The sequence below is a fragment of the Desulfovibrio sp. An276 genome (genome assembly GCF_002159665.1).
In the GTDB taxonomy this organism is placed as follows: Bacteria; Desulfobacterota; Desulfovibrionia; order Desulfovibrionales; family Desulfovibrionaceae; genus Desulfovibrio; species Desulfovibrio faecigallinarum.
The window spans coordinates 1-57671 of record NZ_NFJC01000009.1; the positions used below are offsets into that span (position 1 = coordinate 1).

General features: G+C 52.9%; 56 protein-coding genes (1 of these 56 running past the window's edge). 40 read left to right on the forward strand and 16 right to left on the reverse strand.

The genetic code is table 11. The features are described 5' to 3' along the window. Window positions 1-314: 314 nt before the first annotated feature. A complete protein-coding gene (locus tag B5F76_RS05535; RefSeq protein ID WP_087352136.1) occupies window positions 315-737 on the reverse strand; it encodes a rhodanese-like domain-containing protein in 423 nt (140 codons plus the stop codon). Window positions 738-772: 35 nt separating this feature from the next. Continuing rightward, window positions 773-4186, reverse strand: coding sequence for an autotransporter outer membrane beta-barrel domain-containing protein (locus tag B5F76_RS05540; RefSeq protein WP_162608701.1), 3414 nt, complete (start codon window positions 4184-4186; stop codon window positions 773-775). 271 nt (window positions 4187-4457) lie between these two features. On the opposite strand from B5F76_RS05540, the gene hrpB reads away from it, so the two are divergent. Further along, window positions 4458-7016, forward strand: coding sequence for an ATP-dependent helicase HrpB (gene hrpB / locus B5F76_RS05545; protein ID WP_087352140.1), 2559 nt, complete (start codon window positions 4458-4460; stop codon window positions 7014-7016). Window positions 7017-7577: 561 nt separating this feature from the next. Here hrpB and B5F76_RS14785 read toward each other — a convergent pair. Beyond that, window positions 7578-8672 (reverse strand): autotransporter outer membrane beta-barrel domain-containing protein, encoded by a 1095-nt coding sequence (locus tag B5F76_RS14785; RefSeq protein ID WP_162608703.1) that lies wholly within the window; start codon window positions 8670-8672, stop codon window positions 7578-7580. Between the two features lie 1648 nt (window positions 8673-10320). Here B5F76_RS14785 and B5F76_RS05555 point away from each other — a divergent pair. Then, window positions 10321-11265 carry an alpha/beta fold hydrolase gene (locus tag B5F76_RS05555; RefSeq protein ID WP_087352144.1) on the forward strand — a complete coding sequence of 315 codons (945 nt, stop codon included), beginning with the start codon at window positions 10321-10323 and terminating at the stop codon, window positions 11263-11265. A gap of 127 nt (window positions 11266-11392) precedes the next feature. On the opposite strand, the gene B5F76_RS05560 is transcribed toward B5F76_RS05555, so the two are convergent. From B5F76_RS05560 to B5F76_RS05610, 10 genes are all read right to left on the reverse strand, one after another. Beyond that, window positions 11393-12586, reverse strand: a complete 1194-nt coding sequence (locus tag B5F76_RS05560) for a VWA domain-containing protein (RefSeq protein WP_087352146.1) — start codon at window positions 12584-12586, stop codon at window positions 11393-11395. 173 nt (window positions 12587-12759) lie between these two features. Next, window positions 12760-13413 carry a DUF5682 family protein gene (locus B5F76_RS05565; protein WP_087352148.1) on the reverse strand — a complete coding sequence of 218 codons (654 nt, stop codon included), beginning with the start codon at window positions 13411-13413 and terminating at the stop codon, window positions 12760-12762. A 132-nt stretch (window positions 13414-13545) separates the two neighbouring features. Next, window positions 13546-16641 carry a hypothetical protein gene (locus B5F76_RS05570; RefSeq protein WP_087352150.1) on the reverse strand — a complete coding sequence of 1032 codons (3096 nt, stop codon included), beginning with the start codon at window positions 16639-16641 and terminating at the stop codon, window positions 13546-13548. 8 nt (window positions 16642-16649) lie between these two features. After that, entirely contained in the window at window positions 16650-17369 is a 720-nt protein-coding gene (locus B5F76_RS05575) for a DotI/IcmL/TraM family protein (protein ID WP_087352153.1), read from the reverse strand. 29 nt (window positions 17370-17398) lie between these two features. Beyond that, window positions 17399-18244, reverse strand: a complete 846-nt coding sequence (locus B5F76_RS05580) for an HNH endonuclease signature motif containing protein (protein WP_087352155.1) — start codon at window positions 18242-18244, stop codon at window positions 17399-17401. 10 nt (window positions 18245-18254) lie between these two features. Further along, entirely contained in the window at window positions 18255-18620 is a 366-nt protein-coding gene (locus B5F76_RS05585; RefSeq protein WP_087352158.1) for a DUF6750 family protein, read from the reverse strand. Between the two features lie 18 nt (window positions 18621-18638). Then, window positions 18639-19172 (reverse strand): hypothetical protein, encoded by a 534-nt coding sequence (locus tag B5F76_RS05590; RefSeq protein WP_087352160.1) that lies wholly within the window; start codon window positions 19170-19172, stop codon window positions 18639-18641. Between the two features lie 39 nt (window positions 19173-19211). After that, the gene (locus B5F76_RS05595; RefSeq protein ID WP_162608704.1) at window positions 19212-21350 is read right to left on the reverse strand and encodes a hypothetical protein; all 2139 of its coding nucleotides are present in this window, start codon (window positions 21348-21350) and stop codon (window positions 19212-19214) included. Between the two features lie 301 nt (window positions 21351-21651). Next, complete coding sequence (locus B5F76_RS05605) at window positions 21652-23088, reverse strand: DotG/IcmE/VirB10 family protein (protein WP_087352167.1); 1437 nt, start codon at window positions 23086-23088, stop codon at window positions 21652-21654. Window positions 23089-23181: 93 nt separating this feature from the next. After that, window positions 23182-24318 (reverse strand): DotH/IcmK family type IV secretion protein, encoded by a 1137-nt coding sequence (locus B5F76_RS05610; protein ID WP_087352170.1) that lies wholly within the window; start codon window positions 24316-24318, stop codon window positions 23182-23184. Window positions 24319-24538: 220 nt separating this feature from the next. On the opposite strand from B5F76_RS05610, the gene B5F76_RS05615 reads away from it, so the two are divergent. The 17 genes from B5F76_RS05615 to B5F76_RS05695 all read left to right on the forward strand — a co-directional run bounded on the left by B5F76_RS05615 (window position 24539) and on the right by B5F76_RS05695 (window position 36317). Next, the gene (locus B5F76_RS05615) at window positions 24539-25024 is read left to right on the forward strand and encodes a hypothetical protein (RefSeq protein WP_087352171.1); all 486 of its coding nucleotides are present in this window, start codon (window positions 24539-24541) and stop codon (window positions 25022-25024) included. A gap of 55 nt (window positions 25025-25079) precedes the next feature. After that, complete coding sequence (locus B5F76_RS05620; protein ID WP_162608705.1) at window positions 25080-25583, forward strand: Panacea domain-containing protein; 504 nt, start codon at window positions 25080-25082, stop codon at window positions 25581-25583. After that, window positions 25580-25903, forward strand: a complete 324-nt coding sequence (locus B5F76_RS05625; RefSeq protein WP_087352175.1) for a hypothetical protein — start codon at window positions 25580-25582, stop codon at window positions 25901-25903. Before B5F76_RS05620 ends, B5F76_RS05625 begins: the two co-directional genes overlap by 4 nt. Further along, complete coding sequence (locus tag B5F76_RS05630) at window positions 25903-26469, forward strand: GIY-YIG nuclease family protein (RefSeq protein ID WP_087352176.1); 567 nt, start codon at window positions 25903-25905, stop codon at window positions 26467-26469. Before B5F76_RS05625 ends, B5F76_RS05630 begins: the two co-directional genes overlap by 1 nt. 591 nt (window positions 26470-27060) lie before the next feature. Next, window positions 27061-27411 carry a hypothetical protein gene (locus tag B5F76_RS05635; RefSeq protein WP_087352178.1) on the forward strand — a complete coding sequence of 117 codons (351 nt, stop codon included), beginning with the start codon at window positions 27061-27063 and terminating at the stop codon, window positions 27409-27411. An 83-nt stretch (window positions 27412-27494) separates the two neighbouring features. Further along, a complete protein-coding gene (locus tag B5F76_RS05640) occupies window positions 27495-27986 on the forward strand; it encodes a hypothetical protein (RefSeq protein WP_087352180.1) in 492 nt (163 codons plus the stop codon). Window positions 27987-27990: 4 nt separating this feature from the next. Continuing rightward, the gene (locus B5F76_RS05645) at window positions 27991-28329 is read left to right on the forward strand and encodes a hypothetical protein (protein ID WP_087352182.1); all 339 of its coding nucleotides are present in this window, start codon (window positions 27991-27993) and stop codon (window positions 28327-28329) included. 19 nt (window positions 28330-28348) lie between these two features. Further along, entirely contained in the window at window positions 28349-28807 is a 459-nt protein-coding gene (locus tag B5F76_RS05650) for a hypothetical protein (RefSeq protein WP_087352184.1), read from the forward strand. Between the two features lie 23 nt (window positions 28808-28830). Beyond that, window positions 28831-29097 (forward strand): hypothetical protein, encoded by a 267-nt coding sequence (locus B5F76_RS05655; protein WP_087352186.1) that lies wholly within the window; start codon window positions 28831-28833, stop codon window positions 29095-29097. 141 nt (window positions 29098-29238) lie between these two features. After that, window positions 29239-31182, forward strand: coding sequence for a hypothetical protein (locus tag B5F76_RS05660; RefSeq protein WP_144268394.1), 1944 nt, complete (start codon window positions 29239-29241; stop codon window positions 31180-31182). Between the two features lie 4 nt (window positions 31183-31186). Beyond that, window positions 31187-31882 (forward strand): hypothetical protein, encoded by a 696-nt coding sequence (locus B5F76_RS05665; RefSeq protein WP_087352190.1) that lies wholly within the window; start codon window positions 31187-31189, stop codon window positions 31880-31882. Then, on the forward strand, window positions 31882-32664 hold the full coding sequence (locus B5F76_RS05670) for a hypothetical protein (protein ID WP_087352192.1): 783 nt from the start codon (window positions 31882-31884) through the stop codon (window positions 32662-32664). The genes B5F76_RS05665 and B5F76_RS05670 overlap by 1 nt, the downstream gene beginning before the upstream one ends. A 2-nt stretch (window positions 32665-32666) precedes the next feature. Then, window positions 32667-32987, forward strand: coding sequence for a hypothetical protein (locus B5F76_RS05675; RefSeq protein WP_162608706.1), 321 nt, complete (start codon window positions 32667-32669; stop codon window positions 32985-32987). Window positions 32988-32997: 10 nt separating this feature from the next. Then, window positions 32998-33432, forward strand: coding sequence for a hypothetical protein (locus B5F76_RS05680; RefSeq protein ID WP_087352196.1), 435 nt, complete (start codon window positions 32998-33000; stop codon window positions 33430-33432). Window positions 33433-33444: 12 nt separating this feature from the next. Then, on the forward strand, window positions 33445-33861 hold the full coding sequence (locus B5F76_RS05685) for a hypothetical protein (protein ID WP_087352198.1): 417 nt from the start codon (window positions 33445-33447) through the stop codon (window positions 33859-33861). Window positions 33862-33869: 8 nt separating this feature from the next. Continuing rightward, complete coding sequence (locus tag B5F76_RS05690; RefSeq protein WP_087352201.1) at window positions 33870-34532, forward strand: hypothetical protein; 663 nt, start codon at window positions 33870-33872, stop codon at window positions 34530-34532. 9 nt (window positions 34533-34541) lie between these two features. Beyond that, the gene (locus B5F76_RS05695) at window positions 34542-36317 is read left to right on the forward strand and encodes a hypothetical protein (protein ID WP_087352203.1); all 1776 of its coding nucleotides are present in this window, start codon (window positions 34542-34544) and stop codon (window positions 36315-36317) included. A 276-nt stretch (window positions 36318-36593) separates the two neighbouring features. Here B5F76_RS05695 and B5F76_RS05700 read toward each other — a convergent pair whose 3' ends face one another. From B5F76_RS05700 to B5F76_RS05710, 3 genes are all read right to left on the reverse strand, one after another. Continuing rightward, the gene (locus B5F76_RS05700) at window positions 36594-38237 is read right to left on the reverse strand and encodes a hypothetical protein (RefSeq protein ID WP_087352205.1); all 1644 of its coding nucleotides are present in this window, start codon (window positions 38235-38237) and stop codon (window positions 36594-36596) included. A gap of 2 nt (window positions 38238-38239) precedes the next feature. Further along, on the reverse strand, window positions 38240-39229 hold the full coding sequence (locus B5F76_RS05705; protein WP_087352207.1) for a hypothetical protein: 990 nt from the start codon (window positions 39227-39229) through the stop codon (window positions 38240-38242). 102 nt (window positions 39230-39331) lie between these two features. Then, window positions 39332-39703: a hypothetical protein gene (locus B5F76_RS05710; protein ID WP_087352209.1), complete on the reverse strand. Its 372-nt coding sequence runs from the start codon at window positions 39701-39703 to the stop codon at window positions 39332-39334. A gap of 424 nt (window positions 39704-40127) precedes the next feature. Here B5F76_RS05710 and B5F76_RS05715 point away from each other — a divergent pair, with 424 nt between their 5' ends. From B5F76_RS05715 to B5F76_RS05805, 21 genes are all read left to right on the forward strand, one after another. After that, window positions 40128-40778, forward strand: a complete 651-nt coding sequence (locus B5F76_RS05715; protein ID WP_087352211.1) for a hypothetical protein — start codon at window positions 40128-40130, stop codon at window positions 40776-40778. A 151-nt stretch (window positions 40779-40929) separates the two neighbouring features. Then, the gene (locus tag B5F76_RS14790) at window positions 40930-41094 is read left to right on the forward strand and encodes a hypothetical protein (RefSeq protein WP_162608707.1); all 165 of its coding nucleotides are present in this window, start codon (window positions 40930-40932) and stop codon (window positions 41092-41094) included. A 2-nt stretch (window positions 41095-41096) separates the two neighbouring features. Continuing rightward, entirely contained in the window at window positions 41097-41291 is a 195-nt protein-coding gene (locus tag B5F76_RS05720) for a hypothetical protein (protein ID WP_087352213.1), read from the forward strand. Between the two features lie 31 nt (window positions 41292-41322). After that, window positions 41323-41751, forward strand: a complete 429-nt coding sequence (locus tag B5F76_RS05725; RefSeq protein WP_087352215.1) for a hypothetical protein — start codon at window positions 41323-41325, stop codon at window positions 41749-41751. 16 nt (window positions 41752-41767) lie between these two features. Continuing rightward, complete coding sequence (locus B5F76_RS05730) at window positions 41768-42688, forward strand: hypothetical protein (RefSeq protein ID WP_087352218.1); 921 nt, start codon at window positions 41768-41770, stop codon at window positions 42686-42688. Between the two features lie 76 nt (window positions 42689-42764). Beyond that, window positions 42765-43034, forward strand: a complete 270-nt coding sequence (locus B5F76_RS15100) for a hypothetical protein (RefSeq protein WP_087352220.1) — start codon at window positions 42765-42767, stop codon at window positions 43032-43034. A 9-nt stretch (window positions 43035-43043) separates the two neighbouring features. Next, on the forward strand, window positions 43044-43496 hold the full coding sequence (locus tag B5F76_RS05740; protein ID WP_144268395.1) for a hypothetical protein: 453 nt from the start codon (window positions 43044-43046) through the stop codon (window positions 43494-43496). Window positions 43497-43499: 3 nt separating this feature from the next. Continuing rightward, the gene (locus tag B5F76_RS05745; protein WP_087352223.1) at window positions 43500-44126 is read left to right on the forward strand and encodes a hypothetical protein; all 627 of its coding nucleotides are present in this window, start codon (window positions 43500-43502) and stop codon (window positions 44124-44126) included. 3 nt (window positions 44127-44129) lie between these two features. Then, a complete protein-coding gene (locus B5F76_RS05750; RefSeq protein WP_087352225.1) occupies window positions 44130-44750 on the forward strand; it encodes a hypothetical protein in 621 nt (206 codons plus the stop codon). 22 nt (window positions 44751-44772) lie between these two features. Beyond that, the gene (locus tag B5F76_RS05755; RefSeq protein WP_087352227.1) at window positions 44773-46695 is read left to right on the forward strand and encodes a hypothetical protein; all 1923 of its coding nucleotides are present in this window, start codon (window positions 44773-44775) and stop codon (window positions 46693-46695) included. Window positions 46696-46713: 18 nt separating this feature from the next. Further along, window positions 46714-47451, forward strand: coding sequence for a hypothetical protein (locus B5F76_RS05760; RefSeq protein ID WP_087352229.1), 738 nt, complete (start codon window positions 46714-46716; stop codon window positions 47449-47451). 132 nt (window positions 47452-47583) lie between these two features. Continuing rightward, window positions 47584-47868: a hypothetical protein gene (locus tag B5F76_RS05765; RefSeq protein ID WP_087352231.1), complete on the forward strand. Its 285-nt coding sequence runs from the start codon at window positions 47584-47586 to the stop codon at window positions 47866-47868. A gap of 9 nt (window positions 47869-47877) precedes the next feature. Beyond that, window positions 47878-48663 carry a bacteriophage T4 gp5 trimerisation domain-containing protein gene (locus B5F76_RS05770; RefSeq protein WP_087352233.1) on the forward strand — a complete coding sequence of 262 codons (786 nt, stop codon included), beginning with the start codon at window positions 47878-47880 and terminating at the stop codon, window positions 48661-48663. Between the two features lie 3 nt (window positions 48664-48666). Next, entirely contained in the window at window positions 48667-49527 is an 861-nt protein-coding gene (locus B5F76_RS05775) for a hypothetical protein (protein WP_087352235.1), read from the forward strand. Between the two features lie 10 nt (window positions 49528-49537). Beyond that, window positions 49538-49828: a hypothetical protein gene (locus B5F76_RS14440; protein ID WP_144268396.1), complete on the forward strand. Its 291-nt coding sequence runs from the start codon at window positions 49538-49540 to the stop codon at window positions 49826-49828. A 15-nt stretch (window positions 49829-49843) separates the two neighbouring features. Beyond that, window positions 49844-50458, forward strand: coding sequence for a hypothetical protein (locus B5F76_RS05780; RefSeq protein WP_087352237.1), 615 nt, complete (start codon window positions 49844-49846; stop codon window positions 50456-50458). A 41-nt stretch (window positions 50459-50499) separates the two neighbouring features. Next, window positions 50500-50871, forward strand: coding sequence for a hypothetical protein (locus tag B5F76_RS05785; RefSeq protein WP_144268397.1), 372 nt, complete (start codon window positions 50500-50502; stop codon window positions 50869-50871). Continuing rightward, the gene (locus tag B5F76_RS05790; protein ID WP_087352241.1) at window positions 50868-55574 is read left to right on the forward strand and encodes a hypothetical protein; all 4707 of its coding nucleotides are present in this window, start codon (window positions 50868-50870) and stop codon (window positions 55572-55574) included. Before B5F76_RS05785 ends, B5F76_RS05790 begins: the two co-directional genes overlap by 4 nt. Next, the gene (locus B5F76_RS05795; RefSeq protein ID WP_087352243.1) at window positions 55574-56293 is read left to right on the forward strand and encodes a hypothetical protein; all 720 of its coding nucleotides are present in this window, start codon (window positions 55574-55576) and stop codon (window positions 56291-56293) included. The genes B5F76_RS05790 and B5F76_RS05795 overlap by 1 nt, the downstream gene beginning before the upstream one ends. A gap of 3 nt (window positions 56294-56296) precedes the next feature. After that, window positions 56297-56965, forward strand: a complete 669-nt coding sequence (locus B5F76_RS05800; RefSeq protein ID WP_087352245.1) for a hypothetical protein — start codon at window positions 56297-56299, stop codon at window positions 56963-56965. A gap of 6 nt (window positions 56966-56971) precedes the next feature. After that, window positions 56972-57671: the beginning of a cell envelope integrity protein TolA gene (locus B5F76_RS05805; RefSeq protein WP_087352246.1), read on the forward strand. 2033 nt of this gene lie beyond the right edge of the window; 700 of the gene's 2733 nt are visible here — the first part of the coding sequence; its start codon is at window positions 56972-56974; its stop codon lies beyond the right edge, outside the window.

Here is a 57671-nt window from a genome sequence, read left to right on the forward strand (position 1 = left end):
AACAGCGTTGAAAAAGCGTCTGTTGTCTCCGGCAGGGCGACCGCGCTTCCCCGTTCCATTGGGGAAGAAGGGAGCAATCTTGCACCAAAGTTCGTCAGTGATGTCATGGTGTTGATAGGCTTTGACTGTATCCATGCTGTGGACCGCTCTGGTAAACTGGAGTGATACAGTATGAAATATAACCTCTTATGGCAAAGTCGAAGTCAGATTGGCTGATTTTTGATTTTGTCAACACGACCTAAGCTGTTGTCTTTGCCGCGCAGATCAGCACAGTGTCCCGAAAACAGGCAGAGCCTTGCCACCAGCCTCTGCCTTCAATCCTCGATGGTCCAGCTGCCGTCTGCCCCGTAGCTGGGCACTGCCCTCACGTACCACATGGGCTGTTCGGGCCTAATCTTTCGCAGCTGCTCAAAGGCCCATGCGGCACGTCTGCCAGTACGGCAAACAATGACCAGGGGCCTGTCTTCGGGGATTTCGGCAAGGCGTCTCTCAAGCTCATCCACAGGGATGAGGACGGCATTGGGAATATGTCCCCTGTCATACTCGGCCCTTGTGCGCACATCGAGAAGGAAGATGTCTGTGCCTGAGTGCAAAAGCTCCAGGGAGGCCTGCGCGTCCAGAGGTCCGGGTTCGGGCGCAGTCATGACCTCCATGGGCCACAAGAGCACCACGGCCAGCACAAAGGAAGCAAACACACGATACAGACGCCCCTCGTTCAGAAAACCTCTGATTGCCATATTTTGTCCCCCAAAAAACGTGTCTGCGCAAATCGTTAGAAGGTCCAGCCGAGGTTGAGGCCCATGTTCAGGGCCGTGTAGCCAGAGCGGAAGAATTCACCGCCCACTTCCAGCTGTGCGGAAAAGTCCGAGACCGTTGCCAGGGTGAGACCCGCCTGCAAAAGCAGGCTGTCGCGCCCTGGCAATTCCGTATCCGAGGAAAACTCGTGAGCCCCGTAGTCCCTGAAGGAGGCGGAAGTTGCGAAGTTGCCGTCGAGAAGTTCGTGCCGCCACGCGGCCAGAACGTCCAGCCCAAGGCTTGTGCCATTGAAAAGCGCTGTCTGGAAGCCTGCATGGGCGCCAAGATTCATGAGCAGGGAATCGTAGAAGGCACTGTCCACATGCAGGCTTGCTGCTCCACCCTCGTCCTCGTCAATGCCCGGTCTTTGCAAAAAGGAATATTCGAAAAAGGCAAGGGGCCCCACGGTGACAAGGGTGTTTTGTTCTGGCAGGCGCAGATCGTAGCCAAGGCCTGCCAAAAAGCCGCCTGCAAATCCTGACCAGCGGCTCTCGGCCTGGCGGTTGTAGCCGTTGATGCCTATCTCGCGATCCATTTCCCCACTCTCTATGCCCAATCTCCCTTGAGCCGTCAGCCAGAAGCCGTCCCATTCTTCCGGGGCGAAGAGCGCCTGCAGGCCAATGAAGGCGGACTTTGTGTCCACCTGTGCCTCTTCAGAGTCCTGCACATGGGTGCGCCTTGCCGCAAGGGCCGCGTGGAAGCCGAAGTCGAGGCCGGAGTCGAAATGCCGTTCTGCGCCGAGAATGAGGCCTACCCCCTCGCTCTTCCAGGAGGAGAGGCCGGAATGATTGCCCTGGAAGGAGCCTGCCCCGTAGGGCGTGGCCCAGACCTGCCAGTCCCCAGTCTTTTCCGGATTTGCTGTCTTTTGCGGATGCGCGGACAGTCCCCTGTCCGCAACATGGGCAGCCCATGCCTTGCGGGTGTTTTGGGCCAGCATGCGGCGCATGATGAGCAGATTGAACTCGCTTTGCTGGGCAAGGGAAGCCCTTGCCGCAGCGTCGTAGGCGCCAGGGCCAAGGGCCTTGAGGCCCCTTGCGACACCCGTGCCGTCGCTGCCTGACCAGTCGAGAGCTTCTACCAGGTTTTGCATGTCGCCCTTGGCGCTGCCAGCAATTTTGTCCATGGCAAGGCCCACGGAATGGGCAGCGGATGTCGTGGCAAGCCTGCTGTAGGCATTGGGAGCGCGGGCGACGCTTATCCTGGGCGCATCTGCTGTTCCTGTAGACTCAAAGGACAAGATAGGTGAGGTGCCCGCAAGAAGCACAACAGAGGTAAACTTTCCTGCACATTCCCTGTCCCTGATGACAACCGGGGCTTGCGGGCTAATCTCGATCCCAGATGCGTAGTAGTCACGCATGGGGCGCAGGGCCCATGTTTCGGAAAGGGAAGCTTTGTTGGCCTGTATGCCGGTTACGGAACCATCCGCAGCGAAGCCTGTCTCAAGGGTTGCGCCCTTGTTGTTGGTGAAGGTGTCCTTGACCTCCACAACACTGCCTGTCACAGACTGGTTCAGGGCAAGATAGCCGCTGTTCGTGAGGGACAAAACCTCTACCTTGCCGGACAGGTTGAGCCTTCCGGCCTCAAGGGACATGTCTATGGACTTCTCCCCCAGGATGTTGCCGGAATAGTCCAGGACAAAGCCTGAGTCCGGGTCACCGGCTGTGCCGTCCCTGTTCGCGGCAAGGCCAAAGGTCAGGGCCGTGTGAAGCGCTTCTGCATCAGGGGCGCTTGCGTGCAGAATGGGGTTTTCGGGATCCCAAAGGGATATGATGTCCCCTTGAAGCCTTGCGCCCGTAAGGATGTTGATGTTCGAGACGAGGGCACTTTCGTCTATGTATATGGCCGCTGTAGTCCCCAAAAGATTCCCGGACACGTTGAAGGTCGAGACCATGGGGCCAGCAAGAAACTGCGACAGATTGGGCACTTGGCCGTAGTTGTCGGTCCACATCCATGAGCCGCGATATTCAGTACTGTTGCCAAGAATGTTGTCGCCAAAGTCGAAGCGCGCGGCTATGCCCCCTGGTCCAAGGGAGGTGGCCTCGCCCGCAAGGTGTATCACATGGTCCCTGCCGTAGGAGACAAGGATGGCCGAACCTCCACTTCCGTCCGCCTGTATCCTGGTCGTCTCGGGGATGTAGAGGGTGTTTTGCCGACCCTCAACACGTATGCCCACTGCCTCTGAGCCAACGGTGAGCAAATCAGCCGCCTGGGTGACCGTATTTTCGCTGCCGTAGATGTGCAGGCCTATGCCAAGGGCCGTTGTACTGGGACTTCCTTCAATCCACTGCCCGTGTTGCCGCTCATAGTAGGGGTTGATATTGACGTAGTCTTTCAGATTGTCGTGGTAGATGGAGTGCCCGAAAAAGGTCTTTCTGTCCAGATCGAGTCCCAGGTCCTGCAGGACTGCCAGTTCAGCCTCCATGAAGGTGGTCCAGTTGCGCCAATACTGATGGCTCATGAGGCTGTTTTGCAGCTCGATATGCGAAAGATCGACATAATACACAGGGTTTCCGTTTTCATCGTAATAGCCTGTAGCGTCCGTGCTGATTACCGGAATCCCCGGAACACTGTCCGCATACTCGCCGTACCCGTCCTCGGCAAAGGAGAGCTTTGCTCCGTCCAGGACCTCCTGCACGTTCGTGCCTGTGAAATAGGCGCCGGAAAAGTAGTTTGTACTTGCCAGCACGAATTTGTTCTCGTTTTCTACCCCATCAAAGACAATTTCCATGCCGGGCCGCGCGGGATTGCCGTACATGTCGCGCAGGCCTTCCGACCAGCGAGAAAAACTGGTCGAGCTGAACTTGAAGGAAATGTTGCTTGAGGAGACGTCGCTGTTTGATGAACAAGTGGCTCCTATTCCCAGGGCATGGCCCAATTCGTGCACAATGGTGGCAGAGAGGTTGAACTTGTCCCTGTTTTCAGGCAGCGCAGTGAGAGGTTCCGTGTACCAACCATTCGTGGCAGTTCCTATCTCGATGTATGCCAGAATTTCTTCCCTGTCCCCGTTTGGCCAGATGTCGTTGGCCAGGGCATTGGCAAAGATGGTCATGGGCGCAAGAGGCACTTCCCCGTCACTTGCGGCAGAGGCATTCCCCTCGATCAGGGAGGGATGGATCAGGATGCGCAGGGGAGAAGTGTTGGCTGCATTGGGCCCAAGCACGCTTTGCCAGTAGGCCAGGCCGTTTTGCAGGGCCTCGATGCTCGCCTGATCCAGGGTCCTTTCTGCAGTGAAGACTGTTCCAAGGACTTCTCCCTGTTCTCCTTCTTCGAGGATGTCCAGCCAGAACATGCCGTCGGACGCAAGAATACTTTGCCTGGCCCAAAGCGGGGATGCGGCAATAAGCAGGACGCAGCAAAGGATGGCTGTGGCAAGGAGAAGAAAGCGTTTCATGAAGGAGTTCAACCCCGCAGGTTGGAAAAAGGCATGTGTCAGGGGCCCTGTCGCAAGGCCTGGCCAACACCGTACGCAGCGTACATAGCAGACGGGCTCTGCACTGACAAACCGAAGAAATCCGCTCCAAATGGGCAAGAAAAGGGTCATTGGAAAGGCTACGACAGGCTTTGTGCCAAGGCAAGATTTGTCTTGACTTTTGAGCCCACTGGGCCGGAATATCCTGCGCGCGCAGGCTTTTTGCGCAAATCACAAGCCATGCAGGTATTCCATGCCCCTTCCCGATTTTTCGACCCTTCCCCCTCTTCCTCCTCTCCCGATCGACAGTTTGCACAATGACATTGCATGCGCCCTGCAAAAGCCTGCCTTCCTCCTGCAGGCGCCTCCCGGCACAGGCAAGAGCACCCGTGTGCCCCTCTGGGCCCTTGAGGAAACGAATGGCCGCGTGCTCCTTCTGGAACCAAGGCGCGTTGCTGCCCGCATGCTGGCCTCGCACCTCGCAGGGCTTTGCCGGACAAGTCTCGGGGAGCTCGTGGGCCTTGCCATGCGCAACGAGACAAGGGTGAGCGCAAAGACAAGGCTCCTTGTGGTCACGGAAGGGGTGCTCACGCGCATGCTCTGCGCGGATCCTGCCCTTGAAAACGTGTCCTGCGTGCTCTTTGACGAATTCCACGAGCGCCACCTTGCCTCGGACACTGGCCTTGCCCTCACCCTGCGCTGCCAGGAGATCCTGCGGCCGGATCTGAAGGTCGGCATCCTCTCAGCCACCCTGGACATCAGGGCCCTGCAGGCTCTCTTGCCAGACGCACCGGTACTTTTGGCCGAAAGGCCGGGGTATCCTGTCGAGACGCGCTACCAGCCTGTCCCCGGCACAACACCTGGAGAAAGGATTGCCCGCATGCCGGCCCACATGGCAGCCGTCCTTGCCAACCTTGCAAAGGTCGAGCAGGGAAGCATCCTTGCCTTTTTGCCTGGACAAGGGGAAATCGCCCGCGTGGCAGAATCTCTGGAAGGAAGGCTTCCCTATGGCGTGGATCTCTGGCCCCTGTACGGGCGCCTTGCCTTAAAAGACCAGCAGGCGGCACTTGCCCCTTGTGCTCCCGGCAGGCGCAAGATAGTGCTTGCCACGGACGTTGCCGAAACCTCCCTCACCATCGAGGGCGTGCGTGTGGTGGTGGACAGCGGGTTGCAGCGAAGGCCCGAGTACGACACAAGGCGCGGTGCCCAGCGCCTTGTGACACACCAGATTCCGCTCTCGTCTGCAGAGCAGCGCCGCGGCCGTGCCGGGCGCACGGAACCCGGTGTCTGCGTGCGTCTCTGGGTTCAGGCTTCCGAGGAAGGCATGGCTTCCTACGCGCGGCCGGAAATCCTTGAGGCCGATCTCGCTGGCCTTGCCCTGGATCTGGCACTCTGGGGAGAAAATCCGTCCGACCTGCCCTTTGTGACACAGCCACCCTCTGGGGCCTTCAGGGCTGCCCAGGGGCTCTTGCAGAGTCTTGGCGCTTTGGATACGAGGGGCAGCATTACGGATGAAGGGCGTCTCATGGCAGGGACAGGTCTTGCCCCACGAGTTGCCGCTACCCTGCACGTCTGCAAGGATGAGGACATGCCTGCCGCTGCCCTTTTATGCGCCCTTCTGGAAGAGGATCAGGGGCGCTACGAGGGGGACGTGGCAGGGCTTTTGGAAAGACTTTCCCGCAGCAGGGGGAGTTCCGTGTTTTCCCTGGCAGGCCTCATGCTTGCCCGCGCAAGACGTGCCTGCGGGAAAGGGAATGCAGCCGAAGAGCGTCCAGATTTTGCAAGGGCCTTGCGCGCCCTGCTCGCCCATCCCCTTGAGGCAGGACGCCTTCTTTTGCCTGGCTGGGCGGACAGGCTGGCCCTTGTGAAGGCAAGGGAACAGGGCTTAACCCGGGCTCTCACGCGCCAGGGGACAGGGGTAGTTGTGCAGGGTGCACAGGTTGGGTCACGCTTTTTCCTGGCGCTTGAAACCTCGCTTTCGGACACTGCAAGGGGTCAGGCCTTTGGCAGGGTCTCCCTTTTCTGTCCAGTGGACGAGGAAAGCGTTTTCTCGCATCCCGCAACAGTTCTTTCACGCGAGCGCGTGGTGCGGGTACAGGAAAACGGGGCAGCCATGGTGTCGGAAACAGTGCGCCTGGATGCGCTGGTTTTGGAAGAGAGGCGCGTGGACCCCCGAGAGGAAGACAAGGATGCACTATGTGACGCCCTGTGCGCCTTTGTGCTTGAGCGCGACCTTGCCTGCCTTCCCTGGGACAGGGAAACCGAATCGCTTCTTCAGCGCACAAGCTTTCTTGCCCGCGTCAAGGGCGAACCCTGGCCGAATCTGAGCAGGGAGGAGCTTAAAACACGCTCGCAGGAATGGCTGCCCAAGCTCTGTTCTTCTGTCACGGATTTGCGAACTCTGAAGTCCGGGGATCTGCTTGCGAGCATACGCGGCCTTCTTCCCTGGCAGTGTCTTGCGGAAATAGAGAAACTTGCGCCAGTGAACTGGGTCTCGCCCTGCGGCAAAAAACACCCCATACGCTACGACGAGGAAAACCCGTGCGTCGAGGTGAAGCTGCAGGAATGCTTTGGACTCACAACATCTCCCTGCGTAGCAGGAGACTCTGTCCTCACACTGCATCTGCTCTCGCCTTCCGGAGTTCGTCTTGCCTCAACGCGGGATCTCCCCTTCTTCTGGAAGGACGTCTACCCCAAGGTGCGCTCCGAGATGCGCGGCCGTTATCCGCGCCATCCCTGGCCCGAGGATCCCCTGACCGCCCTGCCCACTACGCTTACGCAAAAGGGTTTGAGGGCAAGGAATCTCATATAGAGGAACGGGTTGCTGCCAAACAGGTGCGCACAGGGAGCGTGTATCCTTCCTGTCGGACGGGTGGCAGAGGAATGCCCAGGGACAGGGCTCTGGCCTTGGCTACACTGCGAAGAGAGCCTTGCGAAATTCGTCCAGAGCCAGGCGCACTGGAACCCTTTCCTCATCAAGATACTGGTAGATCTGTCTGACGTTCTCCCCGGGTATTTCCACAAGAACACTGATGGGCCTTCCCGCACGCCCATCAGGGACTGAAGCTTTCCGATGATGGCAGTCAGCGTTGTCTTCTTCTCGTCCGCAAGGCGCTTCACTGAAAGATTGGTGATTGCTTGCCACCCAAACACAAACGTTGCGTCTTTGGCGCGCGACAATCATGTGTCTCAGGGAGATCAGCTCCATAGCTGCTGACCATTGCAACAGAAAAGGTCTGGGAGCTGACAGACGAGCAAAGGGCTAGACTCCGGGAGGAAGCATGGCCCTTTGCATTCGGAAGGATGGTTGCGGCAGACAAAGGGAGCAGATCTGCCGCAACCGGTCGTATGAGGGTTAGAGGGTTGATGGGGATTAGAACTCGTAGCGGAACATGCCGAACACGCCATGACCGGTGCTGTTCTGACCGGCCTGCAGGGTGTAGTTCACGCCCACGCTCATATTGTCGTTGCCAAACTCAAGACCAAGACCGCCCTGCCAGGTGAAGTAGTCCATCATCTGGGTTTCGAGCTCAGTGCAGGGAAGCGTTCCGAAGCGCACGTCCTGCTTGGCCTTAATGTCGCCTGCAGCAGGAATGACAGTGAAGTCAACGCTGGGCTTGAAGTACCAGTCGTTGTTCATCTCGAGTTCCTTGCTGAAGGTGATGCCCACCGGGAAGGTCCAGATGTTCTGCTGGAAGCCATCGCCCTCAAGGATTGTGCCGTCGGCGCTGTCCACATCATAGCCCCAAGTGTTGATGCTCATGTAGCGGGCGCCAACATGGGGGATGAGGTCAAGGTACTGGGTTTCGAGCTTGTACTCGAAGCGCAGACCGGCACTGATTGCGGATGCATGAATGTCCGCCTCAAGGTCGCCCATCCGCATGCCGTCGTCAACGTCCTGATTTACAGAGTTCCAGGTGGAGGTGTAGGACACGTCGCCCATGACTGCGAAGTTCTCGTACTTCCAGCCCCCGTAGGCGCCCACCCCCCAGAATGTCATGGAATTGGTGGTCTCGCTCAAATCACCGGAGCTTTCGGCATAGCCGCCACCGATATTGAACATGAGGCCAGCGCGGAAGTTGTTGGCCCAGGTGTAGTCGGCACCAAGGGAAACGCCGCCTATGTTGGCGTTGTAGCCGTAGTCAAGGTTGCCTGCTTCCATGCCAAAGCCTGTTTGGTTGGACCACAAGGGCGCAATCCAGAGGGCCAGGCCAAGCTCCTTGTCGTCCACAAGCTTGCCGTCCACGTTCATGGCCTTTGCGCCGTTCTCGGGATTGGCAAAACCCATACGATTGACTACGGTGTTGGTGGCGGAATCGGAAGCCATCTTCGTCATCTGCGGCACAGCACCCGCAAATGCCATGCGGGCTGCACTTTCGATGGTGGCTGCTCCCTTGCGGGCATCGGCAATGTAGTCGGAGTTGGCGGCACGAGACAGGAAGCGGATGCCCATGTCCTGAGAGTTCACTCCCTCCAGGTTATTGTTCCACACATGAGCCATCACAGGATTCAAGGCTTCGTCCAATCCAGGCAGTACATCACTGGCCTTGTTGATTGTTTTTGTAATAGTAACCTGCGGTTGTGTGTCACTAATATCAATTGTCGCCTGATAGCTCACCATGCGGTCAGGGGTTGTAACGACGGTTTGACTCGTTGCGTCATTGCCTGTATTGGTAATTGTAATTGGACCGTCTTCCGTAAGAAGGACGAGACTTTCTCCTTCATCTAGGAATCCAGCAGCATTGGGATCAGTAAAATTTCCTCCAGAAATATTAATTTCATGTTTACCTTCTGGGGGAGTAGTAGAACCATCAGTAGTATATTCTATTTTACCATTTACTGTTGCTTCTTCAACAATAACAGTCACAGATTCATAACCATTTTTTGGCCAATAATATGCATCAAATGCTACAGATCCTTCAGGAGCGTTAATAGTAGTTCCACCTTTTAAAACAGTTTCACCATTATTGTTTGACAACACATATTGTGTTACACCTTCAACACCATTCAATGTTACTCCATCAAGAGTAAGATTTGAATAGTTCTGTATAAGTATTTTTGCTGATTCAGATGATGCAGTAATTGTGCCATTTTTAAATGTTAATGATCCACCTTTCAATAATTGGAAACCGTTTGTTTCAGTTCCAGTAGAACCAACAGTTGGATCTGTTACTGTATACGTATGCCCATTTAAATCTATTATAAGTCCGTTTTTATCACCACTATTAATTTTAATTCCACCACCACGCCAATCTTGTAATAAAGTAACTGTATCTCCTGCATTTGCTGCATTAACAGCATCAGCCAATGAAGAATAATTTGTACCATTGACTGATGCAACATCAACTGCAAAAGATATGCTCGGAGTAGCTAGAGAAAACATGCCTACGACAACAAGTGCCCCAAAAGTGTTAAGAAGATGGCATTTTTTCAATACTGCCCGATAGCGGTTCAACAGATTTCCGATTGCTCCCTTCGTCTGTTTCATACAGCCATATCCTCCAGTAATTACAGACTGTTCAAATGACTTGCACAGAAAAAGCGCCTCCCTAAAGTTCGCTTTTCGCCATGCCCATGGGGCATACCGGGCAAGCCGCCGAAAATGGAATGCTGACAGATACACTGTCAGTTTGTTCGGAGCCATCTGAGCCAATTTAACAATATATTATTATTGTAAATACTGAAAAAAATAGTTTTTAAATTTTAATGTCAGAACACAAAATAGGGTATTGCCACTTTTAAATATCTATGATAACAGGATTTTAAAGTTCAACTGACAGTGTATCTGACAACTTTTTTATAAAAGTAATGGATTTCTATCAAAGAGAACACGATAGCTACAATCGAAATACGATCTTTTTCTCCCAAGTTTTCCCACTTACATTCCTGCCCCCAGCGACCTATCCTAACCCTCATGCACCAGGGCGCATCCTTTTGAAGAAAAGCCCTCCGCCAGCGAATTTTCCCCCTTCCAGGGGCTGCCCTTTTCTCGCAAAGCCGTGTATCCTCAAAGCCCCCCCAAACTACGCACGGCCTTTCCGGGGCCTTGCGCTCGTCACAGGTTCCCCCGTCTTTCGGCCATCCCTGGCCTTCACCTCTTGCTGCTGGAGGGTACCATGCCCGCACACAAGCTTTGTGCACTTCTTGTCCTGATCGTAAGCCTTCTTCTGGGCGCCCAGGCACAGGCCTACACTGCCTCTATTCCCTTTGACCAACAGGTTGTGCCCCTTGAGCGCAATGGCGTGCGCCTGCATCTCGACCGCATAGCCCTTGCCGACACTCAACCAGCCAAGCAGATCCTGCTTGTGCACGGCCTCACCTACTCTTCCCACGAATTTGACGTGGACTACGCGGACTACAGCCTTGCCCGCTTCCTGGCAACACAGGGCTATGCTGTCTGGCGCCTGGACGTGGCTGGCTACGGCTCTTCAGAGGACGTAAAGGACGGCTTCATGCCCAATTCAGACTACGCTGCCGAAGACGTCGCGGCTGCGGCAAGAACCATCATAGCCCAGAGCGGCCAGAAGAAGATCGACGTGCTTGGCTGGAGCTGGGGCACTGTGACCAGTGGCCGCTTCGCTGCAAAGCACCCCGAGCTTGTACGCAGGCTTGTGCTCTACGCTCCCATCCTTGTGGGCCTTGGCGAGGCCAAGGTGACAGCACCCTTCAATGCAAACACCTGGGTCCACGCTGCGGGCGACTTCCAGGTTACGGCCAGCGGCGACATAGACTACACCATCTGCGAGCCAGCAGTGGTTGCGACCTTCCAGTCCAATGCCTGGAGGTACGACAAGGATTCCAGCCCCAACGGTGGCAGAAAGGACCTTCTGGTGAGCGATACGGTGCGCCTCATTCCCTTCGAGCGCATCACTGTCCCCACCCTGGTCATCTGCGGAGACAAGGATCCCTATCTGAAGCTCGACCGTATCAGGGAAGCCATGCCGGAACTGGCTTCCAAGGAGAGCCGACTCTTTGTGATCGAGGGTGCAGCGCACGCCATGATGATGGAGCGCCCCTACTACAGACTCTTTCGCGAAACTGTCGCAGACTTTCTCAAGTGATGCGCGCGTAGCGTGAGCTGATACAGTCCCTTTGTGAAGCCCGGGCGAGCCTTGAGTGGCCACCCGGGCTTTGCTGTGTCTGGTTACGGCTGGCAGGCTGTAATGCCGCATTTTTCTGACGTCAGGCTCAGCCCGCCCGGCCGTTCACCCCTTTTTCGGCAAACAGGGAAGCGATGTTCCGCCCGCGCAGGGCTGCATCCAGCAGCTGCGGCAGGCGCTCGGGATGGCAGGCAAAGCAAGGGATGCCCAGGGCGGCCACCCGCTTCGCCATATCGGCATTGTAGTAGGGCTTGCCTCCATTGGTCACCGCCAGCAGGCAGATGACAGTCACCCCAGAGTGCCTGAACTCCTCCAGCCGCCGCAGCATGCCAGCCTGGTTGCCTCCCTCGTCCAGATCGGAGATGAGGAAGAGCAGCGTGCGGGAAGGCTGTTCCACCAGTTGTCCGCAATAGGCCAGCGAACGCTCGATATCCGTGCCGCCGCCGAGCTGGAAGCCGAACAGCATGTCCACCGGATCCTCGCAGCGTTCGGTCAGATCCACGACGCTGGTGTCGAAGGCTACCACATGGGTCTTCAGCGCGGCCATGCTCGCCAGCACGCACGCCACCACAGAGGCATAGATGATGGACTCGCTCATGGAGCCACTCTGGTCGATGTCCAGGATGACAGTACGGCGATGGGCGGCGATATGGTTCCGCGCAAAAAAGTAGAAGCGTTCGGGGATGATGATGCCCAGCTCCGGCTGATAGTTCTTGAGGCCGCGGGCGATGGTGGTGCGAAAGTCCAGCGCCGCCGCCGAAGGGATGGGAGAATGCTGCCGCCTGTCCAGGCCCGCAGTCACGGCGCGGCGGATATCATCCGCCAGCAGGCGGTCGATCTCTTCCACGATGCGACGGATGAAGTTTCGCACGTTCTCCTTGCTGCGCTCTGGCACCTGTTCCATGAGGTTGAGCAGCATGCTCGCCAGACTCATGTCCGGCTCCAGATTGTCCAGCAGTTCCGGCTCCAGCAGCAGCTGCTTCAGGCCGCAACGTTCAACGGCATCCTCCTGAAGGATGGTGAGGAGATCCCTGTTGAAAAGACTGCGGATGTCTCCCAGCCAGCGGACGAGCCGCGGACTGGACATCTCTCGCCCGGCGCCGCGTCCGCCGCTCTTCCTCCCGTCTGCCGAGGCTGCTCCATGCTGGTAGATGGCGTCCAGCGCCTGATCCATGAGAGCCGCCTCCCCTTCCAGTGCGCAGCCTCCCATGCGCTCGAAACTCTGCTGGCTTTCCGCACCGAGAATGAGCCGCCAGCGCAGCAGCCGTGTCGTGTCATCCATGTGCCTCTCCCGCTCCTACAGATCGTCAAAGTTGAAGGACCCGATATCCTGCAACATCTCTTCCGCTTCGCCGCTTAAAGCGGCATTGAGGGTCTCGCTGACCTGTGCGCCATCTAGTGTTTAATTGCAAAAATTCGCCATACTACTTCGGTAATGAAATTCAATGATTTCATCTAGATATAAGTTTGCGGACTTTTCGATTTAGACACTAGTCCCCAGATCTCTCCCAGATTTTCCGCGATGCTGTTCTTTTCTCCGGCGGAAAAATCGGCCAGGGCATGCCGCAGCACCAGCAAAGCCCGTTTGAAGCTCTCATCGTCCAGAGTGTCGACATACTGCGAGAGCTCTTCCCAGAGAGAACGACGTCCCATGAGCGCATGGCGGTTGCGCCTGACCAGTCCGGCAAACCAGCCAGCGCCCCTGTCCACCGGCATGCCCGGCGAGAGACGGCGGCGGACGAGGACTTGCAGGAGGTCGTCCGGCATCTTGCCGCGCTCCAGCAGGATGGCCGCGGCGAGACCGGACAGGCAGGCATTGCCGTCGTCCCGTTCCGCCTGGTCCTCCAGCATCCTCAGCCAGAAGGCCTCATCTAGGACGGCATGGGCCCGCGCCACGCCATCGAGGCTGTCCATCGCGGACAGCACCGGCCCGGCCGACTTGTCGTCACAGTCGCAGGCTGCGGGAAGCAGCAGACAGCAGCGCAGGAAGATCTGTTGCAGCAGCGGTTCCAGAGGCCGGGTATCCATGCGCCGCACATCGCCGAAACGCAGCACGAAGGACAAACGGGCTGCCGTGCCGGCCAGGCTCCGAAAAATGTTCAGCCCCAAATGACAACAGCCGGAAAGAGAAAATGCATACTTTCCCCTTTCCGGCAGTCCGTGTTTCCTGTCCTTCGCATTTTAGTCCACACAGGTGTGGACTGGAAACATGATTTCTGCTGCACGTACTTTGCAAAAACGCTATTCTTGTCTGTTTCTCCTTGCATCCTCCCTGGCCCTTTCCTCCAAATCCCTTGCGATGTGCTCCACCACGTCCTCGGGCACGAGCCCCGTATTCTCCATGGCAAGACGCCTGCGCTCGGCTTCCTCCTTTATGCTGCCGCCCGGATAGTAGCGCGCAAGGCACTCAAGGGCCCTGGAGACCCCAAGGGTTCCGTAGAGGCGATTGCGCACCCGCATGTCCTCTGCCGTGGTGGTAAAGGCCCATTTGGCAAAGCTTCCGGCAGTGCAGGTGAGGTGCTGTATGGAGGTCCCAAGCGATGTGCGAAAGAGTGCAACCAGATCGGCACCAGCACTTGTGGGGCGCGTGATGTTGCGCAAGGCGTAGCGTGCGGCCTCGTTGAGGCCAAAGCGTCGTGCTATCTCGTCCGTCTCCCTGGCAGTGCCAGAGCCTAGCACGTAGATGCTTGTGGCAAGCTCAACCAGGACTTGCGGAAAGTCCCCAAGCTGCTGCGAGTAGAGGCAGATGGACAGATTCTGCTTTCGTGCCTCGCGGCTGGCAGTGGTCAAGTCCGCAAGGATCTGACGCGAGAGGGGGTTCAGCATGTCCTGGCAGCTTGCCCTGTGGAACTCGTCGTAGCAAAGCCTCTTTGGGTCAGCTGCAAGGGCCTCGAGCCTTGGCCTGTGCCAGGAGCGATACCGCAAAGGTATGCGGTCGATGTCTGCCGTGGTGGTGAAAAAGTGCCCTGCCCCCACGTGGCGTGCAAGCATGTACATGATGCCGGACTGGCGCTCTGCCGCAGGACCTCCCCTGGGCGTCACCTCCGAAAGATCCAGGCCCACAATCTGTGCCTCGCCAAGGCCGAAGCGGGTGGGAGAAGCCAATATTGGATACTCGCGCAAGGCCGTGGTCAGGTGCCGTACGCAGGCCTCGGGCACGCTCTCCGCGGATCCGGGAAGCCTGAGACTGGCAAAGCGGTCGCGAATCAAAGGATCGTTGAGCTCTGCCAGAAAGTCCGTGAGCTGGGGCACAGCGTGGCGCTGGGCGCGTATGGCAAGTGGGATCTCGCCTTCCTCGAAAAGCTCGCGCACTATCTCCCACCAGGTGGTTGTGCGATCAAAGCGTACCCCTTGCTCCCGCATCCAGGCTGTAACGGTTGGCTCAGGGTAGGGATCGAAGCGCCTTGGTCCTGGCCCTGTGGGTCCCATGCGGCGATAGACTGCGTCCAATGCCTCGCGCAAGAGATCCATGATGCCGTCCGCAGGGGCTGTCTCGCTCAACGGCGTGCACAAGAGGGCCAGAAGGTTTATGAGAAAGCTTGCGTGGGCCGGCAGGGGCCTTTCGCAGCCAAGGGGTGTGTCAAAGGGGTTTATGGCAGCCTCACGCACGTTGCGAAGCCTCGCAAAGACTGCCAGATGGCGCTTTTCCTTAGGAAGGCTTTGGCGAACAAGCTCTATGACACCTGCACAGGAGGGGCCGATGTCGATGACAGTGAGCCAGGGAAGCCTTGTTTGCCCTGGGCGCAGCACAAAGAAGAAGTTCAGGGTGTTGAGGAAGAAGGACTTGCCGGATCCCATGCCGGCAAAGCAGATCTCGTTCCAGCTGGCCTGCAGGGAGTGGAAAAGCCCCATGGGCATGAGCTTGCCGTCCGGTGTGCGCAAGGGGACATCGCACCCCTTCCCCTCCCAGGGCGAGGTTGGTCGAAAGAGCGGCATAAGGCGCACTGCCTCGTCAAGGGGTGCTATGGCCCTTGGGGAAGGCTGATTGGGTGCACAGGCTGGGAGTGTCGCGCAATAGAGTGCCAGAGGGTCACCACAAAGAAAGGAAGTGTCGCAGGCACCCCAGGCCTGTACGGCAGAGGCAAGGCGTGCAGCCTGCCTTGCAAGGGCAGCCCTGGCACTGGCAAGGTCCGCATGATCATACACGCGCACCCAGGTGGCAAGGCAAAGCTGAAAGCCCACGGCGCAGCCGCCCTGCAGGGCAAGTTCCCCAAGTGCGCGATAGCTTCGCTGCAGCATCCTGTTTGTGGGGGAGGCGAAACTCAAGATCGAGGCTGCCGCGGATTTGAGTGCTGTCCCACGCATGCCATCCCCGGAAAGCAGGAAGGATGCTCTCCAGGGAAGTTTTTCTGCCAGAAGTGAGCGAAAGAGGCTTGCAAAGGGCAGGATGGTCTGGGGCGGCAGGGTAAGCGCCAAGGGCGCATAGAGCCTGTCGCAAACCTCCACGTACCTGCCGGCAACAACCCTTGCCCCGCAGGGCCAGATCTGCCGTGCTATGGTAGGGTAGAGAACGTGGGTGAGGTCGTGCTCGGCGCTTCCCCTCTCCTTCTCGCGCACAGGCAGCCTATCGCCAGGAAGGAGGGGCCGCCAGCATTTCCCCGTAAGCTCCGGCACATTGCACCTTCGTATGGCCGAGACAGCGGCATGGGCATCAAGGGGCACAAGACGAAGGCCTGCACTGGTAAGCCTCTCGCACACATTGCGCACAAAGGCCTTGTGCACATCACGCATGCGTCCCACAACGACCCTGCCTGTCTGGGCCTCGCGCGTTCGCACAAACGGAGCAGGCTCATCCAGGTTTTCCCTAAGGGCTTTTTTTAGTTCCGCCCTGGTCAGGATGGAGGGTTTGGTCCAAAGGGCAAGGAAGGCTTGCTCGGATGCGCAATAGCGCCCAAGGGTCCCTTCCCAGTCGTCGAGCACCTTCAAAAGCGCAAGATCCAGGTTTTTGGCGCTTGCCCTGTGGGGTGCAAGGGCCTTTTGTACCCTCTCCCTGCCCTCTTGCGGGTCACAGGAAAAGACCATTTGCAGGGCATGGCCCTCGCGGGAGAGCGGGGTTGCAAGTGTCTGGGCTAATCCCTCGCACACGGCCTCGTACTCCTCGGGGCCCACCAGGCGTAAGCTGCCTTCAAGTTCAACCAGGGTGACCATGGCAGCGTTGTCGGCAACCAGTATGCCAAAGCCGTCACCAGCCTTTCCTCCGCCCTGCGCGCCACCCTGTTCATCACCCAGCTCATCACAGGTATGCAGGGGGCAGAGCGAGGTGGGTGTTATGCCGAAAAAGTCCCGCACGGCCAAAATACAGCGGTCGAGCGAGGCAAAAAATCCTTCAAGGGACATGTGTCCTCCTACTGTATACTCTGGCGCCTTGTGGTCACAAGGCTTGAGATGGCAACGCCCATGGGAAAGTCCGTGGCAGGCACCCGCTGCACCTGGGCCACTACGGTCACGGCATTGTTGGAAATGCGGCCAGCCGAGGTCTCGTAGCTCACAAGCAGAGGCAACTCGAACTCCCACACGAGGGTGCCCTGCACGACACCGGAACGTGTGAGCACCGGCGTTCCCTGTATGACAGCGTGCATGAGGGCGCGTTGCTGCCGCAAAAGCGGCAAATGCCCCTCGCGGTCAAGGGAGAGGGCAAAGCCCACAAAGGCCTTGCGGGTAAAGTGGGCGCGAGCCTCGTTGAGCTGCCTTTTCCAGTTCAGGTAGTCCAGGTTGAAGGACAGGGTGACTGCCTCGGAGACCCAGTTCTTGAGCGCAGCCTCATTCAATATGGGCTCGGAGAGCGGGGTCATGGGCAAGAGCTTCATGTCCCTGGACATTCCGAAGTACACGGGCTCCGGACGAAGCAAAACGCAGCACAAAAGGGCGCAAAGAAGGACAAGGTTTGCGAGGGAAAGACAGAGCGCCCCCTTTTGCGTCTGCCTAAGCTGCCTTCGCAACGACAAGATCCCCTCGAAGGTGCCATAAGCCCCTACATACACGTCGTCTTCGTTGGCCCTGTCGACCCCACCGACTCTCTGGCTACGCTTTTTGTCCTGATCGTTCCTCTTGTTTCCAAAGAACATGTTTTCCTCCCATCCGGCCTGTCAGCTTTTTACGTTCTTCCCTGTACCAGCTCCCTCTCCCGCACCCAGATGACAGCCCAGTCCCTGGTGTCGCTCCCGAAGGCGTAGGTTTTGGAATAGGCCACGGCAGACGGGTGAGAGCGGTAGTCAAAGGCGTAGCGAAGGCCGTGCAAACGCCTTGCAAGCCGTGCCCGATCATATACGGATCGCTTGCGTGCAAACTCTCCCAGAAGGCGCCCAAAGCCCTGCTGATCCTCCGAGACAAGAAGGCCCATATCGACGCCATCAAGCTGGAAAAGCCCTTCCGGGATGCCAAGGCCATGCAGGGCCCTGTCAATGCGGGCGAGACGCTCCCTCACGTTCAAGGCAAGCCTGTCCTGCGCGTCCAATGCATCCATCCCCTCAGGCGCATCCGGCATGCCTGCCCTGGCCGAAAGAGTTGCGCAGCGCACTTCCGCCACTGCCCGCAGGTGCGCAGTGAGGGTGAAGAAGCGCTGTTCGATATGGGGTGCCCAGACGATATGGCCCGGGAAAAGCCCCCGGGCCAGCATGACGTCCGTATGCATGAGGCCGTGGCAGAAGGGACAAAGGCAGACGAGGTTGTCGGGGTCGGTGTTTTCGGGATCGTGGTCCCTGTGGTGCACCTCCATGCCGCCATACACGTCCCCGTTGTCTGGCTGGGAGCGCACGCCGCAGGCCTCGCAGGTCCAGGAGGAGGCGTGCAGGATGGAGAGGGCTGAGCGCGTACGATCAAACCCGCTGCCAGTGCCTGCGCCCTTTATGACGTCACTTCTTCCGACATATCGTATGTCCATGACGTCGTTTGCGAAGTTGCCCCTGGCAAGGACGCCTGCCATTGTCAGAATATCCGCCACATGCCCTCCTTTAGAGCCCTATTTCGCTGAGTTCCGGCGTGCCAGTGCCAAGGGTACCGGCACCCATCTGGGTGATGGTTGCGAGACCCAGAAGGCAGCAGCCTATGATGATGGCAATGATGGCCCCGCCCTTGGGAGCGCCTGGCTGCTGGGAGCGGGACCACAGCTGCCAGAGGCCAAGGCCAACGAGGGCAAAGCCTCCAAGCGCAAAGCCTGCCTGCAACAGGGGCCCGAAGCGGGTGAGCTCGTTTTTCACGTTGTCCGCCATGTCGCCAAAGCTCGAGGCTGCATGGGCGGTTTGGGCGCAAAGGGTAGCCACGAAGGCAACAAGAAGAGCCGCCCTCGCGAACACGGATTTGGGTATGGTTTTGAACATGAGGTTCTCCCTTGTATGTCAGCTTCCCAGCAGGGCGCGCACAGTGGACTCAAGCGTTCCGCCCACCGTGGAGCCCAGGGTCAGCATGAAGGTCTTGATGTTGAGACAGAGGACGCCGCCAAGTATGTGGGTTGTGGCTGGCCAGAAGGTGCGGGCCCCAAGGGCCGCCTCCTTCAAAAGCACCAGTCCCTTGACCACCTGATAGGCGCCAACCAGCATGACTATGGTGACTGCCAGGCGTATCATGGGCTCAAGCCCGCCAACGCTTCCAACCGACACCGAGACCATGTCGGAGGGTGCCGATTCGGCAAAGACCGACATGGTGAGTGCGTCCACGACACTGGTAAAGGAGGCAAGGAGAGCGCCTGTGAGGAAGGCCGCAAGCTGCGGCAGGGCTGCCCTGTGCCTGTACTCGCCTGTCCGCCTCAAAGAAGCGAGCGCAAGTCCCATAATGGCAAAGCCTGCAAGGACACTCGTTGCCCGCACAAGGGGGTAGAAGGGCTGAAGGCTCTGGGCGATGTTTGTGCATGCCTCAAGAAAGTCGCTCTCCAAGATGGCCTCCCGAGTTTGTTTGGGGGTACAGATGGCAGGTTAGCGGCGCCAGAAGAGATCGCCCTTCGAGGTCGCAACCCTGCCCTTTGCGTAGTCGATGTCGACGATTGCGAGATCTTCTATTGTGGAACCTGCCCGCACCTTCCAGTCTCTGCCAGATGCGTCACGCAGGATGGCAAAGTCCTCGTGCAGGCCCTGCACGCGCCAGTCCGCAGGGCCCCTGCTGGCCTGTTTCACGGCCCTTGAGACAGTCCTTTCCGAAGTCGACCTGGAAGCTTTCGCAGACTTCTCGGCCCTTGCGGAGCGTGCCTGCCTTGCCTTTCTGGCTTCCTTCGCCAGAAGGGCTCTTTCAAGGTCCTTTTGCAGGCTCTGTACAGCAGACTGCAGGGTGTTCAGGCCCTCGAGCACCCGGACTGTCCTCTCGTCCATGGCACCCAATACACTGTCCAGGGTGGACAGCGAGGTGCGCACAGTATCAAGCTCCATTGCCAGGGCACGCAGTGCATTGAGCGTAGCGTCCCCTGCCGGGTCTGCCGGGTCTGCCGGGTCTGACTGGTCTGACGGAGCCGGCACCGCAGCCTTTTCCTGTTCTGGAACCTGCCGTATCGTGGCATCCGTGTCAGGAGCGGAAGCAGACGCGGGAGCAAGGTCGGCTGCTTCCAGGCTCTTTGCTCCGTCTGCAGCCTTCTCTTCCGGCCTGTCTTGCGGGGTATCTGCCGGGGTGGCTGGCACGCCGGCCTCCTCCTGCGCCTCAAGGCCAAGGCTTTCCAGGATGGCAAGCTCCCTCTGGGTGTCCTTCTCGCTGGCCCTGGTTGCCTGCCTTGCTGGCTGTAGGCTTGTCTCTGGCCCAGAAAGTGTGCTCCAGAAGTATCCTGCCGCAAGGGCCAGGAACAGGGCCACAAGCCCAAGGAACAGGATGCGGGACCTGTCCCTGCCATTCCCGCCACTTCCGCCAGGCTCGTTGGCAGAACCGGGTTCGTCGCCAGCCTCGGACGAGACATTGGACGTGACAGCACTCGCCCTTGCCCGAGCGTCTGCCTGCCAAGCTTCGGCCTTGTCCTGGGAAGCGTCGGACTTGGGGCTTTGGGCTTCGTCCCTTTGCTCTTCAGGGACCTGTTCTTCGGCTCTCTGGGCACCGAAGAGCCGCTCCTCCGCAGTGGGGGCAAACTGTGCCCTCAAACTTGCTATCTGTCGCACGGCAATCTCCCCTGCCGTGCCATAGCTGGCCGTTCCCAGAGCGTCCCTCCCGTCGTCAAAGCCGTGCGGGCCGTTGTCGCTGCTCACGGGCTCAGGCTTAGGGTTGTTCCTGGCGAGTTCCTGGAAGTGGGAGGCAGCATCGGGGATGGCGTAGAGACTGCCATCCTCGCCAACACCAGTCACCGGGCGGGGGATGGGTGGAGCCTCCCTGTCCCTGAAGTCCGTAAACTCCGGGACTTCCTCCACATACATGTCTTCCTGAGCATTTTCCACTCTGTCAGACAAATCCTCTTCCCTGACGTCGTCCTGCAGTTCTTCGAGAACGCTGTCGGGAACGCTTGCAGCCCTGCTCTCCAGGGCAGCCCTCCTGGCCGGAACCAGAGGCCTGGGTGCTCTCCTCGGGAAGACCCTTGGTGCAGGCAAAGCGTTCGGGGCTTGGCCGGCTGATTGTCCGCCTGCCTGGCCCATGGCCTGTACGGAAGGATTGGCAGTTGCGCCCGTCCCTGCCAGGGGCTTTGTGGCAGGCTTTGCACCTGTCTTGGCGGCTGTTTTGCAAGCCGCCTTCGAGGCTGCCTTCGACGCAGACGCTGTCTTTGTCGCCTTGGGGGCATGCTTTGGCCTCATGGTAGTGGCCTTAAGCGCATCCTTGTCCACGTAGAAGAGCGACTTTTGCTCAGCTACTGTCCCAGGCTCGGGTTCAGTTCCTCGCCCTGTCTTCCGCCTGCTACTACGCCCAGCTTCCTTGCCTTCCTGCGCAGTCTCTTGCGCAGCTTCTTCGGAAGCCCGCCCTGAAAGGACATGCTGTAGCTGTTCTTCTTCCCCGCTGCCCTGCTCTGGCAGGGCGTGCAGGATTGCGTCGCCTGCCCCTGCGCTCCAAGGGGCGATGGCTCTTGCACCACTACCAGATCCTGTGCCGGAACCTCCTTCGTATTCTGCGTCTGTACCTGCGTTCCAGTCGGATCCGGACTCGGCGTTTCGCATGCGGCAGGGTCTGAGGGGTGTTCTGGCGCATCCTGCCCCCTGTTCCGTCCCGAAAAAAGCGTCTGCCAAAGATGTTTCAATGCTCCCTGCATTGATTCCTCCGTATATCGCATCCGAATGAGGCAATGCTTGCCTCATTCCGGCTTGGGTTCGAGTGTTTGTGGTATGCATGAATGCTCCTTGTTGTAGCGTGTCAGCCTCAAAATGGCCTGATAGCGGCCTTGTAGCCGCCAGATGCTTGAGCCTGACGTTTTGGTGAAAGTTCCAGGGGCAAACCTTCTCCTTGCATTTCCCCTTGCAGCTACCTTTGCAGGGGGAAAGCCCTGGCACCACCACTGAACGTTCTCACGAGGGTGCCTGCAGGAGGGTTTTGGGCGGATGCATTTTGTCCATGGCTTCCCCTGGCCCTTGCCTGTTCCTCGGCTATTTCCCCGGCAATGCCTGCACCAGTTTCTGTGACCTTTCGAACAACCCCTGGCGTTACTGTCCTGCTTCCTGTTCTTGGCAGGCGCAGGAGCAAAACGCCCATGGCTGTTCCGGATTCGAGGGTGACGGTAGGAGCCCTGCCAAAGCCGCGGTCGAGCGCGTTGGCAGCCCTCTCGCCTGCCTTGCCTGCGGCTATCCACATCTCCTCGCCAAGGCTGTAGTCGGGAACGGACCAGCCTGAGCCATAGATGGTGGTGTGTGCCGAGGTTCCGGACCTCTCCACTGCCTCGCCGAAGCCTTCGAGAAAGCTTGCGGCCACAAGCCCGCCCCAGCGCTCAAGCACATGGTTGTCCACGTCCGTGCGCACTGCAGTCCTGTCCGTCGCAGGGTCAATGGCAAAGCCGGCTATGTCGTGTACGCTCCCGTCCTGGGCGGCCAGTTCGCTGAACCGCAAAACCAGATGCTCGTTCAGTCTCTGGAAGGATCCGACCACCCTGGCACCCCTGTAGGGACCACTCACCACCTCCACCATGGCAGGTCCTGGTGCGTCACTGTCCAGTGTCACCCTGTTCACGCATTGCAGGATGTCGCCAACCTTGAGGCCGGGAAGGCCGCTTGGGCTTCCCTCTTCCTCAACCTTTGCCACCCTTTTCGGGGCAGGCTCGTTCAGGACAAGGGCAAGCTGTACCTGGGGCTCGCGGGTCTTGATGCCCGCAAGGTAGGCACGCATGGGGGCTGTCCTGTCTTGCTCATGCCTTGCTGAACGAGCGTTGGTCTCGCGTGAGACACGCTGGGGCCGTAGTGTTTGTTGCGGTTGTGGGCGTGGTTGTGGTTGATCCCTAGCCGCCTGTGGCTCATCCGAGGGCTTTGGCTTCTCCCTCGGCTCCGGTGCGGGGACAGGCACTGGCACCGGGTTTTTGCGCACGTCCGCAGCTGGCGCCACGAAGCTTTCGCCCTTTTCAAGGGCCTCTCTTGCCTTGTCCTCGCTGTAGCGTGCCAGGTTTTTTCTGTACTCCTGCGAGGTCTGTGTCTCGACCCTGTTCGTTCGCGCAGCCTCCGGGGCCATGGCGCCTACGCGCACCTCACCCTCTTCACTGGCAGAACAGCTTTTCAAGGAAAGCGCCACAAAGCCCACCATGCCTATGAGGACAAGCCAGGGCAGAAGCCTGAGCCAAAGCCCACGCCGCTCATAGCCTGCCTGGAGGACCAGGGGCTCCGCCTTGTCGTCAGGGGTATCTGTAGCCCCTGCACCCGTATTTGTGTCCCGCATGTTTTGGGCCTGCAGTGTCCTTCCTGCATATCTTTCGGTCACTTGCGTGCAACACCTCCCGCACGTTGCCTGTTGTATTTTGTCGGCCCAATGCCGTTTCCTGTCTTGCTGCCCTTTTGCAAGGCCCTTGCCAGACTATTGGTCTGCCCCGTAGGCAAGGCCCTTAACAAGATGGCTTTTTCTCTTCCCCTCCCTCGAGAACACAAGGGAGAGAGTCCTTGGCATGACATAGAGGATATGGCCTTCCATGGCAGCACTGGCAGTCCAGGCAGGCCACACAGCCTGAAAGATTGAGCGCACATAGAGCATGCCCTTGTACTCCCACACCTCTATGCCGCCGTCCGCTGGCTCAAGCCCAAGCCTCTTTGCCCCTGCAGGGGCTATGCCGTGCACAAAGGCAAGAAGCTCGTCGCTCACCCCGCTCTCCTCTGGCCCGAGTGGCAGAGTACGGGCGTTGGGGCCGCTTCTGCCAATGCGAAAAACCGTCAAAGCATCGCTTGTGCGCCCCTTCGAGCGTACGCTCTCGGTCACAAGGTGCAGCACAATGGGGTAGTCGGCACCCTCCAGGGTGAGGACAAGGTTGGAGGATGCGTGATTGGTCAGGGGTACTATGTTCACGATGTGGGAGTGAACGTTCTCAACCGCCCTACGCTCCTTCGATGCGGCGTTTCCTGTCACTGGCACCTGCCCCACCTTCGGTTGGGTCAGGGCAAAGGCTCCCGGATCCCCCAGAATGACAGAGAGCACAGGCCAGGGTGCGCCGGTTACGTCCTGAAAGAGCAAGGTGGAGGAATAGCCCCTTGTGAGGCGCACAAGGGTGGGCTCATTCCTGACCCCCGCCTCAAGGACACGGGTGCGGTTGCGCATGCTGGCAGGCCCAGGCTCTGTTGCCCCCTCAAGGGCGTCCCTGGCCTCGAGAAAGCGTTCCACATCCTTTGGGGCCACGGGAAGAAGTGCCTCAAGGCTCTCCTCGAAAAGGCGCTCCCTCTCTGCCTGTTTTTCAGCCTGATTGCCCCCTTGCGGGGGAGCCCCCTGCATTGCGTCTGAAGGCCTTCCCTGCGAGAGACTTCCCTCCCCGAGCACCACGGTTCCGGGGTCGGACTGCCCGGCCCTTGCCGGATGTGGCGCAGGGGACTCGGGGGCAAGGGGTGCCGCAATCGTGGGCCCTTGCGACACCCCCAAAAGAAGGACAAGCACGGCAAGGATACGGGGAAAAGCCGAGCTCAACTCCTGCAGGGCATGCCTTTTCCTTTGGCCACCTGGCAGACTCATGCTTTTCAAAAGCAAAGCCCTCTAGTTTCAACATACTGTAATCATTAACAAATCCGACCAGTCCGCAGACCTTTGTATGGACAAACCCTCCAAATGTATGGACTACAGTATGCAAACCCCGAAAAATATCTGAATCTATCTCAAAACCAAGTAAAATACCATTAAAATACCTAAAATTGTCCGAATTTCAGGAATTGCATGCCATACAGTCAGGACTAACATGGAATTTTATCACATCGAACCACAAATTGGATTCACTCACGTGTTGAAGGCATACACGGATGTCGACCACTTTATCGAGCTTCAGTTAATGCTCAATCACACTCCGTTGGACTGTTCGGCAGCCATTGGCGTTTCGGCTATCGCTGATAAGTACAAGCTGGAGCCCGAAGCCTTCGACCTGTCCCAGATGGACAAGGGCGTTCTGAAGATAAATTTCAAGGGCATTCCTGTCGGCGGATACCGGGTGCCTATTACCGTCGCTTTTCCCGACAGGACGATTGTGTTCGGGAGCGTTACTGTGTTCGTGTCTGATACCACTCGCAGCGACGACATCGCTGTCTTCCACCAGTATCCGGATACTGAGGAAGAGACAATCGAGTGGAAGGCGTCTCAGGGAATCGTAGACGATGAAACCGAGGATGACGGTACGGTTGTTACGCCTGTGCTGGTGCAGCTGAATGTGAAAGATTACGTGAAGGAATAAGGTGGGAGGTCGCGCTGAAATGTGGAATTGGTTAGATACGCCGAAGGAGCGAACTATGGAAATAGCTATCGGCGTAGCCAACACATTCGTACAGCTGGGAATTGACCACGGGAACCCAGTAGACAGGTGGAAATTGCAAATATTGATGCTTGTCGCGCATGGTTGGTATCTCGCTACCAATAATGAACCATTGGTTGATGAAAACTTCGTTGCTGAGAGTAAGGGACCAATTATACGCTCTGTTCACTCGCGTTTTCGTAAATTTGGTGATGGTCCTATTACCAGCGTGTATGCAACAAGTGTCATAGACCGTGATGATAACATTAAAAAAGTCGTTCTTTATGTTGATAGTAAAGGTGATGATGCCGGTAGCGTTATAAGATCAGTATGGTCTAAGTACGGAAGTGAGACGTATCAAGATTTATATGATCATATGATTTCCGTAGAAACGTTTCCTTGGACATATGTATGGCAACAACAAAGTAACTACGGAAAAGAAAATACATATATATCAGATAAACTTATAGAAGAATTCTTTCAACCAATGGTGCAGAAATGATAAACAAATCTCTAGGAGGACTGACCTATTGGTTCAAGGATACAGAACGAAAGCAGTTTGATAAAAACGAGGAGTTAGTCAATGAATTTATAGAAGAAAGTAAGCAGCGTAGAATGCTCAGGGAACTCTTTTCCGAGAGGATTTTCTGGTTTGCTGTAGCATGGGCTGGGTTCCTTGTTGCTGTACTTCTTATGGAAGCGTTTAACTGGCACTTATTCCATTTGGATTATCGAGTTCTTGTAGCACTGATTGCGGGTACAAGTGTAGGTATAATTGGCCTGCTGGCAGCAGTAGTAAAGTACATATTCCCAGAGAAGTAATGCCACTACAAAATTCTAAACAATATACAGTCTACTCCCACACCGACCCTGAGACCGGCCTTAAGTACATAGGCATAACGTCGCAAAACCCGGAACGACGCTGGCAGAAAGGCTTGGGCTACATAAAGAACAAAGAGTTTTACGGTCTCATCAAGAAGCGTGGGTGGGACAACCTGAAGCACAAGATATTGAAGGATGGCCTGGATGGTCCTGCCGCTTTGGAAATGGAGCAGCGGCTGATTAAGCGCTACCATCTGCAGGACAGGAACAGGGGCATCAACATGCGTGCCGGTGGTTTTAGCAACGCGCCGTCCGATGACATTAAGAAACGCATTGCCAAAACGCTTATGGGCCACGAAGTGTCCGAAGAAACCCGTTCCCGTATCCGTGACGCCATCCCATCTCGTGGCGTGTACCAGCTCTCCCCCGAAGGAAAGCGTCTGAAAAAGTTCCGCAGTTTATCCGACGCGGCCAGGGCTGTCAGCGGACTGAAACCAAACATCTGGGCCGTGGCTAACGGGCTGAGGAGGTCCTATAAGGGCTACGGCTGGGAATATGAGAGATAAGCAGTTATGACAATGTTATTAAAGAGTTATTGCACCCCCCCCCCTCAAGTAGATGTGCTAGACCCAGCATTTGTAGTTTCTAAAACACGTCTTTGGCTTACCTATCAGAGCTACACAGGAACTACAGTATCCATACCAAGTACTCCGATTATTGATACACTGGATAAGGAGTACACTCTAGGTACAAGTTCTATATAGCTTCAAATACAAAAAGACAGCGGCGGTTGGAACCTTTCCTATCTGTTTATAAACATCAGTATTCTACCAGAACCAACAGCAATTATATATCCTACAGTTTCGCTTCAGTTTGACGCGGACAGTAGAGATGTTACAAAGCAGTTTGACATGGGTGAATACTACTTTAATGTGCGTATAGATACAGGGACGCGGATGAGTTCTAATCCATTATATCTGTCTGTTTATCCACCGGTTGTGTATATTACCAAGAAGTAACATCCTGCCATAACCGGAAATATTTTGCATTTTACCATACTCTAACAGGCAAAATATTTCCGGTTAAAATTTTTTCCCTCCAACCTATAAACACTCTAACCGTCGCTTCCCAATATTCTATTGACAGGCTTTTACGTTATGCTTGAGAAAATCAAACAAATACTCCCGTCAATAGTCTTTGGAATCGCCTTCGGATGGATATTCTACCTGCATGGCGAGATTTCCGATCTGCGGGACATAAACAGCCAGTTGCAGGATTCTATGCATGCCTACAACGGGCTGATAACCGAGTGGTACAACGAGTCACAGCGTTTTTGCGAGCGGAGGACAGCAATACATGAGGCGCTTGCTGCGAATAGCAGTCCTGAGTGGGATGCTGCTGAGTTGCCTGCTTCTTACCTCCGGGTGCTCGAAGAAGCCGGTATCTACAATGCCACCGGCAGTGCTGATGCAAGAGGTACCGGTTCCCAAACTGACGGGCACGACTAACAAGGATTTGCTGGATTTTGCGCTAGGCGCAGAGGCGGCAGCCCTGAAGCTGAATTATAACATGGGTTGTCTGCGGGAATGGTATGCTGATCAGGAAAGTGGCAGAAGATAATAAACCGGGATTTTTCGGCAGAATAAAAAACCGGCTCGGCAAGTACATGCCACGTCCGATTGCAGACAAGTACAACGCAGCATCTCAGTGGCTGGAAAAGAGAAACTTAAAGCCGGGCAGTTTGCTTCTCGGTCCCGGTTTGACGGCTTACTTCGCCGGAAGTGAGCTGGCTAATGGACGATCAATAGGTGAAGTTACAGCAGAAAATGCTGGTTTCTGGGCAGCGAATAAAGGCTTCACGCGTTTAATGGATAGGCTGCCAAAGTTCAAGGGAAAGAGTGCTGTTACAGCTATTGGCAGTTTTGTCGCAGGAATACCTGCATCTATGGCAGCAAGCAGTTTTGCCGCCAAGCATATGCCAATAGTAAGACTCACAACACCAACAATGGAGCAATACGGGGAACAGCTGATGCAGAAAACCTCTGCCCGTATCGCAAGTAAATACACCTATCGGAGATACTAGTATTATGATGGATAAAGTGGCAATGCTGAAGGAAGCCGAAGTTGCTGGTGTCCTGTCAGCTTTTGTTGACCATGGTTACATGGAAAAGATGGCCAGCGATGAGTTTAGTGGTCTGGTCGAAAAGGTTGCTGAGAATCTCGATGATTCATATACCGTTGAGGACATTGCGTCTGTTACTGATGCTGTTCTTGGTGGCTCTATGGATAAGACAGCTGAGGAGCAGTTTATTGATGAGATTGCTCCCAGCATGGGATACCTGTACATGGCAAAGCTTGCAGAAGAGATTGACGGCGATGAGTGTGATGCTCTCGCTGATGAGTATCTCTCTGAGCTGCTTGGGTAAATTTTGAGAAGTCACGCATATGTCTTTAGTACAAACAATTGGTGAGAAAGCCAGGAAATACAAATACCCGCTTATTGCTACTGCCGGTATAGGCGCAATTGCTGGTACTACAGGCTTTGTACGCAGGTACAACAGGCGTAAGCGTGAAGAAGCGTATATTGCTGAATTGCTCAGAAGAAACGCAGCTAAGCCTATGGAAAAAAATGCCTTTGGGCTGATTGGTGGTATAAAGGGACTTATTACTAGTCCAACAATGCGTAATATCGCTTCCAAAGGACTTGGCTATGCAGGAGCTGGGCTGCGCAGGGCCGGGGTGCTGGCTGGACGTGCTGGCAGATACTTAAAAAGTTTGAGTGGAAGAATCGCCAATCCTGCTGGAAATACCACTGCCGTAAGAGCCCTGCCAGCAGCCAGAAAACCACTGGGCATAACAGCAGATGCTGGCCCAATTTATAACACAACAGTTAGGTACGCATAGTAGCTACACATAAGAGGGATATAATGAGTTATTTTCTGGAAAAGTTTGCAGAAAGCAGGCCGCAGAATGTTCCTGCCATCAGCAAAAAGAATCAGCGCAGGTCAGAGCAGGTTGGTGCGACCAAGGCGCAGAAGAGTGAGATTATGAAGCGTAAGGCCAAGAACAAGCTCAAGACTGTTCTCGACCATCTTTCACGCAATAAGCTGAAGTACGGTATTGGTGCTGGTGCTCTTGGTTTGGCTGGCCTCGGCGGTATCGGTTACAAGATGTATAAGGATAGAAACAAGTAATTGTTTGCCATACCTTAGTTTCCAAAGGGCCTTAATGCGCCTGAGCGCATTAAGGCCCTTTTCAAAAAAGAGAAGTACAAAATGCCCATCTCCCCTACAGTAAGCGCTTGGATGCAAAATGCCCAGGATGCGCAACCTGGCATGGATACAGAGAGTCTTTTCCGAAAAAGTTTTCAAGATCAAGCGTTTAACGCATTACGAGCAAAGGCATCAGCAATTCTGTCCTATGTAGTGACATTCAAGGTCATTGATACAGATGTTGACAATGGTGATGCCTTTGGGACTTTCGCTATATCCTGTGGAAGTGACCTTGTATTTATACCAGTTGTTATGACAGCTGGCTCCATTACCTCTTGCGAGATGGTGTATTTGCGCTCAGAGGATCGCTTTGTTCCGTTAAATGATAACTATATCAAGGATATAGTAAACAAAAACAATGGATCCATGGGTGAGGTGATGACTAAGGACGTTCGTGTTGAGGACACGCGCAAGATGTTCCGCAACCTTGTTCGTCCCCCGGCGTCATCAAATGTCGTTCTTGCCTCAAATCGTATTGATATTTCCGAGCTTCCTGATTCAGCCAAGGACAAGCTCGTCGGCTACTTCAATGAGCATCCACAGGAATTGGCCAAGATAGCTGCATTTTACCCTATCGACGTGTTTTCAGAGAGGCTATCCAAAAAGGCTGTTGTTGAGGAAGAGTCTACAGAACCGATTGCTCTTACCACTGCCACTGTCACCAAGGAAGCAGCAGAGAAGCTGACCGATGAAGAGCGAACCACCCTTCTCTCTCGTGGCTGGCTCATCAAGGGTGCGAAAGACGAGACAAAGCTGGTTATTGACCCCGACAATTTCGGTGCTGAGCTTGAGAACTGGATTTCCGAGTTCAATTACGACAAGCTTCAGACCAGCACAGGCGTTGTCTGCGGTGATGTCGTCAGGTTTACTGGTGGGCATTTTGAATATACTCCTGCGGTCGTTTTGGCAAAGACTACATCAGAATTTCCTTTTGGAGCTACGCTGATCACTGATGACAGCAGCAGATCCGATAGGGTTAAGAGTATCCTGCTTGCTCACGAGCATAATCCCTCCAAGGGTGAGCTCCTTGATTTTGGATTTGTGCAGATCGATGGATTAAAGGGGCAGCTCGACAAGCAGTTCAAGAATGATTGCTGTGGGCGAGTCGACATAATAGTGCCCAGGAAGCACGGCGGTTGGCGTTATCTGGATAACATATGGGTTGAGAAGGAATCGACCATGTGTGTTGAACTGGAGAACGGTGATTACCGTCTTTCCAACAATAGCCACGAGGTTTTCGATATTGTATCGGGAATCACATATGGTGCTCTGTGTGCTGACGGAGTGAAGACAATCCTTCCCAAAACAGCATTGTTCAGGGTTTCGCCCATCAAAGATAATGCTGTAAGTGGGATTATCCCTACCATGCAGGTGTTGTTTGATATCCTGCGCTACCATGGTGTTGTCCTGAAGATTAACAGGTCTCAGGGCGGAACAAGTATTACGGACAGCTCTGTACAGAAGACAGCCTCTTTTGCCTCTGATGGTGATGCGGCAGTCTGGCTGCATGACCAGTACAATCTCTCTGACAGGCAGATAGCGGATACCCTCGGACGGGAAAAGTCGTTTGTCATCACCAAGTTGGCCGCAGGTCTTATGCAGCCTGTACAGCCCGGCTTGCAGACTCCTATGCCGGTACCACAACCCCAGCAGCCTCAGCAAATTTTGCCGCAGGGCAATGCTCAGGTTTCAGTGCAGACATTCAATCCCGGAGCGATGGAGCCGTTTATCAGAATGCAAGATCCGGATATGGTGGATGTTGGCATTCTGGCTTCTTTTGCTGGTGATCCAGATGTTCGGGCATTGCTTGTCGACTACCTTCCCGATTTTCTATCAGTCATGGACCGTATCGGTAGAATCATATTGCTGTTCAATATCCAGAAAACCGAGCTGGAGAAGATTTATCGCTCCGACAAGCTTAATGAGCTGACACAGAATTGCCGACGGGTGTTCAAAATTGTTGGCGATTTGGTAAGAGCGCTTAAAGTATACATCAATATGGCATAGAGTTGTGAGAACACGTCAGAAATCAGTTGATCACAGGGCGTTGGCCATAAGAAACGGGACCAAGCCAAAGACGGATGCTGAAAAGCAGTATGCTACCTGGATCTCCGGCAAGGATGTACCGCTTGAGTACGAAATTGCGTTTTCTACTTATGAGGACTTCAAGCGGAGAGAGAAGCTGGAGAGCCTTCTGATTGGATCGTGTCCCGATGATGTCTTTGAGCATGCCCTATCCTTCCCTACCAAGTCTATAGATGTATACAAAGCACTGTTTTTTGACACCAGTGTTCTTCACACTGACATAGACAAGCTTGTATTCGCTCAAAATTATTACATAAACACGGTAGGGAAGGACGTGCCTCCAGTAGACAACTACGTTTTGCGTGGGCTTAATCAGGGGTACCAGGTACTGCTTCTTTCTTACTGCAATCTGGTACCTACGCAAGCAGAGGCGTTGAATATCCTGAAACGTGTGTTCGCCGGAGCCATATTCAAGGCTACCTCTGTCCAATTTACCGGTATGGGAACAAATATTGACAAGAGGGCAATAGAGCATTGCCAGTTGGCACTGAAGATCCTTGAGACGATGGATGACCTGAAAAGCGATTCCGAGGATAACGCTACAGCGTATGTACATTTTGTATCTGTACTCAAGGACACAGGATCAATACCGAAAGATTTTACACCGGAGAAAATTGTCTGATGATACTCCTTCCCTCAAATAGTACAGATTTCAAGTCGTTTGCCTCTACAGTAGTGGATGAGCATGAGAATTCGGGCAAGAGTATCGAAGATTGCCTGGTTGAAGCTTCCGAGAAGCGCAAGCTTACTCCAGAGGAGATAAAGCGTCTGGTGGAAAAGACGAACACTGAGCTCTCCTTGCGTCATCTTCGTGGAGATAACAAGAAAGATTCCTTCGCTCTTGCGAGCTCAGCCAACGTTATCAAGCGCACACACGGTGATACAGAAAATAAAGAGGCATCAGTGGAAAAGACCGCCAGTTTGCCTACTACCAGATCATATAACTACGGTGACTGGTCCCTTCCCACAGTTGGAACAATGAAGGTTGCCGAGCAGCATATTGTGTCTTCCAGTGAGGTATTCCAGCTTAAAAAAGAGTACGAAGCGGCAAAGCTTGAGAAGATGGCACTGGAAGTGCGTCTTCAGGATAATCTGGACTGGCTTGTGAAGTCATTGCAGAAGAGAGAAGCACCCGATTTCGGCAAGTTCGCGTCAGACGCAATATCCTTGTATGGAAACACCGCGCAACTGGTTATGGTTCACCTGGCTAATGCCTTGGGGAAACAGAATATCGCCAAGGTTGCCGAGCGCGCTGTGGTTGACGATACGTCAGACTACATGAATAAGGTAAAGCAGGTTTGCGAAGATACTTCTGCACTTCTTAAGCAGTCACAGCTGGTTGATCAGTTGGGTCAGCTTGTGGATACGACAAAGAAAGCTATTCAGAAGGCTGTGTCATGCTAATTATGGATAACGTTGTCTTGGCCAAAATTGCTCTGGATGAGGGTGAGCAGCAGTTCCTCAATCGGCAAATAGAAGGACTGAAATCTGTTGGCAGGGCTGGCAAGGCTGTCGGTTCTGGTATGTACAAAATTGTAAAGCCCGTAGCTACCGGTGCATTTAATGCTGCTGGGTGGCTGGCTGACAAAGCCGGACAGACAATCGTAAATCACCCTGTCAGATCTTTTGTTGGCGGTCTGGGTGCTATAGGAACAGCGATGTCGATAGGTGACAGTATCAATAAGGTACAGGATTCTATAGAAAGCGTACCACAACGTTATTTTTAGGTATATACATATGAAACGATTTGGCTTGATAAAACGTTACTCTATTGAAAAATCTGCCGGTGATATCAAAGATATGCTGTCAATAGGCGGGGCTGCAGCAAAGATAGGTGTCGGCATAGTACTTACTGGTGCAGTAATCAAACAAATAATTGATAAAATAAATAATAACGCCAATAAAAAGCGTATCATAGAAGATATAGCGCTTAATGACCCAACTCTTAAGTCTATAGACAAGAAAAAGCTGATGGAGTGGTACGCTACTATTAACTATTATGCTCCGACTCTGGCTAACGATAAGCACACAGTGTCTGAAGTTCTCAGGCAATTCGCAATGTTCGGCAAGATTGACATCAATACATTAAAAATGCTGGCAGACACTGAAAAATCTGTGTCAGCGACACACACTAGCAGTATTGGTTTATCTGATCTTGTTCGTTTTGTGTAGTGGAATAATAACATGGAAGAGGCAATTCTCAAGAACCTTGGTAGGGCAATTTATATGCATAAGTCATTGAAAAAAATAGCTGAAAACGCAAAAGAGTCTGTGAATTATCTTAATGGCCTTGGTATGCTTAAGAGCGCTGTAGATGATAACACTGAGCGTAGGGGATATCTTGGATTGGCTGGCGCCACCGCAGGCGGACTTGCTGGGTATGGGTTGAGCAAGGCTATTGCAGATAGATATGTCAATCAGGCAAAAGACGATATGCTCGCAAAGGCAAAAGCGCTTGGGCCAGCAAGGTTTACCCCACAAGAGGGGCGTAAACTGTTAGGTGATTACCTCTCTAAGATAAAGAAGTCCCACGTTGGTGTTGGTGCAGGAACAGCTGGCCTTGCACTTCTTGGCGGATACCTGGGGTCAAGAGATTGGTAGGAGCTCATATGGGCCTGATCACAAAAGTAGCAGATGGTAACTTCCTCATTGACAGAATGACTTACGGCGGTAGTCGAGCTGCTAAGCTATCGCCGAAAGAAAAGAAGTATTTACGTAAGCATTATGGGTTATCCGATGATGCAGATCTTGGATTGCGTAATGCTGGCCGTGGTGTAGCCGGTGCTCTTATAGGAGGTGCCGTTGGTACTACAGCAGGGGTAGGATTTAACAAGTTGCTTGAGCGCATCAATAAGGTTAAATCTCCTGTCGGAAGATTACTCGGTGCATCAGGTGGTGGTTTTGTAGGCTCTCTTGCAGGCGAAATTTTGGCAACTAACAAGTATAGCAAGTCAAATTACGATAAGCTTGTTAAAAAGGCATACATTGACCCTGTAACAGCTGCAATTGTTGGTGCAATCAGAACATCAAACCTTACTGATAAAGATAAAGAGAAGTTACGCAAGCGTTATCACTTGGATAAGGATGACAATCTGATGGTGCGCAATATTGGTAGAGGTATTGCCGGAGGAACTCTAGGCGCTGCGGCTGGAGGAGCACTTGGTATACTTGCTGGAGATCCTAGATTAGGCCCGCTTCTTACTCTTGCTGGTGGTGCTGCAGGCACACAATTGGCTACGAATAAATACAGCAAAAGCAACGTCAAAAAGTAGACTTGGGAAATGTACAAGATAATCGACCTTGGCACTGAGTTTTCTACGACGGGTGAGCCACGAGCCCGTATCCTAGACCGCACTCTGGTGAAGACAGCTTCGAGTGAAATTCAGGAATATTGGGATAAGCTTGAGCGTAACGACAAGTATGCCTACCTATGGGTCATTGGTGTGTCAGCCATGGAGTACTACGGCTGTAACAACAATGGTGACGCGTTCTCTGAGGCTGATCTGAAGAAGACCATACCTGATTGGGCTGCCAATGCACATATCTTTGTTCATCACGTGAACAAGGATCCACGCAAAAGTATAGGCAAGCCAATCTATGCCTGGTACAATGACGAGATGCACAGGGTTGAGCTTGTACTTGCAATTGATCGCAACGCAAACGGAGCAAGTGCCATTGTTGAGCGTATCAAGAATGGCGAGCAAATGTTTGTCTCGATGGGCTGCAATGTAGCTTATGACGTGTGTTCTATTTGTGGGCATCAGTCAAAGACAAGAGCGGAATACTGCGATCACTTGAGGTTCAACATGCGGCGCATACTTCCTGATGGCAAGCAGGTGTATGCCTTTAATCCGAATCCGAAGTTCTTTGATATTTCCATTGTGACACGTCCGGCTGACCCTACAGCGTTTGCATTGGACAAGATTGCCTCAGATGAACCAGCACAAAACGTGCAGCCACAGCTTGTCAAGTCATCAGCAGAGCTCGGTGAGGAATCCGAGGATCTTCTGCGCAAGGCTGCTTCTGTTCACAAGCTCGCGGATATCATCAAACAGGTGGATGGCAAGATTGTTGATTCTCTGATTGATCCTGATATCAAGCCTGTGCGCGATATTGCCGAGTGTGGGTTCGACGACTTTGACTACCCTGAGATGCCCTACTCTGACCTCGACCGCATTGGGTGTACTCCGTTGTGTTTTGCACAGGCGCTCGGCGATTGCGGTTCACCATTGTCTCTGGCAGACGCATATTGGATGAGTGGACTACCGGGAATGGGTATTGGGATTGGAAAGGCTCTGTCATTACTCCCGGAGGCACTTTCCATCCTGGAAAATAATCCGGAACGAATATCACCATGCATCAGCGGTGTATTCGCTGGTAATGAGCCGGATTCTTTGAGGCGAGTGCTTACGGTACAGATCATCAAACCTATAACCGTAAAGCGTATAGCGATCATCAAGCGCATACCGGTTGTACAAAAGGTCGCTTCCGAGTCAGCCTTTTCACAGATGCGCATTCAAGACGCGGCTGGCAATGCTGTTCGCACTACCCCATATTACCTGGATCAGGCAAGGTCTGGACACATACCCAAGAAATTGCTTGGCGGATTGCTTGCCATGGCAGCCATCGGAAGTTTGATTGCCTCCCCAGACCTCGCACAGAAGCTCGGTATTGGTGGTTTATTTGGAGTACCAGCGATGTCGTTACTTATGGAAGACACAGATCGCAACAGATGTATTGTTCATAATACCGGAGAAGAGCTTCCGGCTACCCTCGTGAACCAGTCATTCAAGATGCCTGCCAAGACAGCCGCCGTCAGTTTTGGAACTACTGTTGGATTGGCTGCCCCTGCGGCTGTGGCACTGGACTACGCATACAACAAGTGGAAAAGCCGCAGAGAAGGTATGCCGGAACCGGATAATCCGCTGCATAATCTGGGAAGGACCATTGTTGATCACCCAGGTGTTAGTCTTCTTGCTGGTGGTGTCGCTGGGGCAGTTACGCACCATGGAGCTAAAAAAGCGCTTGAGGCATTAAAAAATCGCTGGAAGAAGTAGAACCGCTGCTACCTCTTCCAGCTTGGTACAGATTAACTGTTACTTCTTGTCCACAGGTTTGCTATCAAGTACAGAAAGTATTGCTGTACCTACGACAACAACTACCTGAACGACTGTGATGACAGTCTCCAAGATCTCGTCAGTGTTGGACGAAGACATATGGGTACTCCTTTTGTTTTGTGGTTGGCATCAGTGCTTCCCACGAATTGGAGTACCTTTGTTTTATTTAGTTTATTTAGCTAACAGTAATCTGCATATCCTTATAACAAAAAAGGGCTATATTTTTCTAATTCTGTTATTGATTATATCTGAGTCCCTTAAAAGTTTATTATGTACTTTATCAACATAGTCATCAGGGAATCTTTGCATTCCTAGTGTGCTATGTATATCATTCAGTTTTTCTACAAATTCCTTAGCTGTGCATGTGTCATCAGAAAAATTCTTTGCTATCTCTGGATATGAAAATTGTAATATCTTTTCCTGGTTAGCTGTAAAATCTTTTATGTAAGCATCAAGTTCATTTGAGGATTCAAGTAGCTTAGGCAGTGTGTCGTTAATATATTTTTCAATCTGTTCACGCCTAAGTTTCGCTGCCTCTACCCTAGATACCATTTTTACAAATGTATACACAACAGCGTCTATAGCCTTGCTTGCAAAAACCATGGCTATTCCGCCTATGGCCGCTGATAGAATCGCTACGAGTAGCCCAGGTATCCATGGAAAGTTTGTCGCTACGAATTTCTCAAGAATAACGCAAAAAGTAGTTATTCCAGCTACGGCAAAAGCTTTCAGGACTACAGCAATAAGGTCAGAAAAATTTTTTATTTTTCCAGTCACATAGTCATATATATGTCCGCATATCTGATGTATTGCTGTAGCAAATGTTGTGATCAGTTTGGCAGCATTTTTGAATATTCCAGCAATAAAACCAAGTATTCCATTGATAAGTTCTTTAACAAGCGAGTTTTTTAGTGTATTTTTTATTGATGAGAATACAGCGTTAAGAAATCTACAAATACGATCTATCCATGAAAGAGTGTTTTGATTCTCGAAGGCATCCTTCAGCTCGTAGATGATACCACCTAAAATAATAGGACCAGCACCAGCAATCATGGAATTCGTAACATTGGATGCAGCATCTGTTATCAGTGTCCCTGCTTGCCCAGCATATGGTATCTTTTTAGATAGTGATGGATAGTCCTTAGACAGCTTGTGAAGTTGTCCATACAGAGAAAAGGTGTCATTCAGAGCAGGATTGTCATCATCTATCTTCTCTGTATACTTTGAGTCTACCAGACCTCCCGTCAATTTTTCCGAAGCGACTTCGGCTCTGTTTCTAGAGTCTTTAGAGTGACCGTGCGTCATCCTCTTTCGAAGATTTACAGCGTGTCTGGCCTCCGTATCCGGCGGAACAAGGATGATTTCAGGAGCTTCCCTTGATGTAGTGTAGGCTTCCTTTGTCAGGATAGTCGTGTCTTTTGTATGCTTGAGCTGTACCCTGGCAACGACCTCACCAGTATTGTTGTCGTATATTATAATATCTGAATGTTGATCGTGCAGGTTGGCATATTTTTGTAGTGGTTTTGGAAGATCTTTCATTTTCGAAAGATTGTCTGTCCTTTCTGCACGGAGATCGCAGTTATTTTCTATAGCCGCATGGTTAAATGCTGTAACTTCCTGTTCTTCGTAGGTGTTCCCGTAATTCATAGGATTATTATTGTCTGTGCCATCTTTATTGGTATGAGAGCTTTTTATCCTCTGCATACCATCTACGCTATTTGCGTATAATGACACAGCGATTGTTGGATCTATGGGAACACGAAGATATGTCATAACTTTAGTTATGACTTGTTCTTTAACAGAAGTATACAACTCATCAGATATTGGTGGATTGCCATCCAGCAAGTTTTTTGTTGTCATGGCTACATCTCGTCTAGTTTATTTATAAAACCAACGTACTTATTGATGTCATCAACCGATCTTCGTATACAAGATCCGTCATTTGTCATAATAGCTATATCTGACAGACTTTTTATATGATCCATAAATGCAAAGCATTTAATGACAAAATTTTGATCATTTTGAGAGTATGTTCTGTAGTCTGTATTACTGTCTACAATTTCCTGTAATCTGTCCAACTGTTTGTTAAACAATTTATCTACGCCACGTAGGGAAATTGTATAATTTCTTGCTATTGTGCTGATATTGTTCAGAGAGCGTATAATTACGCAGGAAGACGACATATAGCTATTTGCTTGCAGCTGATTAGCTTTGGCCTGTTCCAGAGCTTCTTCTCCCTTTGATGACAAAAGCCAACCACCGACAAAAATAATTGGTGCCACTACGAGGCCGCCAAGCACAGCGGCGCCACCAGCTACACCTAGCCCGCCGCTTGCCAAAGAACCACCACCAAGCCAGGCAAGAGTGGCATTTGTAGCGGCGGCTCCAGAAAGACCAGAGATTGCGGCTCCAGTACTCGCTGTTCCAAACAGTGTCGCTCCTCCAAGGGCGCCAAGCGCGGTAACACCGCCAGCTGCTCCACCACCAAAAAGACATTCAGCAAAATCCGAGAACTGAGCCTGTATATTTTTGATGTCCAGTAACTGCTTATTAAGAGGAACTGACGTATTTACGGTGGTGCTTTGCCAGTCCTTGTCAAGGTAGGCAATCTTGCTGGCGAGATTTATGAATCTCGCTACGCTACCTTGATTAAAAACTCTAAGCTTTTCGTTACCGAGCTCTGTAAGATAGTTATTGGTAGTTGTGCGTGCGTATTCTATGTTTCGCTGAGACGCATCATATTTTCGTTTGGCATCTTCGTTTATGCGCTCTGCTTCCTTAAAGTCTTGGTATCCAGAGTAGCCGGTAACTTTACTGATTACGTCAGTTATATTTGATAATATCGAAGACATAGGGCCTCTTTAATTAAAATAGCTGGCAAAAATAACAATAATATTATCATTGCCAGCGAACAAAAATATTAATTTTTAGCCGTTCTGTTACTGCTAAAAAATTTAGCGACCGATTGCCTTCAGAGCGCCATTGAAGGGAATAGCAGTTTTAATTGTTTCAAATACTTCGTAAACTTCCTCAGCCTTCGGGCCAATGGCTACATCACTTTTCATAACCTGCTCAGATCCGATAGGGATTAAACCAAACAATGTTGTTTTCCTATAGTGAGTAGTGCTGCGAAATATAGGAATAAGAAATGTGATGCTGCGTTCTCTGGTGTACTCTACAGGCTGTATGCTCCACATAAGGAAGGGAATGGCGATACAGCCTATCATGGTCCAGATCTCAGCCGGGCTGAAAATGAGGAACATCAGTTTACTGGCTGCCAGGAAGCAACCAACGGAAATAAGGGTTCTGCCAAGGTTCAATTGCATAGAGGGTCTCCTTTCAGGACGGAATCTCAAAGGGAGTATCTGACAGATATGGTACTTTCATGCATATTTCCTGTCAAAAACAATACCAAGAAGCTCGTAAAATAACGCAATTTTTTTGACAGAAAAGCTGAACGCATCCACCCGTCATCTATCAATATTTTTATAGCTGGGGTTTGTCCCTCGGCCCATTAACATGCAAGTTTATACGTAAAGTGGATAACATACCGTGATTACTACTAAAACAATTTCACTCTCGGACCTTCTGAGGGACTTTAACTCCGGCCTGAACAAGCAGGCTGAAGATGCACCTGTCACTCCTGTTGCCCCTGAGATAGCATCAGTTTCGACACCTGCTCCCGAAGTTTGTCCGGAATGTGGTCAAAGCCCGTGTGTCTGTCAGGCTGCCCCCAGTGAAACAGACGCTATGCAAGAAGCAGCGGCCACTGTCGACCAGAAGCAGAATGAGGCTGTGGACGCCGCAAAAGTGCTCAAAAACATGGCAGATGAATACATCGCCAAGCACGATAACGCAATAGCAAAAGAGGCCGAAGTGTTTGGCGAGATTTTTGCTCAGTCAGCCTACGAGACCATGAGAAAGCAGGCTGCCGCAGACGCGGCATACAATAATACTATGGGTTATTTTGAAGCAGACAACGAGGACGACTCTCTGCAGAAGCAGGCTGAGGCTGCTTTTGAGCAGGCATACAACTACACCTTGTGCAAGATTGCCGCTGATGAGGCTTATGCCACGGTTGCTTCTCCAGAAGCCGCTGCCGCACAGGCTGTGAGTGATTCAGCTTCCGCTGCCAAGGCTCTGGTTGAGCATCTGACCAACAAGGGCGGTGCCGATCCCGAAGCCGCAGCCGGCGCAGCCGCTGCCCAGGCATACCAGGACACGATGAATCAGCTCACTGCTCAGCCCGCCGAAGACGAACAGGCTGCAGCAGCTCAGGCCGCCTATGACGAGGCGGCAGCACAAATGCAGGCAGCCCCTGCCGCTGTCCCCCAGGCCGACGCTGTAGCACAGAACGCTTATGACACTGCCATGCAGCAGCTTCAGCAGCAGGCTCAGTAAAACCCCATGAAAAGTGCACGCAAAAAAGAGATAGCCGAGCTGCTGTCCAAGGTGGCCAGCCTCCTCAAAGAGGCTGCCACCAAGGAAGCTTCCTACACGCAATCACCAAAGTTCGCCATCGATCTGCGTGCCCTGAGAGAGCTTGTAGACAATGGACAACAGAGAGCTCGCTGAAAATCTGAAGAAGCTGGCTGAGCAGATCCGGGAACGCGCAGAAAAAAGTGAAGAGGAAAAGACGGCAGAGCAGGACAACAATAAACCCACCATGCTCGATCCTCAGCGCGTGCTGGATTTTATGCTCTTTTACGGTCGCTAATTATGAATACGGAATTGCTTAAGCTCGCGGAAAGCATTGAGGCGCTGGCCGAGTCTATTGCCAATGATACCACGTCGGAAAGCGAGACAGAGATCGGCCAGACGAAGCGAGCAAGTTTTGACTATGGAACCCTTGGTGACGAGTACAGTCCAAGCGGCACAGACCCCATTACCAGGTTTGCCCTTGGCGGAGAGTAACCAAACGGGACTAAATCTGGAGAGAATATAAATGAGTTATGAGATTCGCAAGGGTTGGCCGTCAAATGGCGCACTTGACGAAGTGCTGATGGCTGCCGATGGTGCTACCCTGACGGATGGTACTGTCGCGGTGCTCGATACCAGCACCGGAAAGTGGAAGACAGGCGCACTCGCAGCTGATGATGCAGGTCGCAAAGCGCCGCTGCATGCCTTTGTCATCGCCAAGGAAGATATCAGGCATACCCATACCGGTCTGATGTCGGATGCCATTATCGAAGTGGACAAGGACCATTACGTGGGTTCCACCTTTGCCCCCAATGACCCTCTGGGCGTGGATGAGTCCACTGGCAAGTTCAAGGCTGCAACAGCCGGTACTGATGTCGTTGTCGGCAAGGTTATTTACTTTGACGCCACAAATGGACATCTGCGTTTGTTCTGGAAGCCGATGGCCGACGCTTAATAGGAGATAAACCATTATGGGATATGAAGTTCCTGTTGTGAGCGCCGACCTTGTTAACGGCGCTTTTCTGGACAAGATTTTTACCGCTGGGCAGGTTAAACAGGCAGAGGAAGTTGCCTCCCTGTATATTCGCCAGCGTCTCTATGAAGACGGTATTCTTCGCCGCCTGTTTGATCATCGCGTGGTTACCCCTGACGAACTCGATCCCGATGTCGAGACCAAGGACCAGCCGTCAATCGTCTGCGAAATCGAACCTGAAGCCACGAAGGCAACATTTGTTCCCTTCAAGGGCACAGGCGAACGCAGGTACTACACTGGTCAGCGCTTCCGTGTGCCTTTCGGCAAGGTCGAGGCAGAGCGAATCACCAAGTCAAAATTTGAGTTGATGACCATCAGGATGCCCATCCAGCAATGGTTGCAGGAAAACCAGGTCAAGGCAATCCAGCACGAGGAAGACAAGCTCTTTATCGACACGATCAACGAGATCTGTGAAGATAACGCCACCGAGCAGAAGATTACCTTTGACATGTCAGCGAGTAATTTCAAGAATGCTATCACGGCTGGCATGCAGGCTCTTACCCGTATGCGTCTGCCTCGTGGCAAGATTCTCATGCATGTGAACACCTTTGACGAATCCCTGAAGCTGAAGACCGAAGATATCGGCTTCACTCCCCAGGAAGAGCGTTTTCGCAAGGGTGTGGATGGTGAGGATACTTTCCTCGGCTACCCGGTCACCAAGACCATCAAGACTGATCTGGTTCCCGAAGACACCATCTATTTCTTCACCCAGCCTGAGTACTTCTGCAAGTTCTTCCTCCTGCAGGACGCAACTCTGTTCCTTGAGACAAGGGCTGACATGATCACCTTCCATACCTACGAAGCTCCCGGCTTTGCAATCGGTAACACGAAGGGTGTCGTCAAGCTTACCCTGGCCTAATCACATTCCCCCTGGCGGCGGGGCAGGCATAATTACAAAGCCTGTTCCGCCGTTCAAGTAAATAAGGAGATACAAAATGCTTATTAACAAGACAGGCGGAATGCTGGTCATTGGTCGACTGAAGATTCGCGCTGGTGAGCCTGTTCCGGGCATTACGCTCACTGCCGGTGAGAAAAAGAGCGTGGAATCCTTTGTGAAGGCTGGCTATCTGGTGGACGACAAACCCATTACTGCTACCCACAAGCCTGAAGCCAAGCCGGCAGAAGCCCCCAAGCCTGCCGCTACGCCCAAACCCAAGGCTGCAAAGGCTGAAACCCCCAAGCCTACCGCTACTGAAAGCAAGTAACCTCCCATTATGGCATTAACCGTAGAGAAAATACGTACCTACGTTAAGGACATGCCGTACTACAACGTACTGCTTGGAGGAAATCCGCAGTCATCTGACAAGCTTATCGAGCTTGCCATGGAGCTGACCCTCGCCGACTTCAATGCGGTTCCCCCTGTCATGTCCTATACGCTGGAGAATTTTCCCGACAACTGTACGGGAATAATGCTCTACGGTGTGCTCTTCCACCTGGCTGTCAGTGAGGCCGAAAGGCAGCTGCGCAATCAGGTGGACTACGCCATGCAGGGGCTGACGACCTCGATAGACAACAAGTTTCCGCAATATCAGCAACTTGCAAGTTTCTACAAGGGGTTGTTCGATCAGCAGATCGCTTCCTACAAGACCTACGTCAATCAGGAGCAGGCTTGGGGCGAAAGCTGGTCGCCGTACGCTACCATCAACGAGTATCAGTTCAGGGATTAGCGTATGCCTGAAGAAGTACCAGTTACCCCCATAGAGCCTGCAACCCGTAAGCAGCCAGAAGGCATACTGATTACCGAACAGGCGTGGGGTCCGGAAAATCCCAGGTTTAACAACGACTTAAACCAGTTCGGAACGTTTGACTACCTGCAGGGGTACGCGAACAAGATTCGTATGGACCTGTTGCGGGTAGCGCAGCGGTACAACGGTAGACAGATTCGTGTGTATCGCCCGAAGGACACCATGCGCTGCCCTCACTGTACAAATCAGGTAACTGGCGAAAAGATGCTGACCAATTGCCCATATTGCAAAGGTACCGGCCATGTTGGCGGCTGGGACAGGCTCTGCGAGTGCTACGCCTATGGAGACATCGGCGCCAAATACCATGTCGCTACGTCAGAAGGTATCAGCGAAGCCGGTGGCAGCAACAGGGACCAATTCATCATAGTCGGAACAGATATCCTGTTGAAAGATGAGGACTTTTTTGTCTTCAAGGGCAACAAGGACTGCTACAAGGTCTACGATATGGAGCCATTCATGGTGACGATGCGTGGAACCGTGGTAGCCCAGGTTGTCAGCGCGTCCGGCCTTACCCCCATAGGAACAGAATTTCTGGAGGCGGACTGGGTGTAACAAATGCAAGGTGTGCAACCAAAGCCAATAGGTGGCTACATAATACCTTACGGAACACCTCTGCATGTAAGAGACCTTGTTATCACGCTGTTGCGATGGCAGTTTCAGAATTTCCCCGAGACGTTCCCTTACAGATACCTGCCTGACGATTACGAAAATACGCATATCACCTTTGATACCGTATATAACAAGGACTCCGAAAATTACGGCAAGAAGCCGCTGGTCGTAGTAACAAGGGAAACTCAGACCACAAATCCCGTTGTACTTGGCGACCTGGCAGACAAGGTTCCACGTATCAGTTCGGCAAAAGGCTCTACCCTCGTATATTCCAGCATAGTGGCAAAGGTTCTCAGCAAGATATATCTGGAAGCGGAGATAATAGGCCAGACGATATTTGGCATATTTTTGTCCTACAGGACGATATTGCCCAGTGTTCTTGGCATACAGGATATCTCGAACGTGTCGCTGAGTTCCACAACACGCTTTGATCAGGATGATATGATGTTTGTATGCCAGGTGGATATGGCATACTGCATGCAGTACAAGTGGACTTCTGACGCGGACAACCCGCTGATAGAAGGCATAAAAGTGTACAAAAACCTACTGGAAGACAAACAAATATAGATTTTCAAAAAGGACGTTATAGATGCCCTACCAGAAACCAATGGTACAGGTGTATCAGGAATACGCGGCTACTTCAGGTACTTCTGTTACCGCCAGCCTGCCTGCGTGCATTATTGGCCCCTGCTACCATATCATAGATGCCGATTCCGACGAAACGCTGGCCCATGCCGGTACCTACACTTCTGCCGGTATTGAAAACGCGGTATTTCCCAACAATCAGCCCGGTGCCCTGATTGACGGAGAGTCAGTGAAGTTCCGCCTGGCAAATGCCAGTGTGAACCTGATGGACGCCCCTGTTTCCATTACAGGATTCTTCTCTGGCAACTCTCTGCTGTTCTTCGGGCAGGCTGACTTTATCGACACTCTCAAGGTTGGCGATTACGCCAGCTTTGATGTCGAGTCCACCTACACATATCGTGTCACTGACGTTGATCCCGTTGCCAAGGCCGTGCTGCTCAATCGCAGTATTCCCGAAGACGCAACCACGATCATGTTTAGTCGCCGCGTCGAAAATGTGTACATGGATGCGAAGTCGGCAGGTGTTACGGTTGACGCAAACTCCGAGCTGTACTCGCTGGCTGGCCTGAAGGCAGATATTGATGGTGTCGAGCGCAGCATCAATGACGCTACGCTGTACATTGGCTACAAGGCGTTGCGTCAGGACCTGTCCTCTGTCACCACTATTCAGACGGTGGATGAAATCGAAGGCAAGCTTGGCAAGGTTGTGCCCGAGAACCCGCTGGCATATGGCGTGATGGTCTGCCTGTCCAACACCACCACATCCGTTATGTGCATTGGTGTTGATTCCGACGACCTGCCCGGCTACACCGCTGCCAAGGACAAGCTGGAGACTGTCGATCCGCTCTACTCCATGGTGCCTCTTACCACAAGCACCGAAGTGCTGACGATGTTCAAGAACAGCGCCGAGCAGATGGCTGATCCTGAAATCGATATGTGGCGTATTGCCATCGGTTCCTCTGTCCTCCAGACGGAGCAGACAAAGGCTGAGGGCTTCGGCAAGTGTTCCAAGGACAGTAACGAGATGAACCTGCTGTTCACCGCTACCCGTGGCCTGGTGTCCACAGCTACGGGTGCCGAACAGCCTGTGGAGTTCATGTCTTCGTCAGTTGATGCTGGTGACACGCTGAACATCACCTACAAGGACAAGCAATACACTTACACAGTATCCTCCGTTGCTGCAGAAGATATCCTGACGATCACCCCCAGCTCTCCCTTTGCGGAAGAGTTGGTGACTGACAGCCCTGAAGTGAGTTTCACGATTACGCACACCATGGACAAGTCGGAACAGGCAAGCGCCGTTGCCGCCGTGTCACAGTCCTATGGCTCTTCTCGCTTTGTGCATGTCTGGCCTGACATCTGCGTGATCGATGAGCGCGAACTGCCTGGTTACTATCTTGCCTGCGCGGTTGCTGGTGGTATTGCCGGCCTTCCTTCGCATTATGGTTTCACGAACTTGTCCATGTCTGGTATTGGCGGCGTTAAGCACTCCAATGACTACTTCAGCCAGGACCAGCTGAACACCATTGCCGGTGGCGGTACGTTTATTTTCGTACAGGAGACCGAAGAGTCCGCTCCGTATGTTCGTCATCAGCTGACCACGGATATGAGCACGGTCGAGTTCCAGGAACTTTCCTTCGTCAAGAACTACGACTACGTGTCCTATATCTGCCGTGATGTCCTTCGTCCGTACATCGGTACATGGAACGTTACTTCAGCGGCTCTGTCCGCAATCAGTACGTCCCTGTCAGCTGCTCTTGAGTCTCTGAAGCTTGATGTTCAGGCTCAGATTGGCGCTCCTATCGTTGACTATGCTATCCGTAGTATTGGTTACCTTGAGGATAACCGTACTCGTGTTGAGGCGTATGTTGACGTTACCTTCCCCTACCCGCTCAATACTATTGGTTTGCATCTTGTTAGCCAGTAATTGGGAGGTTTGTAATATATGTCATTTTCACCTATCAAACTGATTGAATCCCAGGAACAGGTAGTTACTGATCCTACTGGATGGATAAAGAACTACAAAGAGCAGTTTGTCGAGCATTTTCACGATACCTCCCAGCTCACATTTATACATCCCGACGATTGTTTGATTGTCGCCGGCCCCCCGCGACTCAATCTGGCTACAGGTTCAGACTCATTCCACACAATCGGATTTGTGAACGCGTTCCAGTACACGGAAACGCGTTCCGTTCAACCTTTGAAGGCCATTGGATCACGTCGCCATGTGTTTGGTATTACAAACGCTCCTGTACAGATTTCCATGAGCCGCATGATGATCGTTGGTCGTAACCTGCTCAACTCATTCTATGCCAACGCTTCTTTCGGACAAGATGTTACGAACAGGAACTCCAAGTACGATATCAAGGCTGGTTCAGAGGAAGGTACCTGGTGGACCAACCTTGAGGAAGATGTGTTCCGCGTGCCTTTCGGTCTCGGTGTTATCTGGGATGCCCCCGCTACACTGGCAAGCTCCTCAACATCTTCTCGTTCGCATGCAGCTGCCGAATATTTTGAGGTCTGTACGCTCGTCAACCGCTCGCAGGCCATCCAGTCCGGGCAGGCAGTGCTCATGGAAAATGTCTCCATGATGGCTGACCGTGTTGTTCCGTGGAGCGATTACGGTTCTGCACCTCTCGACAAGACCCCTGAACTTCTTACCAATCTTACCCAAATGGGCTAAGCTACCTCCTTACCTCCCCCTACCCCTCCCTATAAAGGTGTTGTGTTGCCAAAAGCGACACAACACCTTTTTGCTTTACTGATGATGTAAACTCCAGCAATATTTTAAGTAGTGCAAAGGGGGATATAATTCATGGCTTACTTGCCAGATAACAGCAACGATTACAATTTTTTTGAGACTGGTGTTGTTCTTGAATGCAGCAACAAGAACGCAACATGCAAGGTTCAGCGTACTGAGGGCGGAGTAATAGACAACGTTCCCATACTAAATACCATGGGAGGCGGTGGTCAGGCTACAGATGTTGTGTGGTCACGCAAGCTGGTGGGTGCTCATGTAGTGATGATCCCTATTCAGGGAGTGTTGTTCGTTTTGGCGACCATACCTCCACTGGGCACTGTTTCGCAGTCTATTGTGTAAGGGGGATACATGGCTTCAGAAACTGATTTGAGTACCGATGCCACATATGGTGAGAACGGCAATACCACATACGACAAGTCCAGGGACTTCCCGGATCTTCCCGGAGACATAAAGTTCGCCGCTGATGGTGGTGCTAGTCTTACTCTGGGACAGGAAGGTCTTGTCCGTCTAATGGCATCCCCAATGGCACAGTTGGTTTTGCTCAACATGATGAACCTCTGCCGCATAATTTGTCGAGAGTTCGAAATTGTATCTGACTTCGGTACTCTGAAGTTCTCCAATGGCACCAATGGCCGTTGTGGATTGGTCATCGAGGGTGGCGCGGCATATGGAGAAGAGTCTGAACCCTCAGCTGGTGTGCCAACCACCCGGTTTTTCATGGGTGATATTGAGGATTCTCCAGACATGCGCCTGGGTTTCATGGTTAATTCGACTGACAACTCTGGCGCTTCAGGATTCTTCATTGGTAAAGATGGCAAAATGAGGATGGTGACGACAGATGATCACCTTATGTCTATTGGCAGTGACAGTCAGACGCTTATCGAAGGTGACCGTTTTTCGCAGGTTAACGGCAACAGTGTCGAAGAAGTTCGCGGCAAGGCGGACAACAAGGTAATCGGTAATGTTACCGAGACGGCTGGCGGAGAAAAGCAGCAACAGATCGGTGGCAACTATAATCTTGAGGTAGGCGGCATCCTGAACATCAACGCGTCCGGCATCAATTTGCAGTCCATGAGCACTTCCGGTCAGCCCTGCACTCTCCGTTGCAGCTCTCTCGATATACAGACGGTGTAGCTTATGGCAGAAAAAACAGCAGTACCAAAGAAAGACGGCAAGTGCGATGATGGCTACACACCTGTATGGATATGGTGCTTCAAGCAGACTGTTCTCAACAAGCTCGCCGAGCCGTTGCAGAACATTTCTGTGCCCCAGTTTACTGATGTAGGCTGTGAGGCGGCAATTTCCGCGCTGAAAACGATAAACAAGTCTGTAGAAGCGGCGCTTGAGGCACCCAGACGCTACATGCAGATGATGCAGCAGCTGGTAGATTACCCGTTTGATGTCGCCCAGAATATGGTGAACACGGCCTTAAGCACTATCGACAAGGTTGATCAGGCTATCGATGAGCTTCTCGGTGGGGCAGCCGGGGCGATAGACGCATTGAAGAGCGCTGTTTCCCACATACTGGATTGCCCTTTCCTGGTGGACACGCCGGTGGGCAAACTTGCAGCCGAGATTTTGGACGCCATCAACGAAGGTGCGCCCTATGATGAAATGCTTCGACAGCTCAAGAACGAGTTGGGCTCAACCGCACGTGAAGCACTCGACAACGCTCGCGAAACCCCTACCGAATCCATCAACAACCTGCGCGATGCCTACGATTCTGCTCTCAAAAGATCCGGCATAGATGAGCTGGTCGACAACATGAAAAAGCTTGAGCAGTGTGTGGAACAGCTTTGTGCCGCCTACAAGGATGTGGCCGGATTTGTGGACCGTTTGCCGAAGTCTGCGGACAGTGTTCTGGAGAGCGCGGGAGCCATGTGGGACAGCGCTACTGGTTCCGTGAAGCAGATTGCCGTGAGCACGACTACCGATCTGCAGAAACAGGCGCTCAAGGTTGCCGATGATGTAAAGAGTCTTGGGTACTTGAGGTGGTAAGTCTATGGGAATGCCAATAGCAACAGTCGGTTGCCGCTTCACGGGCAACTGCTCTGCATGTGATGGTGCCTGGGTAGGCGGAACGCTTGTTTCCGGTGAGCCGAATACCAGCATAAACGGTAATGCCATATGCGCCACGGGCTCTGTAGGAAGAGGAGACTGCGGCCATACCTGCACGGTAGTTGGCCAGTCGGCAGTGGTGAGCATAAACGGACATACTCTGGCCCGTGTCGGTGACCCGGTTACAGGAACCATAAACGGCAGGATTACCACGGGCGTAGACCAGACAACAAGTGACTAAGGGGGATAAATTTTTATGGATATCAGAAACGCGAAAAGGCCGGCAAAGGGAACAGTTCCCAGCAGGACAGAGACAAGCACAGACGGTGGTACTCCTCTTACCCCAACGGTAAACGAGGACGGTACCCTTAACGCAGCCCCGGAAGGCATTTCCGAGGACATGATTCTCAGGGAGAACTGGGAGTACCTCAAGGAGCACGGAATTACCGAGCAGGACTTGAAAAACCTGCTGGACTCCATCCTCACTACGGGAAACGTAGCCTACGACTTCAAGCTTTTTGATAAGATTCCTGTATGTTACAAGATTCGAGAAGGCTGGGTAGATGACATCATCATCGACAGGATAGACGAGATTACCGCCGACAAGGGCAAGGTATCGGCGCTTCGCTACAGTAATCTCATCGCTGAGATGAATCTTGCCGCAAGTATTGTGAGATTTGGTGATGCTCAGTTTAACGCTACCGATGAAGAGAGCTTCAACAATAATCTCAAGTTTGTGAGAAGTCTTGCCTTCATTTATCGCAACAGATTGATAGAGAAGCTTGCTGTGTTTGACAGGGCTGTTACTATTGCCACATCCGATTGGGCGCTCAGAAATTTTACGCAACCCCTGAAGGAAAGCTCAGAGTAGAATTGTTGCTGCGTTCAGGGGAGCAGTTTTCCACATACACCGTGCAGGGTAGGTATCTCGCCCTGCACTTCTACAAGAGAGACCTGTTCAACTACTACTCGTCAATATGGAAGTTCGACAGGCTTATCGATCTTATTGTTGTGGCCGGCATGGGTACTGTCGAAGAGTCTTCGTCAAAGCATTACGCGAAGAATATTGGCGAGACCAAGGATATGATCCTTGATATGATCAACCCACAGCGTGTCGAGCGCGACAGGGCAAGAGAAGCAGCGGCAAAAGACGATGAGAAGAAAAAGGCTTTCCTGGACATTATATCCGCAGAACGTCCGGAAGGCTTCAAGTCGCTTGATGACCTGAGAGCGTCCATCAGCAAGCTTGCGCAGACCGTACAGGAAATGAGTGAGAACCAGTGATTACACCAGACGCGCAGTACATACCGGGACAGACCCCCATTACGGACCCTCTCCAGCTGCAATTTCTTACAGGTGGGCAGATGGGTTACATGCCCCAGGCTCAGTTTCTGACACCGAGTGAGCTTGGCGCCTTTCGTACACTACCTGTTCCGGACGCACAGGGTTACGTTCCGCAGACTGACAGCCTCTGGCAACGCTTCCTTATCGCTACAAAGGGTGGTCCGTTCGGTCTCCCAGAGTACACATTCAATACGTACAATCCTGCAATAAGCGTGGCACAACAGCAGGTGTACGCCCACAGAAACATGCACGACGCGGCGATGGCCGTACCGGGAATAGCTGCCAACCTTGGCGCTGGCACAGCGCTGACAGCACTGTTTGGTCTTCCCGGCATGGCCGCGTCTCTTTTCCTGCCTGATATGACAGCTCCTGTTACGGATCGCATTCGCGAGAGCAGGATGATCCAGAACATGACTACTGCCAAGGTGTACGGTAGCCAGGATACTGACACTACACTGGGGTACGGCTTCAACTACAAGTCGGCCAGAAATCTTGACAGGATGATGCGCTACTCCGCCGCTGACGACAGCATTATGAAGGAAGGGGACTGGCGTGAGATGCTGAGGCTCGGCATTGAGTACGGTCAGTTCGACTACGCGAACAATGTCGAGCAGTATAAACGTGTCCTGAAAAATCTGCGCAACTCCATGACGACCATGATGGAAGTGGTTGGCTCCACCGACTTCAAAGACATTATGAAGACGATGAAGCGCATGCAGGATATGGGCGCTACCGCTGAGCAATACAACAATATTGCCCGTCAGGAACAGGCATATGCTCGCATGACCGGCTTGTCTCATCAGCAGATGGTCGACACGTACGGTGCGTCAGGAGCCCTGACCTTCCAGCAAGCCGGATTGAACGCAATGCAGGGCTCACTGCAGAGTATGGCCAACGCCGCAAACATTACCTACATGCAGCGTACGGGTGTTCTTGATCCTGTCACACTGGCTCATTACGGCGGTGTTTCCGGTATGGCCCAGCGCATGACACAACAGGACGCACGGGTACACAACTCCTTTGCCGATGTTATACTCCCTGGTCTTATGAATGATTCCATGACCGGGTTGCGCACTGATGTAGACCTGTTTCAGGCACTCGGAGATCCCAACAGTCTGCAAAAGCTTATGTCCCAAGGCAATCGTATCTACTCCGGTGAGCAGATGATGGCCTATGAGGCCAACAAGCATCATGTGTACACGCAGTTGCAAGAGAGATTCGGGGCGGACAACCTTGAGATTCTAATGGCTACCCGTGCCGGGCAGATGGCTGGCTTCCAGGGAAGAGAGGCTACACGAGCCGGTCTTATGATGACAGGCATGGATGCAGAGACCGCCACTTTCAAGACAGAAGGCTACTACTCTGAAGCCGCGCAGAAGGCCAGAGCTCGTACCATGGACGAGGCTCGTCAGAAGCGCAGAGAAGAGTATGCACAGCGCAACAGCTGGCTGCGCAGACTTACCCGTTCCTTTGAGACCTGGAAAACCGGCATTGGTGAAAGGCTGTACGGTGTATCCGAACGTCTTATCGGCAACAGCGCTCGTAATGAGGCTGACGCGGCAGGCCGGGCGATACCTCTTGTCCAGCCAGCAAGCGATTTTGGCCGTTTGAATGAAGGTCTTTCTCGTACTGCTGATATTGGCGAGTTTATGCCTTTGTACAACAAGGCCAAGCTGACCGATAGAGACACGGAAATTCTTTTTGCTCAGCTTGAACATGGCCAGATGTCCGAGACAAGTCGTACAGGCGCTGCCGCTATGGCACGTGTGAGCAATGGCGGCTTTGGTGCCTTTTCCCTCACATCGGGCAATCTTATCAATCTGCTTTACGGTGATGGAAAGACTCTGGGCAAGTGGAACAAGTACAAGGACTTGTTCGAAAGCCATGCTTCCCGTGAAGATCTTGAATTACTGCGCAAGTATAATGACAAGACTGATGCTCAGATTCTTGCCGCAGGTGGTAAGGAAGAGTTTGAACGCTTCAAGGCCGCCAGGGAACGTGCTACTCAAGGTTGGGGTGCTCTTATCCAGCAACAGGGCTTCCTTGGAGACTATGGCACAGAGATCAAGGATATAGCTCTGCCAAGCTTCCAAAAACGAGCCAAGACGGACGCCCGCTATGCTGCTCTGAGCGAAAGCCCGGAATTGATGGCAGCCATATTCCCAATGGGCGTGCAAATGGGCGGCGGTGGCGTAATGACCGCTATTGATCGTGCCTTGCAGGGTGTCAGTGCGGAGCAGATTCGTGCGTCCGTAGCCAAGGATGGCGGCATAGACATTATCAACAAGCTGTACAATTCCGCCCAGCAGAATAAAAAGACAGGCGGTCGATACAGGATAGGTGGTGATGATTACAACCGCCTTATGGATTACGTAAGGCGGTTACGCTCGCAACAGGGAGGATTTGGAGACTCTCTTTCTCGATTCGCGCATGGCTTCCTGGAAGATGTAGATTTCAAGGGAAAGTACGGAAACGATGATGTAGCGAGCAAAAGGGATGGAAGCCGAAGAGTACGTCCTGATTGCTCTGGTCTTGTGCATGAGGTTGTCAAGAGGTATGTTGAGGAAAACGGTGGCGTTACTATAGATAACGCTGATGTGAGTCAATTGTTCAAGTCAGACAGTATAGAAACAGCAAGTGAAATATACAGAAGGGTCGCTGGTTCTGCCGGTGAAAGTATTTCCATGGAGACAGACAACGTTAATGACGCTGTGGCTGCCTTTATGAAAAACGTGCGTGCAGGCACTCTTATTGCAGTTGATAACAATGGTGGCAAGAATAATGACAGATACCGCAGTATTGACCATATCGGTATGGTTATAGAACGTGATGGAAAGAAATACGTTCTTCATCAGGGAAGCAAGGGTGCCACCGAGGTTGCTCTCGAAGACTTTATTCGTAACCAGATATCCTGGCGTAGGCAGCATGGTGGTGGAAAGACGGGTCTGTACGCGACCGATTTGAACAAGCTCCTCAAAGGCGCTCCTTCTGGTACACCGCTTGTTACCCGTTCCGAGAGGATAGCTCGTCTGCGTGCTGCTGACCGCCAGGCAGACACAATGGCAACAAATCTGCTGGACACGAAAATCGAGGATGGGGGAGCGGATACGGTCGGCATGGCCTTGCGATACAATTCTATCGAGCTGGCGGCCAAGGACCAGAACTACAGGGTCGAGGGAGTTATTTCCGCCGCGATGGCTAATGCCGTTGGCGGAGGCATAGAGAACGTCACCGGAGATGAGCTTGCCAGCGAGGTACAGAAGTATAGCGGTAGTATTACCTCTCTAAGTGGTCTGTTTGCGACTGGCAAGAATGCTGACGCTGTAAACGGAAATAACGCGTACGAGCGTATTTTGTCTTCGCTTCTTCTGCAAAAGGGATACTCCCCCGATAATGAAGCTGCTCGTAGGGCAATGGCAAAGAAATTGCTACAGAATACAGCTGTACGAAGAGCCTTGCAGGTAAGTGTTGTCAGGGCACAAGGAGAAGATGGACCCCTTGTTGGTATTGGCAAGAAGTACGAGCCCGTAATAACTGGCAAAGTCACGAATGACGTGATCTCCAAGATCAACAAGACCATTGCCGCCAATCTTGTCAACAGACAGATGAATGGTATGGTTGCCGGTAGCGAGTCCAAGATCTCTGACGCCTACATAGCTGCTGTGTCTGACCAGACAGCAGTCAAAGGCGGTAATGGTGAACTGACAGCCGGCATGTTCTTTGAGAATATGCCTACCGCTTTCCAGTTTCTGGCCGACTACAAGGCTCTCACTCCTATGCTTGGCGACAAGACTCTCTCTGAAAAGGAACGCAAGGAGATAGAGTCTCAGCGTGAGCAACTTAAAAAGCACCTTATGGAGTGGGGCACATCACTTGGCTACTCGAAAACAGAGATAGAGAATGCTCTGAAGTCAGGCGGTAACGCTCAGGCCACAATGGAAAACCTGCTGACAAGGCGCGGGATAAAGCTTGATGGCTCCAAGAAAGAGCTGCTTACTCGTCTTGGAAAGACCGTTGAGCTGACCTCGGCTGACGCAGATGATGTATACGGTTCCCTTGGTGACCGTATCAATATGCGTTTGAGAAACTCGGCAGGTACATCACTCAACTCGTCAACATCAAGGCTCATGCGCAACACGGGAAACGTCAACGAAGCTCTCAATACCAGACTTTTCCTCGCCAAATCAATGGGCGCGGAGTCCGCAGACGAGATCAACTTTCTGCACGACAAAAACAAAATCGACGATGAGCGCTTCAATCAGATGATGGGTGCTCTTCGTAGGTCCGGATACGACAAGGCAGCAGGCTACATAGAGGAGCGCAGACGTAGTGGACAAAGTGTGGACCTTGTGCGTGTTCGTGAGCTTACCGGCAGGGCAAGCCCTCTCAATGGTGCTACAGGCAACCCCTTGACGGATACGCTTCTTGGTGATCAGGCAGCCGCCGACTACGCCAAGCTGAACCAGGCTCTTCTTGGAGGTGGTATTGGTGGCGGAGCCAACACCGGTGCAAGCCTCCTCTCCAAGGAAACAGATCAGGCTCTCGGTGAACTTCCTGGTGTACTGAAGCGTGTCGACCAAACTCTTACCACGTTGAACGCCACGCTGAAAAAGAACAACCGTGATGCCAACTCGGGTGCATAATGGCAGTATCTGACATCTTGAGCAATACGCAACGAACAAGCGTATTCGTAAACGGCTACATCCCTACCTCCAAGGCGTCAAACTACGAGGATGACTACCGCCAGAAAACCTATCTGCAGGTGAACTCGGCCACCTTTACCTCTCTGATTGGCAAAGGTGGCCTCACCGCTGCTGATGTTCAAAGTTTGCGGTCAGATGACTTCTGGGAGCTCATTGTCACGGACTACTCGGAGGCACACTCGGAGAAGGTAGCTAGGCACAATACCTTATCCGAGTCATTTTGCTGGTTTGCCATGGGTCCGATGCCCGTGCAGGTCAGTCTCACAGCCAAGCTGCTTACATCCGGAGACAAGGATTACCGCACGAAATTCCTGTACGTCTACACGTCCAACATGCGAGCAAAGCAACTTTCCAAGGCTGAGCGCACCCTGACCCTTGTCGTAAAGGACACCTGCATGAAACTCTTTGTGCAGAGCCTGCACTTCAACGAAAGCAGTGCGGAACCGGACTTCTCTACCTTCACGCTGACAGGCATAGGATACAAGTATCAGAACATCTACTCCGAGGACGCCACGCTGTACACCGGCTACTACGGCAAGACACCTTCCGTATCTACACGAAAGTTCGACCTTGGCCTGGGAGAGGATTCCCCAAAAAAGGACGGCCAGCAAGCGGAACCAGCCGTTGTGCCTACGAATAACACCGGAGCAACGAAGTAATATATGTCCTGGAACGCCAACAACTGGGCACAGCTATACAATGATCAGCTTATAGCCACCAGCACAATGGAGCAGCCCTATGATGCCTTCACCGGCAGGGCTGTTATTTACGAGTCCATATCAGCCACACAGCCGTTTCCAGTCGACCTGATAGTCGAGTCTCTCGATTTTGCCTTCAATGAGCATACGCAGACAGAGATTCATGTTGGTAATGGCTTCTCGTTCATAGCCTTCGGCAAGGACGCCATGACCATGAGCATCAACGCGGCACTTGTGGATACAGGCAAGAACTTCGGCAAGGATACCTTTATGGACATCTACCGAAACTACCTTCGCCTGGAAGCCGTTGCCAGACGTGGGGTAGCCCCTGTGTTCACCTTTCCCAACGCTGCCATCTACGGCGCCGCTTCCGCTGTGAATTTTTCCGAGACGGGAGAGGTGCAGGATCTTGTATACCTGACTCTTCAGCTTGAGGTGATGAAGGCCGTGTTTAAGTCCAGCGACCATAACTTCATGCTGGACTACATCCACGGCACAGAGTTCTCGGAAACATCCGTGCTTACCACTACCGGACCGGCGGATGTCTCCCGTGAAACTCCGAAGATTGTCAGCAAGGATGAGGTCAACACCGGAACTCAGGCCGAACCGGCGGCTGTTCCCATGAACGGATAACTCACTATGGCAACAGACAAGAACGACATAACATCCACCACCATAGCAAGCGATCAGCAGGTACGAGAATCCGCAGGCAAGACCTACAGCTCCGTTGGCGATACCACAAATGTGTTCCTCGCCTCTGTGCGTACCTATGTGGCTGGCATACTCATGCCTACCATAGCCGTGAGCATAAGCGCCTCTTTCAATGCGTATCCTACAGCACGCATTACCATGCCGGCTGACCCTCGCCTTTTCAATCTGGGCAATCACGACAGGGTACCTGTACAGATATTCGTAAAAGAAACCATGGTGGAGTGTCCGAACTACATCCTTATGTTCGAGGGGTTTGTCGCGGGCAGATCCTACATCAGTGTCGCGAACCAACGTGAGATAAACCTGGAGTGTGCGTCCTTTACAGAGGTATTTAAGGACACCAAGCTACGGTTTATGACATCCATCCAGGAACAGTTTTTGTCGTCTGTTCCTGGCAACCGTGAAGTCGCTCAGGGCATTTTCCTGCCGGGGTTCATGTTCCCCACTTGTCTGTTCTTCTCTGGCCTTGGGCTAAAAACAAAGCAGAACGGTGATACCGTGAAGTTGATCACCATGCCTACCGAGTACCTGGCGAATCTGCTTCAGTACATGGAAGAGGCAGCTACAAAGATTGCTCCTGCTGGTCGCTACAACGATTCCATTGTCTCCAAGTACTTCGCTACCCTTG

What these genes read in the sequence shown, in the direction of transcription:
- B5F76_RS05635 (WP_087352178.1), top strand. Translation starts at nt 27,061, where the DNA reads ATGCTTGAGAAAATCAAACAAATACTCCCGTCAATAGTCTTTGGAATC.
- B5F76_RS05650 (WP_087352184.1), top strand. Translation starts at nt 28,349, where the DNA reads ATGTCTTTAGTACAAACAATTGGTGAGAAAGCCAGGAAATACAAATAC.
- B5F76_RS05595 (WP_162608704.1), bottom strand. Translation starts at nt 21,350, where the DNA reads ATGCGAAACGCCGAGTCCGGATCCGACTGGAACGCAGGTACAGACGCA.
- B5F76_RS14440 (WP_144268396.1), top strand. Translation starts at nt 49,538, where the DNA reads ATGCCAATAGCAACAGTCGGTTGCCGCTTCACGGGCAACTGCTCTGCA.
- B5F76_RS05535 (WP_087352136.1), bottom strand. Translation starts at nt 737, where the DNA reads ATGGCAATCAGAGGTTTTCTGAACGAGGGGCGTCTGTATCGTGTGTTT.
- B5F76_RS05630 (WP_087352176.1), top strand. Translation starts at nt 25,903, where the DNA reads ATGCCACTACAAAATTCTAAACAATATACAGTCTACTCCCACACCGAC.
- B5F76_RS05675 (WP_162608706.1), top strand. Translation starts at nt 32,667, where the DNA reads ATGGATAACGTTGTCTTGGCCAAAATTGCTCTGGATGAGGGTGAGCAG.
- B5F76_RS05700 (WP_087352205.1), bottom strand. Translation starts at nt 38,237, where the DNA reads ATGACAACAAAAAACTTGCTGGATGGCAATCCACCAATATCTGATGAG.
- B5F76_RS05570 (WP_087352150.1), bottom strand. Translation starts at nt 16,641, where the DNA reads ATGTCCCTTGAAGGATTTTTTGCCTCGCTCGACCGCTGTATTTTGGCC.
- B5F76_RS05740 (WP_144268395.1), top strand. Translation starts at nt 43,044, where the DNA reads ATGGCATTAACCGTAGAGAAAATACGTACCTACGTTAAGGACATGCCG.
- B5F76_RS05560 (WP_087352146.1), bottom strand. Translation starts at nt 12,586, where the DNA reads ATGGATGACACGACACGGCTGCTGCGCTGGCGGCTCATTCTCGGTGCG.
- B5F76_RS05540 (WP_162608701.1), bottom strand. Translation starts at nt 4,186, where the DNA reads ATGAAACGCTTTCTTCTCCTTGCCACAGCCATCCTTTGCTGCGTCCTG.
- B5F76_RS05710 (WP_087352209.1), bottom strand. Translation starts at nt 39,703, where the DNA reads ATGCAATTGAACCTTGGCAGAACCCTTATTTCCGTTGGTTGCTTCCTG.
- B5F76_RS05575 (WP_087352153.1), bottom strand. Translation starts at nt 17,369, where the DNA reads ATGTTCTTTGGAAACAAGAGGAACGATCAGGACAAAAAGCGTAGCCAG.
- B5F76_RS05610 (WP_087352170.1), bottom strand. Translation starts at nt 24,318, where the DNA reads ATGAGTCTGCCAGGTGGCCAAAGGAAAAGGCATGCCCTGCAGGAGTTG.
- B5F76_RS05780 (WP_087352237.1), top strand. Translation starts at nt 49,844, where the DNA reads ATGGATATCAGAAACGCGAAAAGGCCGGCAAAGGGAACAGTTCCCAGC.
- B5F76_RS15100 (WP_087352220.1), top strand. Translation starts at nt 42,765, where the DNA reads ATGCTTATTAACAAGACAGGCGGAATGCTGGTCATTGGTCGACTGAAG.
- B5F76_RS05795 (WP_087352243.1), top strand. Translation starts at nt 55,574, where the DNA reads ATGGCAGTATCTGACATCTTGAGCAATACGCAACGAACAAGCGTATTC.
- hrpB (WP_087352140.1), top strand. Translation starts at nt 4,458, where the DNA reads ATGCCCCTTCCCGATTTTTCGACCCTTCCCCCTCTTCCTCCTCTCCCG.
- B5F76_RS05655 (WP_087352186.1), top strand. Translation starts at nt 28,831, where the DNA reads ATGAGTTATTTTCTGGAAAAGTTTGCAGAAAGCAGGCCGCAGAATGTT.
- B5F76_RS05690 (WP_087352201.1), top strand. Translation starts at nt 33,870, where the DNA reads ATGGGCCTGATCACAAAAGTAGCAGATGGTAACTTCCTCATTGACAGA.
- B5F76_RS05705 (WP_087352207.1), bottom strand. Translation starts at nt 39,229, where the DNA reads ATGTCTTCGATATTATCAAATATAACTGACGTAATCAGTAAAGTTACC.
- B5F76_RS05750 (WP_087352225.1), top strand. Translation starts at nt 44,130, where the DNA reads ATGCAAGGTGTGCAACCAAAGCCAATAGGTGGCTACATAATACCTTAC.
- B5F76_RS05685 (WP_087352198.1), top strand. Translation starts at nt 33,445, where the DNA reads ATGGAAGAGGCAATTCTCAAGAACCTTGGTAGGGCAATTTATATGCAT.
- B5F76_RS05660 (WP_144268394.1), top strand. Translation starts at nt 29,239, where the DNA reads ATGGATACAGAGAGTCTTTTCCGAAAAAGTTTTCAAGATCAAGCGTTT.
- B5F76_RS05620 (WP_162608705.1), top strand. Translation starts at nt 25,080, where the DNA reads ATGGAAATAGCTATCGGCGTAGCCAACACATTCGTACAGCTGGGAATT.
- B5F76_RS05770 (WP_087352233.1), top strand. Translation starts at nt 47,878, where the DNA reads ATGGCTTCAGAAACTGATTTGAGTACCGATGCCACATATGGTGAGAAC.
- B5F76_RS05760 (WP_087352229.1), top strand. Translation starts at nt 46,714, where the DNA reads ATGTCATTTTCACCTATCAAACTGATTGAATCCCAGGAACAGGTAGTT.
- B5F76_RS05720 (WP_087352213.1), top strand. Translation starts at nt 41,097, where the DNA reads ATGAATACGGAATTGCTTAAGCTCGCGGAAAGCATTGAGGCGCTGGCC.
- B5F76_RS05755 (WP_087352227.1), top strand. Translation starts at nt 44,773, where the DNA reads ATGCCCTACCAGAAACCAATGGTACAGGTGTATCAGGAATACGCGGCT.
- B5F76_RS05680 (WP_087352196.1), top strand. Translation starts at nt 32,998, where the DNA reads ATGAAACGATTTGGCTTGATAAAACGTTACTCTATTGAAAAATCTGCC.
- B5F76_RS05745 (WP_087352223.1), top strand. Translation starts at nt 43,500, where the DNA reads ATGCCTGAAGAAGTACCAGTTACCCCCATAGAGCCTGCAACCCGTAAG.
- B5F76_RS05625 (WP_087352175.1), top strand. Translation starts at nt 25,580, where the DNA reads ATGATAAACAAATCTCTAGGAGGACTGACCTATTGGTTCAAGGATACA.
- B5F76_RS05715 (WP_087352211.1), top strand. Translation starts at nt 40,128, where the DNA reads ATGCAAGAAGCAGCGGCCACTGTCGACCAGAAGCAGAATGAGGCTGTG.
- B5F76_RS05765 (WP_087352231.1), top strand. Translation starts at nt 47,584, where the DNA reads ATGGCTTACTTGCCAGATAACAGCAACGATTACAATTTTTTTGAGACT.
- B5F76_RS05730 (WP_087352218.1), top strand. Translation starts at nt 41,768, where the DNA reads ATGGGATATGAAGTTCCTGTTGTGAGCGCCGACCTTGTTAACGGCGCT.
- B5F76_RS05695 (WP_087352203.1), top strand. Translation starts at nt 34,542, where the DNA reads ATGTACAAGATAATCGACCTTGGCACTGAGTTTTCTACGACGGGTGAG.
- B5F76_RS05585 (WP_087352158.1), bottom strand. Translation starts at nt 18,620, where the DNA reads ATGTTCAAAACCATACCCAAATCCGTGTTCGCGAGGGCGGCTCTTCTT.
- B5F76_RS05640 (WP_087352180.1), top strand. Translation starts at nt 27,495, where the DNA reads ATGCTGATCAGGAAAGTGGCAGAAGATAATAAACCGGGATTTTTCGGC.
- B5F76_RS14790 (WP_162608707.1), top strand. Translation starts at nt 40,930, where the DNA reads ATGGACAACAGAGAGCTCGCTGAAAATCTGAAGAAGCTGGCTGAGCAG.
- B5F76_RS05645 (WP_087352182.1), top strand. Translation starts at nt 27,991, where the DNA reads ATGATGGATAAAGTGGCAATGCTGAAGGAAGCCGAAGTTGCTGGTGTC.
- B5F76_RS05615 (WP_087352171.1), top strand. Translation starts at nt 24,539, where the DNA reads ATGGAATTTTATCACATCGAACCACAAATTGGATTCACTCACGTGTTG.
- B5F76_RS05800 (WP_087352245.1), top strand. Translation starts at nt 56,297, where the DNA reads ATGTCCTGGAACGCCAACAACTGGGCACAGCTATACAATGATCAGCTT.
- B5F76_RS05670 (WP_087352192.1), top strand. Translation starts at nt 31,882, where the DNA reads ATGATACTCCTTCCCTCAAATAGTACAGATTTCAAGTCGTTTGCCTCT.
- B5F76_RS05725 (WP_087352215.1), top strand. Translation starts at nt 41,323, where the DNA reads ATGAGTTATGAGATTCGCAAGGGTTGGCCGTCAAATGGCGCACTTGAC.
- B5F76_RS05775 (WP_087352235.1), top strand. Translation starts at nt 48,667, where the DNA reads ATGGCAGAAAAAACAGCAGTACCAAAGAAAGACGGCAAGTGCGATGAT.
- B5F76_RS05555 (WP_087352144.1), top strand. Translation starts at nt 10,321, where the DNA reads ATGCCCGCACACAAGCTTTGTGCACTTCTTGTCCTGATCGTAAGCCTT.